This window comes from Sphingomonas sp. 179-I 2A4 NHS (genome assembly GCF_045369135.1).
Lineage (GTDB): Bacteria > Pseudomonadota > Alphaproteobacteria > Sphingomonadales > Sphingomonadaceae > Sphingomonas.
In genome coordinates this window covers 280762-336249 of record NZ_JBIQFL010000002.1, presented here as the reverse complement: position 1 = coordinate 336249, position 55488 = coordinate 280762, and the positions used below count along the sequence as shown (strand labels likewise).

Below are 55488 nucleotides of genomic sequence, written 5' to 3'. Positions count from 1 at the left end.
CTCGGGCAGCGGCGCGATGTTGAAATCGCCGGTCAGGATCGTCGGGCAGTCGAGCGTGGCCGACCATTCGGTCATGCGCTGGACGAAATCCAGCTTCTGGCCGAACTTCGGATTCACCTCGCGATCGGGCACATCGCCGCCCGCGGGCACATAGACGTTCTCCAGCCGTACGCCGTTCGCAAGCCTCACGCCGATATGCCGCGCCTCGCGGTTCGCCTGCCAGTCGAGCCGGTCATCCTCTGCCAGCGGCACGCGACTGATGATCGCCACGCCGTGGTGCATGCGCTGGCCGTGGATCAGGATATGGTCATAGCCAAGCGCGCGGAACGTCTCGAACGGGAAGTCCGCGTCGATCACCTTGGTTTCCTGCAGGCACAGGATATCGGGCTGCGCCTCGCGCAGGAACTGCTCCACGATGGCGATGCGGAAGCGGACCGAATTGATGTTCCAGCTGACGATCTTCACGCCGGCGGCTGTAACCGGCCACAGCGCGATGGGGAAGCCGTCACCCCGGAGAGGTCATCGGGCGGCGGCCGCGGCGCTGAAAAGGAAAGGCCCTCGCTCCGGGGGCATGGAGCGAGGGCCGACCTGGCGTTCGTCACGCAGGGGGACGTGAAGCTTTGATCCGGGCAACAGGGGGAAAATCCCGAACCGCCCACGTCCGCAGCACCGTCATTACTTGCGATTACCTGTCGCCTGCATGAACAGATCAGGCGAAATCGGCCCTATCCGGCGCGGTTGTTCCTCCGCGGGTCGTTCCAGCGGAACGTCCCATCGTTCACCGGCACGTTGAAGCGTTGATCCGCCAGTCGGATCGTCGTCCGGTTGCCCTGGCTGTCCAGCATCACCCAGCCTTGCAGCATCAGCCCGCCGGGGGCCGATCCGTCACGCGCGAACACCATCGTGATGCGGCCATATTCGGGATGCTTCGGGTCATAACCCTCTACGGTCAGCACACGGGCGTCACCCGTCGGCACCACCTTGGCGTAGCGCGCGATGTCCTGGTCCGGGTTGATCAGCACGCCCAGCGGCGAGTTGCCGATCGGCCAGCGCTGCACCTGTCGCACCGAATAGTCGATGAAAGTCAGCGCCTTGCCGTCGCCGACCACTAGGATCGGCACGCCCTTTTCATATTGGAAACGGATCTTGCCCGGCTTCTTCAGCGACAGCGTGCCGGTCAGCGTCTTGCCGGCACGGTCGGTCTGCGTGAAGGTCGCGGTCATCGTGTTCACCGCGCGCAGGTGGTTCTGCACCTGCGCCAGGTCATTCTTCTGCGCCGCGGCCGGAGCGGCGACCATCGCCACGGCGGCGATGGGGAAAAGGATTCTCAACACGGCTCTCCCGTTTTGCTGGCTGCGCATATCGCAACCGGGGGTTGAACGCGTCGTGAATTGCGCGGCTCCCGCCGCCTGATGCGCAGGCGGCGGAGCACAGTGTCAGAACAGGGTGCTGAGGCCGATCGTCTCGCCGGTGCCCACCCAGCCTTCGTAGATCATCTTGAACGCGACGAAGACGATCACCGCCAGGCCGACATAAGCAATCCAGCGATACGTTTCGATCACGCGCGCGATGAGGTTCGCGGCAAGGCCCATCAGCGCCACCGACAGAATCAGGCCGACGACCAGGATGCCCGGATGCTCGCGCGCCGCGCCAGCCACCGCCAGCACGTTGTCCAGGCTCATCGAAACGTCCGCCACCGCGACCGCCCAGGCCGCAGCAGCGAAGCTGCGCGCCGGCGGCAGGCCCGAACGCTCGTCGCCCTGCACTTCTTCCGAACCCGGGTTCGCAGTGTGCCCGGCGCGCAGCTCGCGCCAGAACTTCCAGCTCACCCACAACAGCAGCAGACCGCCAGCGAAGATCAGCCCGACGACGCCCATCAGCCACGTCACGATCAGCGCAAAGCCGATGCGCAGCACCAGCGCGGCGGCGATGCCCAGCATGATCACCTTGCGGCGCTGATCCGCCGGCAGCCCGGCGGCCAGCGCACCGACCACCACCGCATTGTCGCCCGCCAGCACCAGGTCGATCATCAGCACCTGGCCGAAGGCGGCAAGCGCCGCCGGCTCGGTCAGGTTCGAGAAGTCGGCCACGATATGCGTCCAGATGTCGGCCAGCGAGCCCGGGCCCTGGACGGCAGCTTGAGCGAGCATGGTGAGGATCAACGCAAAACGCTCCTGGTGTTTGGGACCGAACGGGATGAGGTCGGATCGGTTGCACGTGCCCGATAGAGAGTTTCCACTCCACCGTCACCTCGAACCGGGCCAGCGCGCGCTGTCGGCCGCGACAGGCTCGCTCCTTAACGACAAACGGCGCGGGGATGAGCCGCGCCGTCGATCGACATCAGCGTCTCGGCGCTCCGGCCGATCCGCGTACCGCCTTACTGGTTCATGCTGGCGAAGAAGTCCTCGTTGGTCTTGGAATCCTTCATCTTGCCCAGCAGGAATTCCATCGCGTCGACCGTGCCCATCTGCATCAGGATACGGCGCAGCACCCACATCTTGCTGAGCTTGTCCTTCTCGACCAGCAGCTCTTCCTTGCGGGTGCCGCTCTTGCCCACGTCGATCGCCGGGAAGATGCGCTTGTCGGCCACCTTGCGGTCCAGCACGATTTCGGCGTTGCCGGTGCCCTTGAACTCTTCGAAGATCACCTCGTCCATGCGGCTGCCGGTATCGATCAGCGAGGTCGAGATGATGGTCAGGCTGCCGCCTTCCTCGATGTTGCGCGCCGCACCGAAGAAACGCTTCGGACGCTGCAATGCATTGGCATCGACACCGCCGGTCAACACCTTGCCCGACGAAGGAACGACGGTGTTGTAGGCCCGGCCGAGGCGGGTGATGTTGTCGAGCAGGATCACCACGTCCTTCTTGTGCTCGACGAGGCGCTTGGCCTTCTCGATCACCATCTCCGCCACCGCGACGTGGCGCGTCGCCGGCTCGTCGAACGTGGAGGAGACGACCTCGCCGTTCACCGTGCGCTGCATGTCGGTGACTTCCTCGGGCCGCTCGTCGATCAGCAGCACCAGCAGGAACACCTCGGGATGGTTCGCCGAAATCGCCCGTGCGATGTTCTGCATCATCACCGTCTTGCCGACGCGCGGCGGCGCGACGATCAGGCAGCGCTGGCCCTTGCCGATCGGCGAGACGAGATCGAGCACGCGGCCCGTCTTGTCCTTCAGCGTCGGGTCCTCGATCTCCATCTTCAGCCGCTCGTCGGGATAGAGCGGGGTCAGGTTGTCGAAGTTCACGCGGTGGCGCACTGCTTCGGGATCGTCGAAGTTGACGCTGGTGAGCTTGGTCAGCGCGAAATAGCGTTCGCCGTCCTTCGGCCCGCGGATCTCGCCTTCCACCGTGTCACCGGTGCGCAAGCCATGCTTGCGGACCTGATTGGGCGAAACATAGATGTCGTCCGGTCCGGCGAGATAGTTCGCCTGGGCATTGCGCAGGAAGCCGAAGCCGTCGGGCAGCACCTCGATGGTGCCCTCGCCCATGATCTGCTCGCCTTCCTCGGCCTGGACCTTGAGGATCGCGAACAGCAAGTCCTGCTTGCGCAGCGTGGAGGCGCCCTCGACGCCAAGCTCCTCGGCAAGCTGGACCAGCTCGGCCGGGGCTTTCTTCTTTAGTTCTTTCAGGTGCATCTGGGTGTCCGATGAAAATCGGTTGGGGGAGAAAGCCCGGTCGGCGGAAGGACTTCGCGCTGCAACGAGACTGAAGGAGGCAGCGGGCCGGAAAGGCCACACCGTGCGCCGGACGTAGGTGCGGCCAAAAGCTTAGTCAAGCCGGGAAGCTACGTGGATCTGCCCAATTCAGCCTGATTCCGCTTGGTCACCGGCCGTTGGCAAGGGCCGTTGGCAAGGGCCGGCGTTGCGCGATTCAGAACGGCTTCACCACTGCCAGGATGACGATGATCGTCAGCGCGAGCGCCGGCACTTCGTTCACCATCCGCAGCCGGCGGGTCGGCCACGCCGCCTCGCCCTTCGCCAGCCGCTTGGAATAGCCCACCGCCCAGCCGTGATAGCCCGACAGCAGGAACACGACGAAGATCTTGGCGTGCAGCCACGCCAGCCCCTGGATCCCCTCGAGCAGCCCGATGTTCACCGCCAGCATCAGGCCAAGCACCCAGACGGCGATCATCGCCGGCGTCAGGATGATCTTGCGCAGCTTGCGCTCGCGATCGATCCAGCGCGCTTCCTCCTGCGGATTGCCCAGCGCGTCCTGGTGATGGACCAGATAGCGCGGCAGGATGAACATGCCGGACATCCAGAACACCATGAAAATGATGTGCGCGGCCTTCACCCACAGATAGGATGCGCCGAGGAACCCTGCCGTCATCGCGCCGATCCTCCTGCTTCACCCGCTTCATGCCCGCGCACCCGCGCGATCACCTGCTCGACATGCGCGATCGGCGTATGCTGGTCGATCCCGTGGCCGAGGTTGAAGACATGCGGCCGATCGGGGAACGCCGCAAGGATCCGGTCCACGGCTGAATCGAGCGCCTCGCCGCCGGCGATCAGCGCCAGCGGGTCGAGATTCCCCTGCACCGGCAGCCCCGTCGGCAAAACCTGGTTCGCCCAGTCGGGATCGACCGTCTCGTCCAGCCCCACCGCATCGACGCCGGTTCCGCGCGCATAGGTCGGCAGCTTGCCGCCCGCGCCCTTGGGAAATCCGATGATCGGCACGCCCGGATGCCGCGCCCTCAGCCCCGCGACGATCGCCGCGTTGGGCGCGATGACCCAGCGTTCGAACTGCGCCGGGGACAGAGTCCCGGCCCAGCTGTCGAACAGCTGCACCGCCTCGACGCCCGCCTCGATCTGCCCGGCGAGATAGTCGATCGTCAGCGTCACGATGGCATCGATGATCGCGCCGAACGCCGCCGGATCGCGATAGGCGAGGCCACGCGCTTCGGCCTGATCCTTCGATCCCTGCCCCGCCACCATATAGGTCGCGACGGTCCAGGGTGATCCGGCAAACCCGAGGAACGTCGTTTGCGCCGGCAGCGCTGCGGCCACCCGGCGGACGGTTGCGTATACCGGATCCAGCCGCTCGCGCACCGGAGTCAGGCTCTCCAGCGCATGATCGATCAGCCTCGGGGCCAGCCGCGGCCCCTCGCCCGGCCCGAAGGTCAGGTCCTGCCCCATCGCCCAGGGGACCATCAGGATGTCGGAAAACAGGATCGCGCCGTCGAATCCGAAGCGGCGGATCGGCTGCAGCGTCACTTCCGCGGCCGATTCAGGATCGGTCGCGAGCGCCAGGAATCCGCCCTTTTCGGCACGGAGCGCGCGATATTCGGGCAGATAGCGGCCGGCCTGGCGCATCAGCCACATCGGCGGCCGCGCACGGCGCTCGCCCTTGAGTACGCCCAGCAACGGCTTGGCGGACAGCTCGACAGTGGCTCCGGGGTTCATCCTTCTACCTAAAGAGAAGAGTCAAACGGATGTAGTGGTGGTTGGCGCGTTGGTCGCGGGGCTTATGCGTTCATGCCGGAATTGCCAACAGCTTGACGGGCGCCGCGCCGCGGAACGCCGCAGATTCGATTCAGCCATCCCCGTTATTCACAGCCTGTGGAGGAACCGGGCCCGCGTGGATGGGATTGTGGATGACTTGGTAGTTTTCCACGGCGCGCACCCCCGCTTGGCCGTGCGACCGGGTTACGCTAGCGCTCGTCCCCATGTTTTCCACAGATTCATTCCGATGACCGTCCGGCTGCATCTGCACCTGCTGTCGGACTCAACCGGCGAGACGCTGGAGAACATCGCGAAGGCCGCGCTCGCGCAATATGATGACGTTGAAACGGTGCGGCATTTCTGGCCCATGGTGCGTACCGAGGCGCACCTCGATCGCATCCTTCAGGAAATCGCACACAATCCCGGGCTGGTGATCTACACGCTCGTCAACGCCGCCACCCGCCGCGCGCTCGAACAACGCTGCCAGGCGCTTGGCCTGCCGCTCGTCGCGCCGCTCGATCCGGTCAACGATGCGCTGTCGGCCTTGCTCGGCCAGCAGGCAAAGGCGCGCCCCGGGCGCCAGCACGTGCTCGACGCCGCCTATTTCGCGCGTGTCGACGCGATCCAATACACCATCGCGCATGATGACGGGCTGTTGTGGGAGGAATGGGAGGAAGCGGATATCGTCCTCGCCGGTGTCTCGCGCTCGTCGAAGACGCCGACCTCCATCTACCTCGCCAATCGCGGCTACAAGGTCGCCAACATCCCGATCGTGGTCGAAAGCCCGCCCCCGCCCGATCTCTTCCAGCTCAAGAACCCGCTGATCGTCGGCCTCACCACCAGCGCGGACCGGCTGATCGCGATCCGCCGCAATCGCCTCTTGTCGTTGAACCAAGCGCCGGAGACCTCCTATGTCGATGGCGAGGCGGTGACGCGCGAGCTGCAATATGCCCGGCGCATGTTCGCCGACAATGGCTGGCCGGTGATCGACGTCACCCGCCGCTCGATCGAGGAGACGGCCGCAGCGATCATCGCGCTGGTCAACGATCGTCGCGGCGAAATGACGTTGAGCGACCGCTAAGCCCCCTGTTGAAACGGACCCAATGAAACTGATCCTCGCTTCGCAATCGGCCTCGCGCCGCGCCATGCTGGAAGGCGCCGGCGTTCCCTTCACGGCGCAGCCGGCAATGGTCGATGAGGATGCCGCCAAGGCGTCGCTCGGCGCCATCCCGCCGCGCGATCTTGCCGATGCGCTCGCCGAACTGAAGGCATTGAAGGTGTCGCAGCGCGAGCCGCAGGCGCTGGTCCTCGGGTCGGACAGCCTCGCCGTGCTGGAGGACGGCACGATCCTGTCGAAGCCGCGCGACCGGGCGGAGGCGGCGCATCACCTCTCGCTGATGTCCGGCAAGCGCCACGATCTGGTCAGCGCCGCCGTCGTGGCAGAGGGCGGCCGCGCCGTCTGGCGCCATGTCGACAAGGCCCGCATGTTCGTCCGCCCGCTGTCCTACAGCTTCATCGAGGCGTATCTTGATGCAGAATGGCCGGCGATCGCGGGATGCGTCGGTTGCTACAGGATCGAGGGGCCGGGGGTGCAGTTGTTCAGTCGTGTCGAAGGCAGCCAGTTTACCGTACTCGGTATGCCGCTCCTGCCGCTGCTCGGCTATCTCAGGGAGCGCGAGGTGCTCGCCCAATGATGGAAAAAAAAGCGCCAGTGCCTCAACTTCCTCAACATTCGATTGCAGAAACTGCAATCGAAATGCCGTTCGCGGAGGTGATCGGCGATCCGATCAAGCATTCCAAGTCGCCGCTGATCCATCGTTTCTGGCTCGAAAAGCTCGGCATCGCCGCGGATTATCGCGCGACTCAGGTCGCGCCTGATGATCTAGCCGCCTTCATCGAGCAGCGCCGCGCCGATCCGCTCTGGCGCGGCTGCAACGTCACCATTCCGCACAAGGTAGCGATGCTCGATCTCGTCGCCGATCCCGGAGGCATCCGCGACAGCATCGGCGCGGCGAACACTGTATTCCGCAACGAAGACGGCGATCTCATCGTCACCAACACCGATGCGGCGGGCTTCTATGCCCCGATTGCCGATCTCGATCTCGCCGGCCAGCCGGTGGTGGTGGTCGGTGCTGGCGGTGCAGCGCGCGCGGTGCTGTTTGCGCTGTCGCGCCTCGATGTCGGCAAGGTCACGATCCTCAATCGCTCGCCGCTAAAGGGCGCGGCGCTCCTCAGCCGCTTCGGGCTGAAGGGTGAGGCGCTGCCGCTCGACGCCCGCCTCCCCGCCGCCCGGCTGCTGGTCAACACCAGCGCGCTCGGCATGGAAGGCCAGCCGCCGCTCGATCTCGATCTCCTGCCGCTGCCGCCCGAGGCGGTGGTGTACGACATCGTCTATGCCCCGCTCCACACGCAGCTGCTCGATGCGGCCGAGGCACGCGGGCTGGAGACGATCGACGGGCTCGAAATGCTCGTCGGCCAGGCGGCGGCGGCGTTCGAATTGTTCTTCGGCCAGCCCGCCCCGCGCGAGCATGACGGCGAGTTGCGCGAACTGCTGATCGGTTGATACGCGCGCCGCACATCACACGGCGACAGAAGGGAGAGAGAATGCTGAAGCTCGGCCTCACCGGCTCCATCGGCATGGGCAAGTCGACCGTGGCGAAGATGTTCGCTGATGAAGGCATCCCCGTGTTCGATGCCGATGCCGAAGTGCACAAGCTGCAGGGCCCGGCCGGCCGTGTCGTCGCCGCGATCGAGGCGCGCTTCCCCGGCACCACCGGCGACACTGGCGTGAACCGCACTGCGCTAGCCGAGGCGGTGCTCGGCGATGATGCCGCGATGAAGGCGCTGGAGGCGATCGTCCACCCCGCGGTGGGCGAGGAGCGCGCCGCCTTCCTCGCCCGCCACGCCGATGCCCCGCTCGTCGTGTTCGACGTGCCCTTGCTGTTCGAAACCGGCGGGCAGCGCGGGGTGGACAAGGTCGCCGTCGTCTCGGCGGCGCCAGACGTGCAGCGCGGACGCACGCTGGAGCGGCCGGGCATGTCGGAAGCGAAGTTCGATGCGATTCTCGCCCGCCAGGTGCCCGATGCCGAGAAGCGCGCGCGTGCCGATTTCGTCATCCCGACGGATGTGCCGCTCGATGAAACGCGCGGCCATGTTCGGCGGGTGATTGCTTGCCTCACGGAGGCGAAGGGCCGATAATCGCGTGATGCGCGAGATCGTTTTCGACACCGAGACCACCGGCTTCACCTTCGGCGAGGATCGGATGGTCGAAATCGGCTGCGTCGAACTGGTCAACCGGGTCGAAACCGGGCGCACCTTCCACGCCTATTTCCACCCGGAACGTGCCATGCCGCCCGGCGCCTTCGCGATTCACGGCCTGTCGGACGTGTTCCTGTCCGACAAGCCCCTGTTCCACGCCGTGGCGGACGAGCTGATCGCCTTCATCGGCGATGCGCCGCTCGTCGCGCACAATGCCTCGTTCGACTTCGGCTTTCTGAACGGCGAGCTTGGCCGCTGCGGCCGCGATCCGATCTGCATGACGCGGATGGTCGATACCCTGGCGCTCGCCAAGCAGCGCCATCCCGGCGCCAAGCTCACGCTCGACGCTCTGTGTTCGCGCTACGGCATCGACCGTTCGCACCGCGTGCTGCACGGCGCGTTGCTCGACGCTCAGCTGCTCGCGCAGGTCTATGTCGAGCTGCGCGGCGGGCGGCAGATCGGCCTCTCGCTGGTCAGCGATTTGGTGGTCGAGGAAGCCGACACGCGCAGCGCAACGCCGCGAATTGCACGCCCGGCGCGACATTTCGCAGCGAGCGATGCGGAACTTGCCGCGCATGCCGCGTTCATGACTCGGGTGAAGAATCCAATCTGGGGGGCCGCGGCGTCCGGATGACGCCCAACGCTCCGGCGAACCACGCCGGGCCAGTCTATGGAGTGAGAATAAATGGAAATCCGCATCTCTGGTCACCAGGTCGAAACTGGCGACGCGCTGAAGGATCATGTGGAGACCCGGATGCAGGGCATTGCGGAAAAGTATTTCAGCCGCGCCATCTCCGCGCAGGTGACGTTCAACAAGGGCCCGCAGCAAGGCGGTTTTGGCTGCGATATCGTCGCCCACGTCATGCAGGGCCTGGTGTTGAAGGGCCGGCACGAGGCGTTCGACGCGCATCTCGCCTTTGATGGCGCCGCGGAGAAGATCGAAAAGCAGCTCCGCCGTTACATGCGCCGGCTGAAGGACCGCAACGCCGGTGAGGCGCAGGCGATCGCCGAGAGCGGCGCCTATGACAATGGCAATGCCGGCTACACCTTGTTCGCCGAGCAGACGACTGAGGACGAGGCGGCGGATGCGCCCCCGATCATCGCCGAAACCCGTGTCGACGTGCCGGACGCCAGCGTGTCCGATGCGGTGATGATGCTCGATCTGCGCAACACGACCGCGCTCCTGTTCAAGAATAGCGGGACGGGCGCGTACAACATGGTCTATCGGCGCGGCGACGGAACGATCGGTTGGGTCGAGCCGCAGCGCGCGGAGTAACGCCGAACGACATGTCCCATGATTTGAGTGACCTCCTCCACCCCGACCTCATCGTCGTCGGGGTGGCGGCGACCAATAAGAAGAATCTGTTCCAGCAGCTCGGGGCGCTCGCCGCCCCGGCACTGGATCTTGACGCCACGGACGTGGCGACCGCCCTGTTCGAGCGCGAGAAGCTCGGCTCGACCGGCTTTGGCGGCGGCGTCGCCATCCCCCATGCCCGGATCAAGGGCCTGCCGCGCATCGTGCTCGTCATTGCCCGTCTCGCCCAGCCGATCGATTTCCAGGCGGTCGACGATCTGCCGGTCGACATCGCGGTAACAATGCTGTCCCCGCCGGAGGCCGGCGCCGATCACCTGAAGGCGCTGGCACGCGTATCGCGCCGGTTCCGCGATCGCACGTTCGTCGCGAAGCTGCGCGGCGCCGGATCGCGCGACGCGCTTTATGCGCTGCTGACGGCGGATGAGCCGGGGAGTGACGCGCGTGACGCGGCCTGAAGGCGCCGAAGCGCACCATCGTGCGCTCGAGTCGCTCTACGCCGCCGCCCCGATCAACCGCCTGTTCGCCTCCACCCTGTCGATCCCGGAGCCGGGCGTGGCGCGGATCAGCTTCGAGATCTCGACCGAGCATTTCCATGCCGCCGGCGCGGCGCACGGCACCGCCTATTTCAAGATGCTCGACGATGCGGCCTTCTACGCCTGCAACAGCCTCATCACCGATCGCTTCCTGCTGACGACTCAGTTCAACCTCGTCCTCACCCGTCCGCTGTCAGCTGGTCCGGTGGTGGCGGAGGGGCGCTGGGTCAGCGGTCAGCGCCGCGTATTCGTTGGCGACGCGCGGCTGATCGCGGCGGATGGCGAGGAGGTCGCCCGCGGCACCGGTACCTTCATGCGCAGCCGCATCCCCCTCGCGTCCCTGCCCGGATATCGCACGGCGTGATCGCACGCCTGCCGACTCATCTCGTCGTCGGCGCCTTGTTGCGGCGGGTCAATGACGCCGGCGGGATCGCCGTGATCCTCGCGCGGGGCGATCCCGATGCCGGCGCCATTCTCCTTGTTTTGGAACAGGAAGGCCGGCTGCTCGAGCGGCGCATAGACTTTGATGGTAATGATACGCTCGTTCCCTGCGGCCCCGTTGAAGGTAGCAGCGACTCACCTGATGATTATTGGAAGAAGCGCCGTTCGCGCGACCCTGATCTATGGGTAGTTGCTCTGGACATCGCGGACTCCGAACGGTTCGCCGCTGAAACAATCCTCGGGTAATTGACTCTAGACGGCTACGCGGCGACCTGCCGGCCATCGTTTTCAAGCGTTGTGCCGCGGCGGGTGCGATCCGTGCGGTGACGCAGTCGGGGGGATCCCGGACGATCGATGTTCCGTTCACGGAGCATGCGGTCGCTTCCGCGTACCCACCGCCTTTGACTGTTTAGAATGTCGTTCTTTTCGCGGGCCGCCGTTGCGGTGGCCATGACTGTGTCTTTCTTCGGCCTCGGCGTGCAGAGCACGGCTGGCCTTGCAGCTCAGGTTGAGCCCACGCTCCCGCTGCCCACCGCGACGATGGTGCCCATTACCGGGCAACAGTCGACACCGGTTTCTGCACCGACCAGCCCTGTCACTGATGAACTCGCGACGGGCGATACGGTTGCATATCCCTCGCTTGCTGCTGCAGTCGCAGCGCAGCCGACCCATGATGGCGACGACGAGGCGATCCAGTGCCTCGCCGGTGCGATCTACCACGAATCGCGTGGTGAGCCCCTTTCGGGTCAACTCGCGGTGGCGGACGTGATCCTGAACCGGTCCAAGTCGGGCCGCTTCCCGTCGGACGTCTGCGATGTGGTGACCCAGCGTGGCCAGTTCGGCTTCGTGCGCGGCGGTCGCATCCCCGCCATTGACGAGAACAGCCGTTCGTACCGCACTGCAGTCGCCGTGGCGCGCGTCGCGCTGGCTGACGCATGGGAGAGCCAGGCCGAACGCGCCCTGTATTTCAACCGCGGGCGTGCCCCGGCGGCGAGCCTGCGCAAGGTTGCCTCGATCGGCAACCACGTCTTCTATCGCTAAGGCTTTTCAACGTTCCTGAATTGTTCTAAGGTTTCTTGCGTGCTTACCACGCCGGAAACCTGTGTAGACGATCCCCTCTCTCCACTCTGTGCCGCGGATGTCGCGCGCGGCGTGACAAGGCTTCTGCTGCGGCATGAGCTTGTCGCCATGGGAGAGGTGCCGCTCGACGGCGGCCGACGGGTCGATCTGATGGCGCTAGACGCGCGCGGCCAGATCACCATCATCGAGATCAAGGTGTCGCGCGCCGACCTGCTCGGTGACAACAAGTGGCAGGATTATCTGCCGCATTGTGATCGCTTCTTCTGGGCGGTGCCGGCAGGCTTTGATCATTCACCCATCGCCGGCGAGGCGTTCCTTCCCGAACGCACCGGCCTGATCGTTGCTGATCGCTATGATGCCGCCGTGGTGCGCGAGGCGAAGACGGAAGCGATGAACACCCACGCGCGCAAGAAATGCACCCTCGCCTTTGCGCGCCGCGCCGCGCGGCGGCTCGTTGCGTTGTCCGATCCGGAGGCGGTGCAGGGCTGGTGAGGCGGCGGCGCGCTACGCGAGCCGCAATCCTTCCTTGTTCATTACCGCCGTCACATGGTTGTTCTGCGCCTCGCTCAGCTGGCCGCGCAGCCGTGGGAAGATGTCGCGCTCCTCTTCCTCCATGTGCTTCTCGATCAGCGTCCGGAATTCGCCCAGCTTGGGCAGCCACGCCGGATCCGTCTTCGGCATCTCCGATAGCTCGAAGAAATATTGTTTCACATAACCATGTTCGTGGTTGAGATGGTCCGCCGCCTCGGTCAGCCCGTGGTCGCGCATCATCGTGTAGATGACATTCTCTTCCTGCCAGGCATGCTTGCCCACCGCATGCTTCAGCTGCGCGAGCAGCGACGCGCGCTTCACCGGATCCTCCTCGGTGGTCTTTTCCAGCAGGTCGAAGATCTTGAGCGCGGCGGCGTGTTCCGCGGCCAGCGCCTTGTCCCAATTGCCGGCCAGCGCACTCGGTGCCTGGACGGCGGCCTTTCGCGCAAGATTGGCGAGCAACCCTGCCGCCACGCCGCCTACCGCGCCAATGGCGATCGTCCGGGCGGTCGATGATTTCGCTTCCTTGGCGCTCGGCATGTCCTTCGCTCCCGTGTTGCTTGAACCGGTAACGACAGGTGCGGCGCTACGTTCCTGTCTGCGGAATCGCTGCTTCGACCGGGGTATGTCGTGTCGGTTCGGTCAGGTCAGCCAGCGCAGCGGCAAGATCGGCCTGGCGGAAGGGCTTGGCGAGCTGGGGCAGGGCGATTTCCAGGTCTCCACCTGCATAGCCGGTCACCACCAGCACGGGCAGGTCAGGCCGCCGCGCCAGCAGCCGCTCCGCCAGTTCACCGCCATTCATGCGCGGCATCATGTAATCGGTGATCACCACATCCACCATGAGGCCAGCGTCAAGCGCGGCAAGCGCCTCCGCGCCCCCCGGCAAGTCGGTCACCTTATGGCCCAGATCGCGCAGCATCTCGGCCGTGCCGGCACGCACCAGATCTTCGTCATCGACCAGCATGATGGCCAGCGGCCGGCTGTTCGCCGTTGCGCGCTGCGGCCCGCGATGATGCGTTACCCCGGCAATCGTCGTGGCGGCGGGCAGATAGAGGTCCGCCCGCGTGCCAACGCCCGGCTTGCTCGACAATACGAAGGTGCCGCCGAGCTGCGCCGCCAAGCCGTGCACCATCGACAGGCCAAGCCCGGTGCCCTTGCCGCGCTCCTTGGTCGAATAGAAGGGCTCCACGGCACGGGCGAGCGTCTCTTCGTCCATGCCCTCGCCATCATCGATCACCACGATACGCACGTATGTGCCGGGCGACAGGGCAGGGGAGGTGCCCCAGTCCATCTCCACCTGATCGATGCACAGGCTCAGCACCCCGCCGTCGGGCATTGCGTCGCGCGCATTGACGCACAGGTTGAGGATGGCGAGCTCCAGCTGGTTCGGATCGGCCAGCGCCGGCTGCAGCCCGGTGGGCGCGTGAATGTCGAGTTCGATTTGGCCACCGATCGAACTCGCGATCAGATCGCGCATCCCCTCGATCAGCGCACCGGTATCGACCGGACGCTTCTCCAGCGCCTGGCGCCGCGCGAACTGCAACAGTCGCTGCACGAGTGTCTTGGCGCGTTCGGCGGATTGCAACGCCCCGTCGATCAGCCGTGCTGACCGTGGATCATCGCCGTAACGGTGCTCGAGAAGGTCCAGCGTTCCGGTGATCGGTGTCAGCAGATTGTTGAAATCATGCGCCACACCGCCGGTGAGCTGGCCGATCGTCTCCAGCTTCTGCGCCTCGTGCAATTGCGCCAGCGCCTGTTCGCGCTCTGCGATCGCTTCGCTGATCCGGTGTTCCAGCGTCTCGTTCAGTTCGCGCAGCGCCAACTCGGCGCGCCGCCGCTCGGTCACGTCCTGGAAAATAACTGCGACTTCGCGGCGCTCCTCGGGTTCGACGCGGAACGCGGCCAGCTCCAGGTGCCGGCCGGTCGCCACCAGCTCGCGATTGAACCTGATGGCGTTGCCGGTGACGAGAACGTCGCGATACAGCGCCACCCAGTCGTCCGCCTCTTCGGGCACCATCTCGCGCACCTTCTGCCCCACCACGTTGGGGATACCGGCATGGCGTTCGTACGCAGGATTGGCCTGAACATGGACATAGTCGCTGAGCGGCCCGTGCGGCCCGTCAAAGAACTGGATGACGCAGAAGCCTTCGTCCATCGTATCGAACAGGGTGCGAAAGCGGGTCTCGCTTGCGCGCAACGCCAGAAGGCGTGCACGCGCTTCATATTGCCGCCGCCGCGCGCGCAATGCCGAACGCGCGAGGCTGATCAGCGTCGTCGGATGAAACGGTCGCTCGAGGAAGGTGACGTTGCCCAGGATATCGAGGTGCCGCGCCGCCGCCGGATTGCGTTCCAGCCCGCCGCCCCGTGTGGTCAGCAGGATGATCGGCAGGTCGGACCATTCCTCCTGTTCCTCGATCCAGCGGACGACTGCGCGCAGATCGACGTTTGCGACTGCCTCTTCCGTCATGACGACGAAGCCCGCACCGCGGCCCAGTTCATCGACCAGGCCGCCCAGGCCCCGACAGGCCGTCGCCGCGATCCCCGCCTCGCACAGCATGCTCGCCGCGACGGCCGCGTCGCGGCCATGCGGTGCCAGGATCAATGCGCGTTCAGAGACGGCGGTAACGGTCACGCGTCGCTTCGCCTGAGCAAGGGCACGTCGCCAAGCACCTCGGGCACACCGCGCAGGATGCCCTGGAAGGCGTGCAGCGGCTCGCCCAGCGTAAAGCCGCGACCGCCGATCTGATATTCGCGGATCGTATCCTCGTGCATGCCGGTGCGCTTCTTGATCACTGAAATCGCGCGGCGCACGCGGCCGTGCGCCTCGAAATAGCGCAGTAGCAGGACCGTATCGGCGATATAGGTGAGGTCGACCGGCGAGCGCATTTCGCCGATCAGCCCATGCTGCGCCACCGTCAGGAAGGTCGTGGCGCCCTGGCGGTTGAGATATTGCAGCAGTTCGTGGACGTGCAGCACCAGCGCCTGCTCGCCCGGCATGGCGGCCTGATAACCGTTGAGGCTATCGATCACGACGGTGCGCGCATGACGCTGCTCGACGCAGGCGCGGACGCGAGAGGAGAATTCGCCGGGGGTCAGCTCCGCGGCGTCCACCTGCTCCAGCACCAGCTTGCCGTCATCGATATAGCCCTGAAGATCGATCCCGAGAGCCGACGCGCGCTGGATCAGCAGCTGAAGCTCCTCGTCGAAGACGAACATCGCCGCGCTTTCGCCGCGCTCGATCGCCGTCTTGATGAAGGTCAGGCACAGCAGCGACTTGCCGGTGCCCGCGGGGCCCAGCATGAGCACGCTCGATCCACGATCGATCCCGCCGCCTAGAAGTGCGTTCAGCTGCGGCGAACTCGTCGACAGCGCCTCGCGCGCGAAGCCGCCCTTGTGCTCGGCCGACACCAGCCGGGTGAAGACGCGCACGCCGCCCGTCTCGATCGCGAAGTCGTGGAAGCCACCGCGATAGCGGCGCCCGCGATATTTGATCACGCGCAGCCGGCGCCGCTCCGCGCCATATTCGGGCGCCAGCTCCTCCAGCCGCACCACCCCGTGCGCGATCGAATTGACCGTCTTGTCGTTCACGTCGCTCGTCAGGTCGTCGAGCATCAGCACGGTCGCGCGGCTTTGCGCGAAATAGTGCTTCAGGGCGAGTATCTGGCGGCGATAGCGTAGCGAGCTTTGCGCCAGCAGCCGGATTTCCGACAGGCTGTCGAGCACCACGCGCTCGGGCCGCACGTCCTCGAAGATCTCGAAGATCCGCTTCGCGGTTTCACTGAGTTCGAGGTCGGAGGAATAGAGCAGGCTCTGCTGCTGGTTCTCGTCCAGCAGATTCTCCGGTGGGATCAGTTCGTAGACATGCACGCCCTCGAGCGAAAAGTCGTGCGACGCCGCGGCGGAGCGCAGCTCGTCCTCGGTTTCCGACAAAGTGATATAGAGGCACCGCTCGCCCGCCCGCGCGCCGTCAACCAGGAATTGCAGTGCAATGGTGGTCTTGCCGGTGCCCGGCTGGCCTTCCAGCAAGAAGGTCCGGCTGCGCTCCAGGCCGCCCCGAAGCACTTCATCCAAGCCCGCGATGCCGGTCGGTGCGTCGCGCGAGCCAGCGTACGCCATTCAGTCACCTTCCTCGTTGCACCTGTCGTCAACGCAACTAGCAGTCGGAAGTTCGCGTCGCCACGGGAGAGATGTGACGCGATGTACTCCGCCAAGCTTCGGCGTCAGGAAACTCACCAGAACTGGCGCTTCGACCAGAACGCGCGGCGCTTCTATCGAAAGGGAGGCAAGGCTTCCCTTGTTGCTTCGGTAGCAACAGTGGATAGGCGGCCCCATGACGCCGAACCCAGCGCCCGCCGGCATGAATCGCCGTGAGTTTGTTGCCTTCATCGCGGCATTGATGGCCGTCAACGCGCTAGGCGTGGATCTCATGCTGCCCGCTTTGGCGGATATCGGTAACGAATTGAGCGTCACCGCCGCCAATCACCGCCAGTGGGTGATCACCTTCTACATGTTGGGCTTCGGCGCAGCGCAGTTGTTTTACGGGCCGATGGCGGATCGCTATGGTCGCCGCCCGGTGCTGATCGCCAGCCTCGCCGGCTTCGTAGCGGCCAGCATCTTCGCGGCAAGCTCCGCGACCTTTCCGGCGCTGCTCGGCGCGCGCATGCTGCAGGGGCTGATGTCGGCCTCCACCCGCGTGCTGGCGGTGGCCATCGTCCGCGATGGCTCGTCCGGCCGGCAGATGGCGCGCACCATGTCGATGGCGCAGATGATCTTCTTCCTGGTGCCGATCCTTGCGCCGTCTCTCGGGCAGGGGCTGCTCGCCTTCGGGCCGTGGCGCTTCATCTTCTACGTGCTCGGCGGGTTCGCGGCCGTGGTGCTCGGCTGGTCGGCGATCCGGCTCGTTGAGACGCTGCCGGTATCGCGCCGCGTGCCGATCTCGCTCTCCCGCCTGCGGGAAAACTACGCGCTCACTCTCTCGAACCGCTTCTCGCTCGGCTACGCCGTGGCCGCCTCGCTCACCTTCGGCGGGATCATCGCCTTCGTCTCGTCCTCGCAGCAGATCTTCGTCGACGAGTTCGGGGCGGGGGACCGCTTCACCTGGCTGTTCGCGATCTGCGCCGGCGCGATGGGCTTCGCCGCCTTCGCGAACAGCCGACTGGTGGAACGGCTAGGTACTCGCCTCATCTCGCAAAGCGCGGTGCTCGGCCTCATCGCTTTGTCGCTGGCCCATATCCTGGTGATCCAGGCAGGCTGGGAGACGCTGACCACCTATATCTTCTTCCAGGCGCTCAGCATGACGTGCATTGGCCTGTGTGGATCGAACTTCGGTTCGATGGCGATGGAGCCGGTCGGCCATATCGCCGGCACCGCATCCTCGGTGCAGGGCTTCATCACCAGCATCGGCGCCGTGATCGTCGGCTCCGCGATCGGCCAGGCCTATGCGGGCACCACCATGCCGCTCGCGGTCGGCTATCTGTGCATCGGCCTCGCCGTGCTCGCGATCATCTATGTCGTCGAAGGCGGGCAGCTCTTCCACCCGCGCGATCGCCGCGCGGTCGGCGGCTAGAAAGCGTCGCCCAAGCCGGCATCCGCATAGGCCTGATCCAGCTGCCGATGCCGCCGCCGCGCCAGCTGCGCACGGCGCAGGCGCACGCGCAGCCGGGCATCGCGCACCAGCGCGCCCGGCAGGTCGGTGGCCGCGCGTAGGCCGGCGACGCTGGAGATATTGCGGATCGTCCGCCGCGTCTCGATCAGCACATGGCCCACCATCTCGCGCCGCTCGATCTCGCCGCGCTCTTGCACCAGCGACAGGCGGTGAATCGCATAGACGCCGATGATCCCGGCGATCAGGAAATAGAAGTCCCACTGCGTCAGCACGATCGGCAACGCGAACACGCCGTTCGGGCCGCTCCAGCGCGCGACCAGTTCGAACTGACGGGCAGCGAAGAAGTCGGCAAGCAGCCCGCCCAGGATCGGCGCCAGCCCAGCCGCGATCGCCGTAACCAGCGCCGCGCTGGCGACATACGCGGTCGCCGATCCCTTGGGGGAGAGCTTCAGGGCGATGTTGGTGCTCGTCAGCGTGACGCCCGCAATCGAGGCGCCCATGATCATGTGGAGTAACGCCAGCCAGAGCTTCACCACGTCCGGGTCAGCGAATTGCGAGGCGCCGATCATGCCGACGATCGCCACGATATAGGTCGGCGCGCACAGCGCGAGCACCGATTTGTTGGCGAACCGGTCGCTCAGCGTGCCCCACAGGCGCAGCGCCAGGATATTGGCGATCTGGCTGATCACGCTCAGCACCATGACGAAGCTGAGGTCGAAGCGCAGCTGGCGGACGATGAACACGGTGAAAAAGGGCGTCGCCAGGTTGATCGCGAACTGCCAGCTCGCCACAAAAACGAGCAAACGGCGGAAATTCTCGTCGCGCAGCGGCTGGCGCAGCAGCGCGCCAAGGTTGATCGGGCCCGGCGCGGGCGGCATCAACGGCTCCGGCATCGCCGCCACGATCCGCGCGCTGATCAGCCCGGTGATGCAGCCAGCGGCGAACATCCCCGCGAACACCAGGTTGCGCCCTCGCGATCCGGCGGGCGTCAGGTCCAGCGCCAGCGCAGCGGCAAGGCCGAGCACCAGACCGATCCCGGTCAGCCATACCGTCCGCCTGGCGAAGACGCTGCCCAGCTGCTCTTCCGGCGCAAGATCGCGCATCCACGAATTCCAGGCGCAGGCACCGATCGCGCCCAACCCGCACAGGATCATCTGCGCCGCCAAGAAGACGATCAGGGGCCCTGATCCGGTGAAGAACGCGACTGCCGCCATCACCGCCAGCATCGCCCGGCCAATCACGCTGGTGACGACGGCGATCTGCTTGCGCCGTCGCCAGTGCTCGACCAGCCCGATTGCCGGCACCTGCAGCAGCTGCGCCAGGAAGGGGATACTCGCCAGCACGCCCACCATCAGGTTCGACGCGCCAAGATGGAGCGCAAATGCTGTCAGGATGACGCCGGAGGTGAGCGCAGCCGCCCCGCCGGAAAAGGCGGCTTCGATCACCAGCAGCCGCAGCCCGCGCGCACGCTCCCGCTCGGTGATCTCTGCCTCGGGTAAGAGTGTCGTCACGGCGCCAGAACGTGCCGTCAGCACAGCGGTTTCGGGCGCAGGGGCCGATCTTCTTAACCTAAATCATTGAAAAAGCCGGCGCTTCGTTGCGCTGGCGAAGCGACTAACCGCGCCCTCGTCCGTTTCAGGAGGCCAAACGCCGGGTGCGGTGGCTCGTTTTGGGGCCCGGCCTGCCCGGTCGCCTCATTCAAGGGGACGGCGTTGCGCATCCACCATCTCAATTGCGGCACTGATTGCCCGCTCGGCGGCGCGCTGTTCGACGGCCGGAGCGTCAGCCCGTTCGGCACGATCGTCGGCCATTGCCTGCTGATCGAAACCGACGCGCACGGCCTGGTGCTGGTCGACACCGGCTTTGGCCTGCGTGACGTTGCGCACCCCCATGCATCGCCCGATCCCCGCGTGCCGCGCCCGTGGCGCGCGATGCTCAACATCCAGCTGCGCGAACGCGAAACCGCCATCCGCCAAATCGAAGCCTTGGGGTATGACGCGGCCGACGTCCGCCACATCGTCGTCACGCATCTCGACTTCGACCACGCCGGCGGGCTGGAGGATTTCCCCGCCGCCACCGTCCATGTGATGCAGCGCGAATATGACGATGCAACCAGCCCGCACGAAGGGTTCGTCGCGCGCAATCGCTGGCGCCCGCCGCAGCTGAACGGCGTTGCGGAATGGCGCTGCTACAGCGCGCCGGGCGAGCCATGGTTCGGCTTCGATGCGGTGCGCGGTCTCGTGGGTCTGCCGCCCGAGATCCTGCTCGTGCCGCTGCCCGGCCACACCTGGGGTCACGCCGGCGTCGCCGTCCGGCGCGACGACGGCCGCTGGCTGCTCCACGCTGGCGACGCCTATTTCTACCGCGGCGAAATGCGCCAGGCGCGCCGCCGCTGCACGCCGGGGCTGCGTGCCTACCAGCGTTTGATGGAGACGGATGCAACGAGCCGCCTGCGCAACCAGGAACGGCTCCGCCTCCTGTCAATCGAGAAGCGCGACGAGGTGACGATCACCTGCGCACACGATCCGGTCGAACTCGAACGCTGCCAGGCCGGCACGCCGCTCTGATCCGTCCCCGATCACCCTTCAACCGCAACAACACCCCCCATGGAGGAGAAGACAGATGGCAACACAGCAGGACACGCTTCGCGAATTGTTCGTGACCGGTCTGGTCAACGCGCACGCGGTGGAAAAGCAGGCGCTTTCGATCATGACGCCGCAGGTATCGCGGATCGAACATTACCCTGAGGTGGCCGATCGCCTGCGCGCGCATATCGAGGAAACGAACGGTCAGATCGCCCGGCTTGACGAGATTCTCGCCACCCTCGGCACCAGCGCCTCGGCGTTCAAGGATCTGGGGCTTAGCCTGTCGGGCGGGATGGCCGCGCTCACCCATTCGGTGGCCGGTGACGAGATCGTGAAGAACAGCTTCGCCAACTACGCCTTCGAGCATTTCGAGATCGCCGCCTACAAGTCGCTTCTCATTCTCGCCGAGGATGGCGGCTTCGCGCAGGTCGCGCCGCTGCTCCAGCAATCTCTGGGCGAGGAACAGGCGATGGCCCAGTGGATCGATGAATCCTTGCCGCTCGTCACCCGGCGCTATGCCTCGCTCTACGCCGAATCCGGCGCGTCGACAGCAAAGGCCTGAGGAGAGCCGCCATGGAACGCACCGATCACCCAGCCGTCGACCCGGAGCGGCAGACGCCGCAGAACTCGTTCGATCATGATGTCGGCCTCTTCGGCCAATCCTATTCGCGGGAGCGGGAGGAGGAGATGCGCCGCGCCGACCCTGCCGGCGCCGTGAACGCCGATCCGGCCGAGGGCGGGGAGGGGGCCGGCGCACGCGCGTCGGTCGACCCTGTGACTGGCGAGGCGCGTGGCAGCGGCGCCGGTGCGGCGGAGGATCCGCCAACCAAGCCCGGTGCCTGGAAGCCCGGCGCCGGCAAGAACCAGGCGAGCCGCTGACGGCAACAGCGCGTGCCGGGGCGCCCGCCCCGGCACGCGCGACAAGCGGCTTGTGCGTCAGATCAGGACTTGATCGAGCGCATGCCGGTTCGCGCGCTCCGCCGCCAATGCCCGCTCGTTCGCCGCGCGTGCCGAGGCGCCCTGGCGTCGCCCGATCATGAAGCCGAGCGCGAGCGAGGCCGCGATCCACGGCCACGGCGATGGCGCACGGGGCGTGTCCGGCAGCGGGTGATCGGCCGGCGCCCATCCGCCGACGGACGCAACCGGCGTGGCAGCAGCATGCGGCGACGCCACCATCCGGCTGGCTTCGGCAAAAGCCACGCCGGAGATTTCCTCTACCTCGATTGCCGGCTGGTCCTCCGGCAATACCGTGCGGTGATAGCCCGGGCCATCGACATCCGCGACACCCTCGCCGCGTATGCCGTTCAGCGCGGCGTCCTGGCGATTGGACGGGGCGGCCGTGCCGTAGAGGCGGGTAGCGGGATCGTTCATTATCGTCGCTCCTGCGGTGATTAACGCGGATCGGCTTCGGGGTCCGGTGTTCAAAGCGGTCGAGAAGGGAAGCGGCGGGTGCGCGGCCGGGTTCCCGAAACTCGGGGGCGACTAACCTGAATCACGATGTTTGCGTCACTGGCCCGGCCGCGGGATCGCGCACCACGCACAGGCCAATCGCGGCGATCCGGTCGACCTCGGCGTACACCTCGTTCTCCAACTCGTCGCTGTAGATATCGGGATCCAGCAGGCGATAGTCGTAGCGATAGCCGATCGCCGGCATCGCCTCGCTCAGCGCCTCCTGCACCACATCGCGGCCCTCGACGATCGAGACGCCGGTGTGCATCAGGAAGCGTCCGCCCGGCGTCAGCTTCTCGATCGCCGCCAGCGTCCAGTCGAGCGACAATTGCCCGCCGTAAAGATCACCGCCGTCGCGATAGGCGCGCCGGTCGCGGTCGATCATGAAGGGCGGATGAGTGACGATCAGGTCGAACTGCCCGTCCACGTCGCCTACTGATTTTGTGGATACGGTGTGATGTTCCACGCCCGCTGCGGTCGCGTTGACCGAGGCGAGCGCCAGCGCCTTCGGGTTGATGTCTGCCAGCGTCAACGTCGCGTCGCCATGCAGCGTCGCGGCAACGATCCCGCCCGCGCCGGCGCCGGCGCCATAATCCAGGATCTTCGCACCTGGTTTTAGCCCGGCGATGTTGCGCGAGATGTAATCGGCGAAGCGATGGCTGTCGGGGCCGAGGAAGACCGAATCCTTCGCGGCCGTCGGAAAGGCGGAATGAACGAACAGGCAGTCGAACAGCCTTGACACCCGCACGCCCGCCTTCACGAAGCCGTCGTCGTCTCGCTCGAGCAGCCCCGCGGCGTCCAGCGCTGCGGTCACTGCTTCGTCCATGGCGTCGCTGCGGCACGGCACGTTCCAGCCGAGCAGGTCCTCGGTCGTGCTGCCGCTTTGCCGGCCCGGCCGCGCCAGCACCCGTTCGTGCGAGGCGGGGGTCGGCGCCAAGAAATCGTAATGATGGTCGCGCAGCAGCGTCAGAAGCTGGAGCAGCGCGTCACGCTGCTGTTGGGTTTGCTGCGCGTCGATCGGTTGTATCTGGGTTGTGGTCATGCGTCTTGATCGGCCAGTCAATGGATGCCGATCGAACCGGACAGGGGCCCGCTACGTTCCCGGCAAACTCGCTGATCAGGATCAAGCCCGCCGGGCAGTCACTTCGCTGCTTTCGCCTTGGTATAAGGCACGAAATCGCCCAGCACGACGAAGCCGCTCGGCATGCGTGAGCTGCGATCGACCAGCTGGACGGATTCGATGCTGCACAGCTGCGTACCGATCGTCCGCGTCACCAGCACGTCATTCTGGTCGAGCTGCTGCGCGCCCGATCGCGGCTCGTTGACGTACAGCGTGCTGCCGGCGCGATAGACAATCGCCTTGCCGTTGATGATCTCGCTCGAATTGATGGCGGACAGCGGGATGCAGCGCGTCGGCTTCCCCGCCACCCGCCCCGCCAGCATCTTCTGCAGCTGGGCCTCGGGCGTGTCCCGCGGGGCCGCCACTACGGGCGTGGCAAGAACGGCGGCGGCCGCCATCGCGGCAGGGATGATCGTGCGCATGCCTCGCCTCATGCCGCGATCGTTGTGAACCAGCGCTGACCACATCGCTCAGGCGACGCTCCGCTCGCCCGCGAGCCGCTCGTCGCGGTCGAAATGCAGCGTCGCGAAGGGCGATGCGTCGACCGCTACCTCTCCTGCGGTAATCGGCGTCACCGTCGCTGCCGGCTGGGCCTGCGCATAGCGGTCGATCATCCAGGCGCAGAAGTCCGCGAAGCCCTGCGGGTCCGCCGCCGGGCTGGTGTGATGCGGCGCAACGCCGAGATGCGCCGGCGTGAAGCAGAAGGTGACGGTCACCTCGAAATCCGCCAGCGCCTCCATCTGCCGGTCGAACCAGTCGACCGCATTTGGGCGGAAGCTGTCGGCCCACGAGAGCCCGGTGCGGATTCGCTTCGTGCCCAGCCGCTTCATCCAGCTCACCGCCTCGTCCAGCCGCGGGTCCTCGAAGTGGAACCATTGCATCAGGCCGATGTCGGCGGCGTGCGCGGCATAGGTTTCCAGCGCTGGCTTTGGCGTTCCGTCCTCGCGGATCATGCCGAGGTAGAAATGCCGGTAATAGGATGATCCTTCCGCCTCGCGGTGCCGCGTCTCCGCTCCCCAGCTCACCGGCAGGTCGAACAATGAATACCAGAAGATCCGCGGCACGCGGTGCTTCAGCAGCGCAGCGGTCTTCTCCAGCCCGAAGACCTGCACTTCCTCCGCCCCGAACGAGCTGACACCGACCTCGGTCACCCAGATCGGCTTGTCGGTCACCGCCTCGATCTCGGCGATCTTGTTCGGCCAGGCGGCAATCGGCCACAGGTTCCAGTCCAGCGGGAAGCCGTGCACCGCCACCGCATCGACCGCGTCCAGCGCGCCATAGTCCTCGATCCGGCGCAGCCAGTGCGGGTCGATCGGTGACATGCCGCCCAGCACGCGCGTCACGGCGGGATTGACGGCATGGATCGCATTCCCGGCGCGGACCACATGATCGGCGAATTTCGACCAGTCGGGGTCGATCGCCGGATCCCAGTGAGACTTGTTGTTCGGCTCGTTCCAGATCATCGCCGCTTCGATCATGCATCCCCCTCCGCTGTCTGGTGTGCGGGCGTTGCGCCCCTCGCCGGATAGACCGCCGCCTGCCCGCCCCAGTCGGCGTAGGGCACGGGCGCGACCCGGCACAGATAGACCTCGTCTTCCGGCTGCTCTTCGATGGTGAACCCCGCGGCGCGCAGCATCGCCTCGGATCCGGCGCGGTTGGGCGCCCACCAGTTGGTCCAGTCATCGGCGTAGCGCCGCTCGATGAAATGCATCTTGGGATAGCCGGGCTCGTCGAAGATCGGCGATGGCTCGAACGTCCCTTCCATGTGGAAGGGGTGGTTCTCCGGCACGTCGGCCACTTCGGTCGATCCGCGCTGCATCGTCTGGAACAGCAGCATGTCTCCCGCGACATGCTCGCGGATCAGGTCCAGCGCCAGAAGCGGGTGCCGTAGGTGATACAGCACGCCCATGAAGATCACGAGATCGAACCGCTCGCCCAGCGCCGCGACGTCATAGACGGAGAGGTTGCGGAACTCGATATTGTCGAAGCCAAGGGCCGTACACGCCAGCCGCGCTTGCGCCAGATAGCGATCGTCGCTGTCGATGCCGACGACGCGCGCCGCTCCGCGCCGCTTCATCTCCACCGAATAGAAGCCGGCGTTGCACCCGATGTCGAGCACCGTCTTGCCGCTGAGATCCGCCGGCAGCGCATGGGCGAAACGCTCGAATTTGAAGCGTGGATAATCACCCAGGAAGTGATCGGGCGCGGTGACGACACCATCGCCCAGATCGATATTGTGGAACCACGGCGCCAGCGCCTCCACCCGGCTGCGCAGCTCGCTCACAGTGCGCGCTCGTTGATCGAGACGACCCGCCCGCCGCCCGGATGCAGCGCGATCTCCGTCAGCGACGCGGGATCCACGTCGAACGACAGCAGCCGGTCAGCGTCCAGGCCCAGATAATGCGCCACGATCCCGCGGATCACGTCGCAATGGCTCACGCACACCAATGGCACGTCGCCGGCTGCCGCCTCGATATGGCGCACCGCGCGCGCCGTCGCGCTCTTCATGTCCTCGCCCCCCGGTGTCGACGCCGTGCCGCGTCGCGCATTCCACTCCTGCCACGCCGGATCGCCGGCCAAAGCATCGAACGGCTGGCCGGACCAGCTGCCGAAGTCGATCTCGTCGAGCTCATCGGCGTTCTCCACGCTCTGCCCGTGTGCGTCGGCGATGATCGCTGCCGTTTCGCGGGCGCGCTGCCGCGGGCTGGTGTGGATCGCACCAATCGTCGTGCCTGCCAGCCGCCCTGCCAGATGCTTTGCCAGCCGCCCGGCCTCGGCGCGGCCGGCTGCGTTGATGGCAATGTCGGATCGGCCACTCAGCACCCGGCCGAGCTCGTCATGGCTGGCGTGCCGCACGAGGAAAACGACCATCCCTCAGGCGCACACGAAATCGAGGATCAACATAGAAGCAGCAACATCGCACGAGTGCCAATGTTCCGCTGAGAAAGCCGCGTCCCTGATTAATGTACTTGATCCAGATTAACTTCCTGCTTCTTCTAAGAAATTTGCGGAACAAAGAAGATGAAGAAGATGTTTCCGGCTGAACTTGGGGTTTTCTGGTCGGAATAGCTGTTCGCTGTCAAGCGAACGGCCGTTGCGGACCCGTGGGAGGGCGGATGGAAAAGGTTCTGATCACCGGCGGCGCAGGGTTCATCGGGCGCTTCGTCGCTGACGAACTTCTCGCCCGCGGCAATCAGGTTCGCGTGCTCGATGCCCTGATCGAGCAGGTGCACGGTGAAACCGACGGGTCGCAGATGCTGAACTCGGAGGCGGAGCTGGTCCGCGGCGACGTGCGCGACAAGGCGGCCGTTTCGCGCGCGCTCGATGGTGTCGACAGCGTCATCCATCTCGCCGCCGAAGTCGGCGTCGGCCAGTCGATGTACGAGGTCGAACGCTACACCTCGACCAACGATGTCGGCACGGCCGTCCTGTTCGAGGCGCTGATCGACAAGCCGGTGCGCCGCGTCGTCACCGCTTCCTCGATGAGCATCTATGGCGAGGGGCTGTACCGCGATGCGGACGGCGCGACGGTCGAGGATGCCGAACGAAAGGGCCTGCGTGACGGGCTCATCAACTGGGAACCGGTCGACGGACAGGGCCGCCCGTTGGTGCCGATGGCCACGCCGGAATGGAAGCGGCCGAACCTCAGCTCGATCTACGCGCTCAACAAGTACGTGCAGGAACGCACCACCCACATCATGGCCGCGCCCTACGGGATGGAGGGCGTCTGCCTCCGCCTCTTCAACGTCTATGGCCCCGGCCAGGCGCTTTCCAATCCGTACACCGGCGTGCTGGCGATCTTCGCCTCGCGCCTGCTCAACGGCCAGCAGCCGATGATCTTCGAGGATGGCGAGCAGCGCCGCGATTTCGTCCATGTGACGGATGTGGCGCGCGCCTTTGCCGATGCGCTGGTTCTCCCGCAGGCGGCAGGCGGCACGTTCAACATCGGCTCGGGCAAGGATCGCTCCGTCACTGAGGTTGCCACCGAACTCGCCCGGGCCATGGGCAAGAACGATATCGCGCCGCAGATCGTCGGCAAGGCGCGGATTGGCGACATCCGTCATTGCTTCTGCGACACGAGCTATGCCGCCGATAAGCTCGGCTTCACTGCCAGCCAGGATTTTCAGGCCGGCCTTGCCGAACTCGCCGAATGGGTCGCGCAGCAGACGGCGCAGGACCGTGTCGAACAGATGCGCGCCGAGCTCGAGACGCGGGGTCTCGTCGCATGACGGACGAGGCCGATCCACGACCAGTCCTCGTCACCGGCGGCGCTGGCTTCATCGGTTCGAACCTCGCCGATCGCCTGGCGGCGGCGGGGCATGACGTCATCGTCTATGACGCGCTGTCCCGCGCGGGCGTCGAAACCAACCTCGAGTGGCTGGTGCAGCGCCACGGGGATCGCATCCGGCCGATCATCGCCGACATCCGCGACGAGGCGAAGCTTGCCGATGCGGCTGCCGGCGCCAAGGCGGTGTTTCATCTCGCCGCGCAGGTCGCGGTCACCACCAGCATGGTCGATCCGCGGGACGATTTCGCCATCAACATCGCGAGCACGCTTGGTCTGCTGGAGGCTCTGCGCACCCGCGCGCCCGAAACGCCGCTGATTTTCGCCTCCACCAACAAGGTCTATGGCGATCTCGCCGACGTGGACTTCGTGCTGGAGGGCGAGGCCTATCGCCCCGCCGATCCCGCCACCCGGGCGTATGGCATCGGCGAGACGCGGCCACTCGATTTCCACACGCCCTATGGCTGCTCCAAGGGCGCGGCCGATCAATATGTGCTCGATTATGCGCGCAGCTTCGGCCTGCGCACCGCCGTGCTGCGGATGAGCTGCATCTACGGCCAGCGCCAGATGGGCACGGAAGATCAGGGCTGGGTCGCGCATTTCCTAATCCGCGCGCTCGAAGGAAAGCCGATCACGCTGTACGGCGACGGCTATCAGGTCCGCGACATTCTGGAAGTGTCGGACGCCGTCGCCGCGTATCTAGCCGCGTGGCGGGACATCGATGCGATCGCCGGACGCGCCTTCAACCTTGGCGGCGGGCCGGACAATGCCATTAGCCTGCGTTTGCTGCTCGCCTATATCGGCGATCTGATCGGCCGCGAGGTCGATGTCTCTTTCTCGGACTGGCGCGCTGGCGACCAGCGCTATTTTGTGGCCGATACGCGCGCGGCAGAGTCCGCGCTTGGGCTCGGGCCAAAGGTCGATTGGCGTAGCGGCGTCGCGGCATTGGCACGCTGGCTCGCCGAGGCGCGCGGCATCAACGCGCCGATCGGCCTTCCCAACGTGGCCGCCGCATGACGCGCCGGCTGCTCATGACCGCCGACAGCGTCGGCGGCGTGTGGCAATATGCCACCGAACTCGCCCGCGCACTTCAACCGCGCGGCTATGATGTGACGATCGCGACGCTCGGCCCGCCGGCCTCGGCGACGCAGCGGGCTACGCTCGGCAGCGACATCACCTTGCTCGACACCGGCCTCCCGCTCGATTGGACGGCCAGCGACGCTGCCGCCGTGCTGGAAACCGGCGCCGCGATCGCACGACTCGCTGAGCAGCACGGTGCAGACGTGGTGCAGGTGAACCAGCCCGCCTTCGCTGCCGCTGCCTTCACCTTGCCGGTCGTCGCCACGGCGCACAGCTGCGTCGGAACTTGGTGGCAGGCGATGTTCGGCGCTGCGCCCGAACCCGCCGATTTCGCGTGGCAGACCGATCTGATGCAGCGCGGCCTCGAAAGCGCGGATCGGGTCGTTGCGCCAAGCCATGCCTTCGCGGCGGCGCTACAGCAACGCTACCGCCTCACCACGGCCCCGAACGTCGTCCACAACGGGCGGGCGGCGTTTGAATTGCCGCCGAAGGCTCCCGAGGACGCCGCCTTCACCGCCGGTCGCTTGTGGGACGATGCGAAGAACGTCGCGACGCTTGATCGCGCCGCCGCGCGACTTGCCATCCCGTTCCGCGCCGCCGGCGCGCAGCGCAATGCCAAGGGCCAGTTCCTCGCGCTCGATCATCTCGAGTTGCTCGGCCAGCTCGATGACGCGGGAATCGCGGAGCATCTCGCCGCGCGCCCGATCTTCGTGTCCGCCGCGCGGTACGAGCCGTTCGGCCTCGCCGTGCTCGAAGCCGCGCTCGCCGGCTGCGCATTGGTGCTGTCCGACATTCCCACCTTCCGGGAGTTGTGGAGCGGCGCTGCGATCTTCGTCGATGCCGAGGATGACGCCGGTTTCGCCGCCGCGGTGGCGGAGCTCGTCGCGGGGCCCGCGGACCGCCGGTTGCGCGGCACGCTCGCGCGCCGCCGCGCGCTGGAATTCACGCCTGTCCGCCTCGCCGCGGCGATGGATGCGCTGTTCGATGGCGCGGTGGCGGCACGCGCGAAGGTGGCGGCATGAAGATCGCCTATTTCACCCATTCGCTCGCTTCGTGCTGGAACCATGGCAACGCGCATTTCCTGCGCGGCGTGCTGCGCGATCTGAAGGCGCGCGGCCATGACGTGCGCGCGCTTGAGCCCACAGGTAACTGGAGCCTCGCGAACTTGCTGGCCGACGCCGGCGAGGCGGGGCTGGATCCCTATCACGCTGCCTATCCCGATCTTGCCTCGGACAGCTTCGATCCCGCGACCGATCCGGCCGACTTGGTCGGCGACGCCGATCTCGTCATCGTCCACGAATGGAACGAGCCGGCGCTCGTCGCCGCGATCGGCGCGCTGCGCGCCCGCGGCGGCCGCTTCACGCTCCTGTTCCACGATACGCACCACCGCGCCGTCAGCGATCCCGATGCGATCCGTGCCTTCGATCTCTCTGGCTATGACGGCGTCCTCGCATTCGGCGAAACCCTGTCCGAGGTCTATCGCCGCTGGGGCTGGGGTGATCGTGTCTGGACCTGGCACGAGGCCGCCGACACGCGCCACTTCACACCGCCAGCGGCCGAGGGCCCGCGCGAAGGCCTCGTGTGGGTCGGAAACTGGGGTGATGGCGAACGCACGCAGGAGATCGAGGATTTTCTCCTCCGCCCGGCACGCGATGCCGCCCTGCCGCTGGACATCTACGGCGTGCGCTATCCCGATGACGCGAAGGCGCTGCTCGCCCGCTACGGCGTCACCTATCGCGGCTGGGCGTCCAACGCCCGCGCGCCGGAGATCTTCGCGCGCCACCTAGCCACCGTACACGTGCCGCGCCGCTATTATTCCACCATCCTGCCTGGCATCCCCACGATCCGCGTGTTCGAGGCGCTCGCCTGCGGCATCCCGCTCGTTTCCGCCCCGTGGGACGATGCCGAACATCTTTTCCGCCCCGGCCAGGATTATCTTCTCGCCTCCAACACCGCCGAGATGACTGCTCACTTGCGTCAACTTCGAGAAGATCCGGCCTTGCGCGCGGCGCTCGTCGCCAACGGCCTCGAAACGATCCGCGCCCGTCACACCTGCGCGCATCGCGTCGACGAGCTGCTCGCCATCATCGCCACGCTCGCTGCGCCCGAACCCGCAAGGAAATCCGCGTGAAGATCGCATTTTACGGATCCAGCCTGCTCTCTTCCTACTGGAACGGCGCCGCCACCTACTATCGCGGCATCCTGCGCGATCTCGCCGCCCGCGGCTACGACATCACCTTCTACGAACCCGACGCGTTCGACCGGCAACAGCACCGCGATATCGACCCGCCCGAATGGGCCCGCTCGGTCGTCTACCCCGCCACCGAAGAAGCGATGCGCGGTGTCTTGGCGGAGGCACGTGACGCCGACATCGTCGTCAAGGCGAACGGTGTCGGCGTGTTCGATCGCGAATTGCTCGAAGGGATCATCGCACAGGCCCGCCCCGGCGCCTTGCGCATCTTCTGGGATGTCGACGCCGCCGCAACGCTGGACGAGATGCGCGCCGATCCCGCACATCCGGTGCGCGCCGCGCTGCCCGATCTCGACGTGGTGCTCACGTACGGCGGCGGCCCGCCGGTAATCGATGCCTATCGCGGTTTCGGCGCGGCTGAGTGCATCCCCGTCTACAACGCGCTCGATCCGACGACGCACTTTCCGGTCGCGCCGGATCCGCGCTTCGCCTGCGATCTCGCCTTCCTCGGCAATCGCCTGCCCGATCGCGAGGCACGGGTGGAGGAATTCTTCCTCAGGCCCGCCGCCGCGCTTCCCGGTCGCCAGTTCCTGATCGGCGGCAACGGCTGGGAGACGAAGCAGATGCCCGCCAATGTTCGGCACCGCGGCCATGTTTACACGGCCGAGCACAACGCCTTCAATTGCACGCCCAAGGCGGTGCTGAACGTGGCGCGAGACAGCATGGCCAATGTCGGCTTCTCGCCCGCGACCCGCGTGTTCGAGGCGGCCGGCGCCGCCGCCTGCCTCATCACCGACGCATGGGAAGGGATTGAGCAGTTCCTGAAGCCGGACGCCGAAGTGCTCGTCGCTCGTGACGGTCAGGACGTCGCCGATCACTTGGCCGCGCTCACGCCGGAACGCGCCCAGGCAATCGGCCAGGCAGCGCTCGCCCGCGTGCTCGCGGAACACACTTACACGTTGCGCGGCGCGCAGGTGGACGCCTTGTTCAAGGCCCATGCCCAGCGTCAGCGAGAAGCGGCATGAGGCTCGTCGTCCTCGGCCTCAGCCTTTCCTCCTCCTGGGGGAACGGTCATGCCACCACGTTCCGCGCGCTGCTCAAGGCCTTCGCCGCGCGCGGGCATGACATCCTGTTCCTCGAGCGCGACGTGCCGTGGTACGCCAGGCAGCGCGATCTCGCGAACCCCGATTACTGCCAGCTCGCCTTCTATGCCGATCTCGATGATCTCACGCGATGGAGCGGCGAGATCGCCGCCGCCGATGCGGTGATCGTCGGCTCCTATGTGCCTGACGGTGTCGCGGTCGGGCGCTTCGTCCAGGAGAAGGCGCGCGGCGTCACCGCCTTCTACGATATCGACACGCCGGTGACGCTGGCGAAGCTTGCGCGCGGCGACTTCGAATATCTCTCGCCCGAAGGCATTCCCGGATACGACGTTTACCTCTCCTTCACGGGCGGCCCGACGCTGGAGCTGCTTGAGGAAACCTACGGCTCACCCGCCGCCCGCGCGCTCTATTGCTCGGTCGATTCTGACCTGTACGCCCCAACGGGCGCCGCCAAGCGGTGGGACCTGTCGTATCTCGGCACCTACAGCCCGGATCGCCAGCCGACGCTGGAGCGGTTGTTGCTCGCGCCGGCGCGCGCGCTGCCGCAGCGGCGCTTCGTCGTCGCTGGCCCGCAATACCCCGCGGACATCGATTGGCCCGCGAATGTCGAGCGGATCGAGCATTTGCCGCCTGCCGACCATGCCGTATTCTACTCCGCTTCGCGCTTCACGCTGAACGTCACGCGCGCGGACATGATCGCGGCGGGCTGGTCGCCCTCGGTCCGACTGTTTGAAGCCGGCGCCTGTGGGACACCGATCATTTCCGACCTCTGGGACGGGATCGAGACCTTGTTCGCGCCCGGTCGAGAGATGTTGACCGCGCCCGACGAAGACACCGTCGTGGCGGCGATTGAAGGCGCGGACGCGACCGCGATGGGAGAGGCAGCGCGCGCACGCGTCCTGGCGGCCCATACCGCGTCGCACCGCGCAGCAGAACTTGAGGCGTATCTCGCCGAGGCGATGGCCTCGCGCCTCCAGGTTGCGGGGGCGGCATGACAACAAAACAAGAGGATCACGGGATGGAAGAAGGGAAGCGCGACGTCGTCCTCGTTGCGGGAGGGGCCGGCTTCATCGGCTCGCACCTCTGCCGCGCCTTGGTCGAACAGGGGCACGAGGTGATCTGCCTCGACAATCTGCAGACGGCGCGGCCGTCGAACCTGCGCCTGCTGGAATCGCTGCCAAATCTCCGCTTCGTCCAGGCGGATGTCACCCGGCCCCTGCCGGCCGAGATCACCGCCGCCACGCGGCGCATCACGCGGATCTACAATCTAGCCTGCGCGGCCTCGCCGCCGCAATATCAGGCCGATCCCGAACATACGATGCTAACCAATGTCGTCGGCACCCACCATCTGCTGCGCCTCGCGGAGCAGGCCGGCGCACGCTTCCTCCTCACCTCGACCAGCGAGGTCTATGGCGATCCGGAAGTGCATCCGCAGCAGGAGGGCTATCGCGGGGCCGTCAGCTGCACTGGCCCGCGCGCCTGTTATGACGAAGGCAAGCGCGCCGCCGAGGCGCTGACGTTCGATTATGCGCGCCTCGGCCGCGTCGAGGTGCGCGTTGCGCGTATCTTCAACACTTATGGCCCGAACATGCATCCGGACGATGGCCGGGTGGTGAGCAACCTCATCTGCCAGGCACTGTCGGGCAAGGACATCACGATCCATGGTGACGGCACGCAGACGCGCAGCTTCTGCTATGTCAGCGACATGGTCGATGGGCTGATGACGCTGATGGAAAGCGACATCGACGGGCTGGAGCCGGTCAACCTCGGCAACCCGACCGAACTGACAGTCAACGATCTGCTCGACCGCATCCTCGGCATCGTCGGCACGGAGGGCAGGGTGGTCTACAAGCCACTGCCGCAGGATGATCCGCGCCGTCGTCGGCCGGATATCAGCCGTGCCTCGGCGGTGCTCGGCTGGGCGCCCAAGGTGCCGGTCGACTATGGTCTGGCGCGGACCGCGGCATGGTTCGCGCAGGAGATTGGCGCCGCCGCGCCGGTCGGCCTTTCGGAAGCAGCGGAGTAAGCGTGGCGGACATGGTGGAGACGATGCGGGCGGCGCAGCTGTCCGCGCCGGGAGACATGCGGATCGTGGCGGCGTCGCTGCCCCAGCCGGGCGAAGGCGAGGTGCGCGTCCGGCTTGAAGGATGCGGGGTCTGCGCCTCGAACCTCGAGCCGTGGGCGGGACTCGAATGGCTGACCTATCCCGGAGAGGTCGGCGGGCTCGGCCATGAGGGCTGGGGCATCGTCGATGCGCTCGGCCCGGGCGTTGCGAATGTCGCCTTGGGAGACCGCGTCGCAACGTTATCTGGCCGCAGCTTCGCCGAATATGATCTCGCACGTGCCGACTCACTGGTCGCGCTGCCCCCCGAACTCGATGGGCAGCCCTTCCCCGGCGAGCCGCTCGGCTGCGCTTTCAACATCTTTCGTCGCAGTGACATTCAGCCTGGCCAGCAGGTCGCGATCATCGGCATCGGCTTTCTCGGTGCGGTGCTGACCAAACTGGCGAGTGACGCCGGCGCGCACGTCATCGCGATCTCACGTCGCCAGTCTTCGCTCGATCTCGCCCGTTCCTTCGGCGCCGCCGAGACGATCGTGATGGACGATCACTGGGCGATCATCGAGCAGGTGAAACAGCTGACCGACGGCCGGCTTTGTGATCGCGTGATCGAGGCGGTGGGCAAGCAATGGCCGCTCGATCTCGCGGCGGAGCTGGTGCGCGAGGGCGGCCGGCTCGTCATCGCGGGTTATCACCAGGACGGCCCGCGCCAGGTGAACATGCAGGCGTGGAACTGGAAGGGGATCGACGTGATCAACGCGCATGAACGCGATCCGGCGGTGTGCCTTCGCGGGCTGCGCGAGGCGGTCGACGCGGTCGCGTCGGGGCGGCTCGATCCGACGCCGCTCTACACTCATGTCTATCCGCTCGAACAAGTCGGCGACGCTTTGGACGCGACCCGCGACAAGCCGGACGGGTTCGTCAAGGCGCTGGTGACCTATGGTTGAGGCTGTGATGGAACGCCGCGCGCCCGCGCTTGCAACCGCCCGACCGCGCATCGGCTTCCTTGGCGTGGGATGGATCGGGCGCCACCGCATGGGGGCGATCTGCGATACCGGTCGCGTCGAGGCGGCAGCGATCAGCGATCCCTCCCCGGAGATGAGCGAGGAAGCCGCCAAGCTCGCGCCCGATGCGGCGATCTGCGCGTCGCTTGACGAGATGCTGGCGCTCGGCCTCGACGGACTCGTCATCGCCACGCCAAGCGCGCTGCACGCCGAACAATCGATCCGTGCGCTCGAGGCCGGGGCCGCCGTGTTCTGCCAGAAGCCGCTCGGGCGTAATGCTGCGGAAGCGCGCGCCGTTCTAGATGCGGCTCGCACCGCTAATCGCCTGCTGGCGGTTGACCTGTCGTACCGCTTCACCGCCGGCATGGAGCGCATTGCCCAGCTGGTGCGCAGCGGCGCCCTCGGGCGCGTCCACGCGATCGATCTCGTGTTTCACAACGCTTACGGCCCGGACAAGCCGTGGTTCTACGATCGCGCGCTGTCGGGTGGCGGCTGCGTCATGGACCTTGGCGTTCACCTCGTCGATCTGGCGCTCTGGGCGATGGATTTCCCTGCGAGCGAGAGCAAGGTCGATGCCTGGCTCACCGCCAAAGGTCAGCCTCTGCAAGCCAATGCTGTGGAGGATTTCGCCGTCGCCAGTTTCAGGCTCGCGGATGGCCCCATCGTACGCCTCGCTTGTTCGTGGCGGCTCCACGCGGGACGAGAGGCGGAAATCGGCGCGACTTTCTATGGCACCGAGGGCGGCGCTGCGCTGCGCAACGTGAACGGCTCTTTCTACGATTTCACTGCGGAGCATTATCGCGGCACGTCGACGAAGCTTTTGACCAGCCCGCCCGACGAATGGGGTGGGCGCGCCGCTGCCGATTGGGCAACACGTCTTGCGTCAGGTGCTCGCTTTGATCCCGCGGCCGAGCGCCTCGTCGACGTGGCCGACGTGCTCGACCGGATCTACGCCGCCGCCTGACCGGCGGTCAGGAAGCTTCCAGCATTTGTCGGATCCGGGTGGCGAGCGCTTCCATCGCGAACGGCTTGGTGATCATCTCCATGCCGGGCTCGAGGAAGCCGGAGGCGAGCGCGGCATTTTCTGCATAGCCGGTCATGAACAGCACCTTCAGCCCCGGGCGCTGCTCCCGCGCGGCATCCACCATCTGGCGGCCGTTCAGCCCCGGCAGGCCGATGTCGGTGACGAGCAGGTCGATCCGCTGGTCGGATTGCAGGATTTCCAGCCCGGACGGCCCGTCATCCGCCTCTATCGCATGATAGCCGAGCTCCTGCAGTTCCTCGACGATCAGGCTTCGCACCACCGCTTCGTCTTCCACCACAAGCACTACCTCACCGTCGTCGGCGTGATGGTCCTGCGTCAGCTGCGGCAGCGGCTCATGCTCCTCCTCCTCGCCGCGGTGGCGCGGCAGGTACAGCTTGAACGTCGTCCCCTGGCCAACCTCGCTGTAGATCTTGGCATAGCCTTCCGATTGCTGCGCGAAGCCGTAGATCATCGACAGGCCAAGCCCCGTGCCCTGGCCAATCGGCTTGGTCGTGAAGAACGGCTCGAACGCCTTGGCCATCGTGTCGGCATCCATGCCGATCCCGGTGTCAGTGACGCAGATGCAGACATATTGCCCCGGCTTCACCCCGCGTTGCGTCGCGGCGTAGCTGCTGTCGAGGTGTGCATTGCAGGTCTCGATCGTCAGCGTGCCGCCATCGGGCATCGCATCGCGGCCGTTGATGACGAGGTTGAGGATCGCGCTTTCCAGCTGGTTCGGATCGCACTTCGTCGTCCACAGCTCGCTGTCGAGCACCAGGTCCAGCTTGATCCGCTCGCCGATGGTGCGGCGGAGCATGTCCTCCATCGATGCGATCAGCGCGTTCGCGCGCACCGGCCGCGGATCGAGCGGCTGGCGGCGCGAGAAGGCAAGCAGCCGATGGGTCAGCGCCGCGGCACGCTGGGCGGCGGCCGATGCGCCGGCGATGAACCGGTCCAGTTCGTCAAGCCGCCCCTGCGCCACGCGACGCTGCACGATTTCCAGGCTGCCGGTGATCCCCTGCAGCAGATTGTTGAAGTCATGTGCGATGCCGCCAGTCAGCTGGCCCACCGCCTCCATCTTCTGCGCCTGCCGCAGTGCCGCCTCGGTCTCCGCGAGCGTCGCGGCCGCCTCCACCTCCGCGGTCACGTCACGGCCGAAGCCATAGAAGGTGCAGTTTTCTGGCACCGTGCTCCACTTGATGATCCGCTGGCTGCCGTCCTTGCAGCGCATCACCGTCTGATATTCGAGCAGCGGCGTACCCGCAGTCAGCTGCGCCACGCGCTCTTCCCACGCCGCCTCATCCTCGATGATGAAATCCGTCGTGCGCCGGCCCAGCGTCTCTTCACGGCCCCACCCCAGAACGCTGGTCCAGGATGGATTGACGTCGGCAATCCGGCCGGTGACGTCGGCCACCACCTTCAGCACTGGCGACAGCGTCCAGATTCGCTGGCGATCGCGCTCAAGCTGGCGCTCCTCGGTGATGTCGCGGCCGACGGCGTGAATGCGCCCTGCATCCGGCACCGCAGTCCAGGCGAGCAGCCGATAGTCCCCCGCCTTGGTGCGATAGCGGTTCTCGAACGCTAGCGTCGTGACGCCGCGGCTCAGCGAATCCAGTTCGCCGGCGGTCTCGCCAAGATCCTCGGGATGGATGAAGCTCGCGAGCGGCCGGCCGACCATCTCGTCCTCGCTCCAGCCCAGCATGCGCGTGGCGCTGGGATTCACCGCGGTGATGATCCCGTCCAGCGTGCACACCAGCAGCAGATCGCGCGAGATCGACCACAGCCGGTCGCGGTCGTTCGCCATCTGGCGGCTCGCCAGTACGCGATCGGTCGTCTCGATGACGACCGCGACCACGCCGATCGGCTGCCCTGCTTCGTCGAAGGCCGGGGAATATTCGAGGTCCGTCCACAGCACCTTGGGCGTGCCGTCACGGATCAGCGTCAGTTCCTGGTCGCGGTAGGAAAGCGTGCCGCCCTCGCGGTACACCTTCTGCATCACATTCGCGTTGAAGTCCGCCACCTCGTGCCAGCCTTCCAGCACGTTGGTGCCAAGTAGCGACGGATGCCGGCCGCCGGCGAACTGACGATAGGCGTCATTGTAGATCATGACGCCCTTGTCGCCCCACAGGGTGACGATCGGCACAGGCGAGTGAAGCACGAATGCCAGCGTCGTCTTCATGGCGCTGGGCCAGCTGCTGATCGGGCCGATCGGCGTTTTGGCCCAGTCGAATGCGGCGATCCGCTCCGCCAGTTCCCCGCCGCCGCTCAGAAAGGGCTCCGCACCGTTGGTCAGCATGTCGTTCCTGTACGGCGCGGCGAGTGGCGCTCGCGCTGCGATGGCCTAATTTCTTCGCCCGGGCAAACGCCGTCTGCCCGGGTACAGGATCAACATTTCATGTCGTTGATTGCTCCACCCTTTCCGACGACTACCCGCGCTTGGCAGCGATGTAGCGATTCACCTGTTCCTCGAGCACGTCGAGCGGCAGCGCGCCCTGGCTCAACACCGCTTCGTGGAAGTCGCGGATGTCGAATTTGAGGCCGAGTTCGGTCTCGGCCTTCTTGCGCAATTCCGCGATCTTCAGCTGGCCGACCATGTAGCTCGTCGCCTGGCCCGGCCAGTTGAAATACCGGTCGACTTCGCGCGCGATATCGGTGTCCGACACGGAGCTGTTGTTCTTGAAATAGGCGATCGCCTGCTCGCGGGTCCAGCGCTTGGAATGGATGCCGGTATCCAGCACCAGCCGGATCGCGCGCCACACCTGCAGCGACAGCATCCCGAAGCGCGAATAGGGATCCTTGTAGATGCCCATCTCGTCGGCCAGCCTCTCGGAATACAGGCCCCAGCCTTCCATGAACGCGCCATAGCCGCCGAACTTGCGGAACTTGGGCATGTCGGCCAGCTCCTGCTGGCGCGCGATCTGGAAATGGTGGCCTGGCGCACCTTCGTGCGCAGCGATGCCGGCGACCTGCACCTTCTGCGTCTGGTTCATGTCGACCAAGTTCACGTAATAGATGCCGGGGCGCGATCCGTCGGCGGACGGCGAGTTGTAGAAGGCGGTCGACGCCGTTCCCTCGCGCCACTTCTCTACCGCGCGCACTTCCAGCGGCGCCTTGGGCAGCACGCGGAAATATTTCGGCGCATCCGCCATCACCGCCGCGATCACCGCGCGCGCATCGCGCAGATATTCCTCCCGACCAGCCTCGGTATTCGGATATTTCAGCGTCGGATCGGTGCGGATCTTGTCGAAGAACTGCTCCAGCGTGCCATTGAAGCCCACTTCGCGCTTGATCGCTTTCATTTCCTGCCGGATCGCCGCCACTTGGGCGAGGCCGAGATCGTGGATCTGGTCCGCGGTCAGATCGGTGGTGGTCGATGCCTTCAGCCGATCGGCATAATAAGCCGCGCCGTCGGGCAGGCTCCACGCACCATAATTGCCGGTCGACTTCGGTTCGATCTCGTCCAGCGCGACGAACAGCAGGTCATAGCCGCGCTTGAACGGACCGGTAAGCGCGGCGCTCGCGTCGGCGATGAGCTTCTGCTTGGTCGCGGCCGACGCGTTCAGCGCGTCCACCTTCTTGCGGAAATCGGCGAGCAGCGTCGAATCCGCGCCATTGTCGAACGGCGCGCCGGTGATCACCTTGCGCGCGTCCGCCCGGGCCGGCGCGAAATTCACCTTGTTCGGGATGATCCCGGCGGCGGCCTGCTCGCGCATCGTGGCGGTCACTTCGCGCATCACGCGCTCGGTCTCGCGCAGCCGCGCGATATACGCCTGGGCGTCGGCGACGCTGTCCACCTTGTGGTTGTTGATCAGCAGCACGGGAATATCACCCGCCGGGCTGCCGTTGGTCGACACCGGGAAACGCAGCTTGCGGAAGCGCGCAGACTCCCGTTGCCGCTGCACCTCATGCTCGAACAGGCGGTAGCTGACGCGCGCATTCTCCCCCAGCTGCTCCGGGCGGAAGCGGGTCTGCATCTCCTTCAGCTGCCGTTCTGCAAGGGCCAGCGAGCGTTGGGATGCGGCATCGGTATAGTCGTCCAGCTTGTCATAATTGGTCTTGAAGCCAAGCTGAGTCTGCGATTCCGGGCTCAGCGCCAGCTGTTCGTCGAACGCCTTGTCGAGGAACGCCAGCAGCGCCTTGTCCTGCGCGCCGGGCTGCGGCGCCTGGATCGGCGGGGGGGCGCTTCCCTGGGCCAACGGCATGATCGGCAACAACAACAGCGAGAGAGCAAGACGCATGGGGATCTCCAACGGAATTCCCGCTTCTCGCCCGCCGCGTCTCTGCGTGCAACTGCGTTCCCGGTGCGCGCTCAGTCTCGTTCGCGCGCCGGATCGCTCCCGAACCATGCAAGCCCGCTCGCCGTGATCAGCAGCACGCTGCCCAGCGCCGCGCGATTGCGCCGCCGCAGCAGGGCGAGGCCGATCGTCGCCAGCGCGGGCGGCAGCGTCCCGAGCCGCGCTCCGCCACTGCGTGCGGCGACGCCGGCCGTCAGGCGGCTTACGGCAAAGCCGCGAACCACGGGCGTCCGCGGCGGCGGTGAACCCTCCCGCGGCCCCGCCAGGCCGCCTGTGGGCGCCACCGGCTCGTCGCCATCGCCAGCCACCGTATCAGCCGCATAGGCGCCGCGCTGGCCCATCGGCTGTTCCGGCCCGGTCGTCGTGTCGCGCACCGTCTGGCGCTCGAGCTCGCAATTGAACTCTGCGCCCAGCAGCAGGACATAGGCGGAAAGGTAGAGCCAGGTCAGCAGAACGATGGCCGCGCCTAGCGATCCGTAGGTTGCATCATAGCTGCCGAAATTCGCCACGTAGAAACCGAAGCCAAGCGTCATGATCAGCCAGCTGACCGCCGCGAGCACCGATCCGGGCGTCAGCCATCGCCATTTCGCCCCGTCACGGTTGGGGGCGAAATGGTACAGCGTGGCAGTGGCAGCCGCTCCGACGCCAGCCATCACCACATAGGACAGGATCTTGCCGAGCACGAGCAACACGCCCGGCGCGTTGGGGAATAGCGTCTCCAGCGCCGCCAGCGCGGTCACCGATACGATCGCCAGCAATGCGAGGATGAGCGCACCGACGGTAATAGCGAGCGCAAGCAGGTTCAGCGCCACGAACCCGCGCGTCTCCTCCTCGTCGTAAGCGATGTTGAGCGCGGTGATGATCGCGCTCGCACCCTTCATCGCGCCGTACAGCGCGATGCCCAGCGCGATGACGAGGCCGATGCCCTTCTTGTCGTCCGCTCCGTTGACGAGGTTCGCGAGCTGCTCGCCGATTAGCCGCGCGGCGTCCGCCGGCATCACCGACGCCAGCGAACGGACATTCTCCAGCACCGTCTGGGGTGTGGCCACCAAGCCATAAGTGAGCACGATCGCGCCCAGCATCGGGACGATCGCAAGCACCGCGCAAAAGGCGACCCCTGACGCGATCAGGCTCACATTGTCCTGCCCCGCCTCGCGCCAACTGCGCAGCACCACGTCCTTCCAGCCCCCCGCCGGGATCGCCCACGGTGTAGCCGCATGGTGCCCATGCGTGTTGGTGTCGCGCGTTTCCGGCGGGTGCTGCGGCGTTGGTTGTGGCGGCATGTCGTTGAAACTCCCGGCCAACCGAACAAGCCGACAGCCGGGACGTTCCGATCCGCCGCCGGAACGGCCATCCGTAACGCTCGTTTGGCAAGCTCCCCCCGCTTGGAGACATGCTTGATGCCGGCGTCCACCGCTCTTCCCGCCCGGGCGCTTGCTCCCATCGATCAGGCGCCGCTCCTACCGGTCGGGGGGGTCGCAGCGCTGGTTGCCGATGCACTGGAGCAGGCCGACGTGATGGTGGCTGCCAAGGACGAGGCGCGGGCCATCGCCGTCGCGCGTGCGCTCGCCGCAATGACATCTGCCGAGGTCGTCTTCTGCCCCGGGAGCGATGCGCTGCCGGGCGATGAGGCGCCGGCGTCGCCCGCAAACGTCGGTCAGCGCGTCGCGGCGCTGCGTCGCATTCATTCTCTCCGCCATGCTGCGGATCGGACGCACATCGCCTGCGTCACCACCGGGGAAGCGCTTGCCCGCGCCTATGCCGCGCCGGACGCCTTCCAAGCTGCTCCGCCGCGCGTCGCCCTGAACGCGCCGGTGGTGCTGGAGGAACTGTTCGACGAGCTGGTCGCAGCCGGCTACGTCAGCGACGAGCGCGTCGACGAGCCCGGCGAGGTCGCGCTCCGTGGGCAGGTGCTCGATGTCTATCCCGCCGATGCCGAGGAACCGATCCGCATCGAGGCGGAGAATGGTCGCATTGTCTCGATCCGCACCTATGACGCTGCCGATCAGCGCACGACCGGTGAGCGCGAGGTGCAAGAGCTGGGCCGTGTCGCGGAGCCAGCGACCGACGGCGCGGGCGCCCCGCTGCTCGACCACCTGCCAGGCGCCATGCTCGCGATCGAGCCCGCCGCGGAGGAGCGTCGCCGCCGCTTTCTTGCGCTCGCCGCCGATGCCGAACGCCGTCGCCCGCGCCGGGCACTTCGCGCCATCGTCGACGAGAAGCGCTGGCGTACAGTGGCGTCGGATCGCGCCATACTGCCACTCAGCGGTGCCGGCGATCCGCCGCCGCGCTTTGTCGAGGGGAAATCGCCGCTGCGCGCCCTCGCGCGCTTTGCCCGCGACGCACTGGCGGAGGGCGAGCGCGTCATCCTGCTCGGCAGCGCGCGCGATCTGCGCTTCCTGCGCCGCCGCATCGCGCGCGCGCTGAAGATGCAAGTGGGCGAGGTCGCCAGCTGGAGCGAGGCTCGCGCTGCGCCAGCCGGCACGCTGATGTCGCTGGAGGCAGCCGTAGACCGCGGTTTCCGCGTCGATGGTGTTGTTGCCATCGCCGCCGCTGATCTGCTCGGCAGCCGCGCTGATCGCGATGACGCGCATGCCGGCCCGGCGGACACGGCACTGTTCGGCCTTGCCGAAATCCGCATCGGCGATGTCGTCGTGCATGAGGACCACGGCATCGGTATCGTTACTGGGCTCGAGCCGATGCCGCAGACCGGAGAGGATGCGCCGGGCGACGCGATCGTCCTCACCTATGCCGACAATGGCGTTCGCCTGGTGCCGGTGGCGGAGGCGGACCGGCTGTGGCGCTACGGTGCGGATGCCGATGCGGTCAGTCTCGATCGGCTCGACGGCGCAAGCTGGGAAAAGCGCCGCACCGCGATCGACGCCGCCATCGCCGAAACTGCGCGCGGCATGACCGAACTTGCCGCGGAGCGCGCCAGTCAGACCGCGCCTGTGCTCGATCCCGATCCTGCCGCTTATGAACGCTTCGCCAGCGGCTTTCCGTTCAGCGAAACGCGCGATCAGGCGCGCGCGATAGAAGCGGTGCGCGGCGATCTTGCCTCGGGCAAACCGATGGACCGGCTGGTGATCGGCGACGTCGGTTTCGGCAAGACCGAGGTCGCGCTCCGCGCCGCTGCGCTTGCTGCGCTCGCCGGAAGCCAGGTCGCGATCGCTGCACCCACGACGGTGCTCGCCCGCCAGCATCTGGAGAATTTTACCGAGCGGTTCGAGGGCACCGATATCACGGTCGCCGGCCTGTCGCGCCTGTCCAGCGCGGCCGAAAAGAAGCGCGTGAAGGCTGGCCTTGCCGATGGGTCGATCCAGGTCGTGATCGGCACCGGCGCGGTGGCCGGAAAGGGGGTCACCTACAAGGATCTGGTGCTCGTCATCATCGACGAGGAGCAGCGCTTCGGCACGGCGGACAAGACACGGCTGCGCGAGCTTGGCGCCGGCCACGTGTTGACGCTCAGTGCCACCCCGATTCCGCGTACGCTGCAGGGAGCACTGATTGGTATCCAGCAGCTCTCGGTCATCGCCACGCCGCCTGCGCGCCGCCAGCCGATCCGCACGGTGGTCGGCGAATTCGACAAGGAAACCGTCCGCGCCGCGCTGCTGCGCGAACGTAGCCGTGGCGGCCAGAGCTTCGTCGTCGTGCCCCGGATCGAGGACATGGAGCCGCTTGGCGCCCTCCTCGAATCGTTGGTGCCCGAACTCGAGATCATCCAGGCGCACGGCAAAATGCCGGCGGCCGACATCGACGAGGCCATGGTACGCTTCAGCCGCGGCGACGGCGACGTGCTGCTCGCCACCAATATCATCGAGGCCGGGCTGGACGTGCCGCGCGCCAACACGATGGTGATCTGGCGTGCGGATCGCTTCGGCCTGAGCCAGCTCCACCAGCTGCGTGGCCGGGTGGGCCGCAGCAGCCGTCGCGGCCAGGTCCTGCTCCTGACAGAGCCGGACAAGGAAATCGCGCCCCACACGCTGAAGCGCCTCCGTACGCTCGAGGCGTTCGACCGCCTCGGCGCAGGCTTCGCGATCAGCGCCCGCGATCTCGACATGCGCGGCGCGGGCGATCTTCTGGGCGAAGCGCAGGCCGGGCACATGAAGCTGATCGGGATCGATCTCTACCAGCATCTGCTGGAAGCAGCGCTGCGCACCGCGCGCGGCGAGACGGTGGAGCGCTGGACGCCGGAGCTTCACCTCGGCATCGACGGCCAGCTGCCGGAAAGCTGGATCCCCGATCCCGAACTTCGCGTCACTTTCTACATCCGCCTTGCCCGCGCAGAAACCGCGGAGGAGGTCGACGCGCTGGAGGACGAGCTGGAGGATCGCTTCGGCACCATTCCCGACGCAGCGGCGCGCCTGCTCGCGCTTGCCCGGATCCGCGGCGCGGCGCGGGCACTCGGCATTGCCCGCATCGATTCGGGGCCCGCGGCGATCGCGTTGACGCCGCGACGCGACTTCACCGGCGATGGCGATGCGGCCGGGCTGGTGAAGAAGGGCGATCGCCTGCTTCTCGCCGAGCGGATCGAGGATGCGGCGGCTCGGCTCACCCGGCTGGAGGCGCTGCTCGACGAACTCGCCGCCTGAACGACGCGTCCTCGCGCATGCCGGCTCAAAAGTGTTGAACCATCAGCGCGTTGGCGCGTCTGATCGACAAGGCAGGAGAAAGTTTATGTCGCTCGACGATTTCGTTTCGACCGTTGCCGGTACCATCCGCAATGCGGCCACCGGCGCCACCGACACGCGTGTGCTGCGCGATCCGGTGCTTGCCCAGATTGATCGCGCCGCCAAAGCCTGGGGCGATGGCCGGGCGGGCGCATCCGACGAATGGTTCAGCCGGGATGGCGATCTGGTGGCCTTCTCGCCGCACCTCCCCGGCGGCGCGCCGCTCACGATCGATGGTCAGACGACAGTGTTTGTGCCGGCCGATCGGTTCGCGGCGTACCTCGCCAAGATGCGAGAGCAGGTCGAGGCCGGGGTGTTCGATCGCGAGATCGATGCTGGCCTGCACGGCTCCCCCAATGTCAGCGGCCTTGCCACGGTTCCGATGCCGGAGGCGCACGGCGGCAATACCGAAGGCAGCGGCGGCGACCGCATTTCGTAGCGCACCGGCGTCCCCATCCCCCCGATTCTGTCGCGGGCGGTCTGCCGTTCGTGAGTCATTCCAGCGCGGCAAAGATTCGGATCGGCGCACCGTTCATTGCCGCGACAGCCGCGCTGCGGCTATCATGGCTGATCGAGGCGCGCCTGCGGGGGAATGACCATGCGCAAGTTGTTGATAGCGGTTGGATTGATGGCGACGGTGCTGACCGGCGCTGCGCCGGCGCAGGTGCGGACGATCGATCCTAACCAGCCGATCGACGGCGATCTTTCCACCACCAATTCGCCACCACCGCCGCAGCCGCGCGCACCGGCGCAAACCTATCGCGAACCGACCTATACCGACGATACGCCGGTCGATCCGCCGCCGCCGCCGCCGCCGCCGCAGGATCGGGCGGCTGATGCGTCGCGCGCGCCGCTCCCGCCGCCCCAGCCCGAGGCGACGACCCAGGCCGCCGCCACCTTCAAGCGCGACGATCTGATCGGCGCTGGCGAGGGCGTATTCGGCAAGGGTGCCGAGGGATTCGCCTCGATCATCGAGAAGATCCTCAGCGAACAGGGCGAACCGAACGCCTATATCGCGGGCCGCGAGGCGGCCGGCGCCTTCGTGCTTGGCGTGCGCTACGGTTCGGGCGTCATGACCCACAAGGTCGAAGGCCAGATGCCGGTATATTGGACCGGCCCGTCGGTGGGCTTCGACGTCGGCGGGGACGCGAACAAGGTGTTCGTGCTCGTCTACAACCTCTACGATACCGCTGATCTCTATCGCCGCTTCCCGGCGGCGGAGGGGCGGCTCTATTTCGTAGGCGGATTTGCGGCGACGTATCTGCGCCGCGGCAATGTGGTGCTGATCCCGGTGCGGCTCGGCGTCGGCTACCGCGCGGGCGTCAACGTTGGCTATATGAAGTTCACCCAGAAATCGAACTGGCTGCCGTTCTGACGCGCCTTTCGTCCTGCACCGGATAATTCCCCATGCCCGGCAAATGCCCGATCTGCAGCGCGCCGTCCGTGCCGGAGCATGCGCCCTTCTGCTCGCGCCGCTGCAAGGATCGCGACCTCTTGCAGTGGCTCAGCGACGGTTATCGCATTCCGGGGCGAGAGATCGATCCGGATGGGCTGGACAGCCGCCGCGAGCCCGATTAGGGGGACCGCTCCCGCCGCAACGCCGGTGTGCCCAGGTAGCTCAGTTGGTAGAGCATGCGACTGAAAATCGCAGTGTCGGCGGTTCGATCCCGTCCCTGGGCACCACTTTCTCCCTTGCCATTACCTCTCCCGCATGACGTTTGACGGCAAGGTCGCGCTCATCACCGGCGCGAGCGGCGGGCTGGGGCGCGAGATCGCGCTCGGCCTTGCGCGCGCGGGCGCCCATGTCCTGCTCCACGGTCGCCGCGCCGACGAACTCCGGACGCTTGCCGATGAGATCGGCGCGCGCGGTGGCTCCGCAGAGATGCTGGCCTTCGATCTCACGGACGAAGCCGCCACCGCCACTGCGCTGGCTGGCGTCCCCCGAATCGACATCCTGGTGAACAACGCCGGTCACCGCGATCGCCGCCCAATCGCTGACCTCAATCGCGCGGCGGTGCGCCACCTGCTCGAGATCAACCTCTCGGCGCCGTTCGACCTCGCGCGCCTGCTCGCCCCGCGCCTGCCTGCCGGCGGGCGGATCATCAACATCAGCTCGATCGCCGGCCAGATCGCGCGCTCGGGCGACGCGGCCTACACCATGTCCAAGGCTGGGCTAGAAGGGCTGACGCGCGCGCTCGCGGCGGAGCTCGGCCCGCGCGACATCACCGTCAACGCCGTCGCACCGGGCTATTTCGCGACGGAAGCAAACGCCGCGATGGTGGATGACCCCGGCGTCGCGGAGCATCTCGCACGGCGAACTTCGCTCGGCCGCTGGGGCCGGCCGGCGGAAATCGTCGGCGCGGTGCTGTTCTTCGCGTCCGACGCCGCTTCTTATGTCACAGGGCAAGTGCTGGCGGTCGACGGCGGCTATCTTGCCCATTTCTGAGGGCGGTCGCCCTTAGCTGGGCGACCCGCGCTTCGCCTTCGCGCCGGCAAGGGCGGAGAGTACCCCGCGCATCGTGCGCACTTCCTGGCTCGTCCAGCCCGGCTTGGTCAGCAGCGTGCGCAGCGTGCGCCGCGTTGCCGGCGTGCGATCCGGCGGAAAAAAGAAATTCGCCGCCTCCAGCATCGCGTCGAGCTGCCCGATCATGCCGTCGAGTTCCTCCTGAGGCGCCGGCGGATCGAGCGCCACCTCGGGCGGCGACACCAGCGTCTCGCCCTTCGACCATTCATAGGCAACGAGGATCACCGCCTGTGCGAGGTTGAGGCTGCCGAACTCTGGATTGATCGGCACGGTCAGGATGGTGCGTGCCAGCGCCACGTCGTCGGTCTCCAGCCCAGATCGCTCGGGCCCGAACAGGATCGCGCTCCGCCCCGCCGCGGAGCGCATCTCGGCGGCGGCCTGTTCCGGCGTCACTACCGGCTTGGTGATGCCGCGCTTGCGCACCGTCGTCGCGTAGACGTTCGGGCAATCGGCCACCGCCTCGGCGACCGTCTCATAGACCTTTGCCCCGGCAAGCACGATGTCCGCGCCTGACGCTGCCGGCCCTGCCGCGGGGTTCGGCCAGCCGTCGCGCGGCGCGACGAGGCGCATCTCGGTCAGCCCGAAATTCAGCATTGCGCGCGCGGCCTTGCCGATATTCTCGCCCAGTTGCGGGCGGACGAGGACGATGACGGGCTTGGTGTCGGGCGTGGCAGTCATGCGGTGCGCCTATCCGCGGAGCGGGCATGGAGACAAGCGGGCCGCGCTGGCCACGCCGCTAGCCGCGCCCGACTTCCTCCACGGTGCCGGCGAATTCCTCGAAATCGCGCGCTTCGCTGAAATCGCGATAGACGCTGGCGAAGCGGATATAGGCGACCGAATCGAGGCCCTTCAGGCCCTCCATCACCATCTCGCCGATCCGCTTGGAGGTGACTTCCGCCTCCCCGCTGGTTTCAAGCTGCCGCTGGATGCCGCTGACGAGGCGTTCGATCGCCATCGCCTCGATTGGTCGCTTGCGCGCCGCAATGCCGATCGAGCGCAGCAGCTTCTCGCGCTCGAACGGCTCGCGCCGGTCTTCCGACTTCACCACGGTCAGTTCGCGCAGCTGGATCCGCTCGAAGGTGGTGAAGCGCGCTGCGCACCCTTCGCACTGGCGGCGGCGGCGGATCGCGGCGCCGTCGTCGGTCGGGCGGCTGTCCTTCACCTGGCTCGCATCATGGCCGCAGAAGGGGCAACGCATCGTCGGTTCGGTCTTTCAGGCGGGCCCGCCGGCCGCACATGGCAGCTGGCGGGCGGGCAGGGGGATCAGATCTTGTCGCGCCGCGCGTAGGCGACGCCGGCGCCCACCAGCGCGCCAAGCACCGGGCCGACGAACGGCACGGGGATCGCGATCACGGCGCCGATCGCGCCATATTTCGCCATCTTCTTGCCGAGGCCCGGCGTGTTCTGGACGGTGTTCTGGACTTCCTCGATCTTGGACACGTTCACCTCACTGATAGATGGGGAAACGAGCGCATAGCGCGCGAACTCGTTCCCGCACCGCAGCTTCGACGTCCGGGTCGCCCTTCTCGCCCTTCTTGGCGAGGCCGTCGAGCACGTCGGCCACCATGTTGCCGATCTCGCGGAATTCGGCGGTGCCGAAGCCGCGCGTCGTGCCGGCCGGCGAACCGACGCGGATGCCGCTGGTCTTCATCGGCGGCAGCGGGTCGTTGGGGATGCCGTTCTTGTTGCAGGTGATGCCGGCACGCTCCAGCGCCTCGTCCGCATCCTTGCCGGTGACGCCTAGAGGGGTGAGGTCCACCAGCGCCAGATGCGTGTCGGTGCCGCCGGAAACTAGGTTCGCGCCGCGCTCCTTCAGCGTGGCCGCCAGCACCTTCGCATTCTCCACCACGGCGGCAATGTAGCTCTTGTACTCCGGCTGCAGTGCCTCATTGAAGGCGACTGCCTTCGCCGCGATGACGTGCATCAGCGGCCCGCCCTGCAGGCCCGGGAACACCGCCGAGTTGATCTTCTTCGCGATTGCGTCGTCGTCGGTCATCACCATGCCGCCGCGCGGGCCGCGCAGGGTCTTGTGCGTCGTGGTGGTGACGACATGGGCGTGACCGAACGGCGTCGGGTGCAGCCCGCCGGCAACGATGCCCGCGAAATGCGCCATGTCGACCATGAAGAACGCGCCCACCTTGTCGGCGATCGCGCGGAAGCGGGCGAAATCGATCTGGCGCGGATAAGCGGAGCCGCCGGTTATGATCAGCTTCGGCTTGGTTTCCACCGCCAGCCGCTCGACCTCGTCATAATCGATCAGGTGCGTGTCCGGCTTGACGCCATATTGCACCGCGTTGAACCACTTGCCGCTCATCGCGGCGCGCGCACCGTGCGTCAGGTGCCCGCCAGCGTCCAGGCTGAGGCCCATGATCGTCTCGCCGGGCTTCACCAGCGCCAGCATCACCGCGCCGTTCGCCTGTGCGCCCGAATGCGGCTGCACGTTGGCGAAGCCGCAGCCGAACAGCTGCTTGGCGCGGTCGATCGCCAGCTGCTCCACCTCGTCGGACGGGTGGCAGCCCTGATAGTAACGTTTGCCGGGATAGCCCTCGGCATATTTGTTGGTGAAGACGGAGCCCTGCGCTTCCAGCACTGCCTTGGAGACGATGTTCTCCGATGCGATCAGCTCGATCTGCGTCTGCTCGCGCTCCAGCTCATGCGCCACACCGGCAAATACTGCGGGATCGGCGTCGGCAAGGCCGCGCGTGAAGAAGCCATCAGGCTGCACGTCGTTGAGATTGGCCGGGTTCGTGCTCATGCGGGCTCCCTTTCGGATACGGGGGGCGTGCCGAGCTTCTCGACGCGCTGGGTGTGGCGGCCGCCGGCGAAGGCGGTGCTGAGGAAGGCGGTGATGCAGGCCTTGGCCATGTCTTCGCCGGTGAGGCGAGCGCCAAGCGCGACGACGTTGGCGTCATTGTGTTCGCGGGCCAGTGCCGCGGACAGCGGCTCGGAAACGAGCGCGCAGCGCACGGCGGGGTTGCGGTTCACGGCGATGGAAATGCCGATCCCGGAACCGCACAGCGCAACGCCGCGCTCGACATTGCCGTCAGCGACGGCGGTCGCCAGGCGGTAGCCGAAATCGGGATAATCAACGCGGGCGTCTGTCTCGGGCCCAAGGTCGAGGACGTCATGGCCGCACTCGCGCAGCCAGGCGGCAAGCGTCGCCTTCAGCGCGACGGCGGCATGATCGGAGGCGATGGCGACTCGCATGGGGGTCGGCTTGGCTCTCGGTTGCGATGGATGCGGCGCCCTTTAGCGGGCACCTCGCGGGAAAGCCACCGTTGCGATCAGCCGCGACCGGCAATCGCCTCCGCCAGCGCGATGGTACGGCGGGCGTCGTCCCGGTGGAGCAGTTCCACCATCTTGCCCTCAACCTTGATCGCGCCCTTGCCGGCATTCTCCGGCGCGTCGAACGCGGCGACGATCGTGCGAGCCCATTCCACTTCTTCCGCCGAGGGCGCGAAGACGCGATTGGCGGGGGCGATCTGCTTGGGATGGATCAGCGTCTTGCCGTCGAATCCGAAGGCGAGGCCCTGGCGGCATTCCGCCTCCACCGCCGCTTCGTCGTCAAAGCCGTTCATCACGCCGTCCAGCGGCACGATGCCATAGGCCCGCGCCACGGTGACGATCTGGCTCAGGATCGGCAGCAGCGGCGCACGATCCGCGCCGGGGCGCAGCCGCAATTCCTTCGCCAGATCGTTGGGGCCGACGACGAAGGCGGCAAGGCCGGTCTCTGCCGCCGCTTCGCCAATCGCACGCAGATCGACGATCGCCTGCGCCGTCTCGATCATCGCCCATAGCGCCGGGCCGTCCCCGATCGCCTTGCGGGCGGCGCGCAGGGTCCCGGCATCCGAAACCTTGGGCAGCAGCACCGCATCGGGCTTCGCCGCGGCGATCGCCGCCAGGTCATCCGCACCCCATTCGGTGTCCAGCCCGTTGGTGCGGATCACCCATTCGCGGTGGCCGAAGCCGCCCGCTGCCACTGCCTGGTCCCGCGCCCCCGCCTTCTGCTCCGGGGCGACGGCATCCTCCAGATCGAGGATCACGACGTCGCACGCCAGATCGCGCGCCTTCTCGATCGCGCGGGCATTCGATGCCGGCATGTAGAGGGCGGAACGGCGCGGGCGGATCGTCATGCGGCTTTGGCTTCCTGTCTGAACCGGTGGAGCAGCGGCTCGGTATAGCCCGACGGCTGAGTAACGCCTTCGAAGATCAGCGCCCGCGCAGCCTTGAACGCAAAGCCCTCGCGCGTGAGCGGCCGATACAGCGGGTCGTTCGCATTCTGCGCATCGACCTTCTTCGCCATACGGTCGAGCGCCGCGTCCACCTCCGCCTCGGTGCACACGCCGTGAAGCAGCCAGTTGGCGAGATGCTGCGAGGAAATGCGCAACGTCGCGCGATCCTCCATCAGCCCCACGTCATGGATGTCCGGCACCTTGGAACAGCCGACGCCCTGGTCGATCCAGCGCACGACATAGCCAAGGATGCCCTGGCAATTGTTGTCGAGTTCCTCGCGGATCTCGTCGGGCGTCCAGTTCCGCCCGGCCGCCGCGAACGGCACCGTCAGCAGCTTTACGAGCGGCGGCGGTGCCTCCCCCGCAATCTCCTTCTGCCGCGCGAACACGTCCACCTGATGATAGTGAAGCGCGTGGAGCGTCGCGGCGGTGGGCGACGGCACCCAGGCAGTGTTCGCGCCGCTTCTGGGGTGCGCGATCTTCTGCTCCAGCATGTCGGCCATCATGTCGGGCGCGGCCCACATGCCCTTGCCGATCTGCGCCTTGCCACTGAGGCCGCAGGCAAGGCCGATGCGCACGTTGCGATCCTCATAGGCCTTGATCCACTCGGCGCCCTTCATCTCCGCCTTGCGGATCACCGGGCCGCCGCGCATCGCGGTGTGGATCTCGTCGCCGGTGCGATCGAGGAAGCCGGTGTTGATGAAGGCAATCCGGTCGCGCACCGCATGGATGCACGCGGCGAGGTTGGCCGAGGTGCGGCGCTCCTCGTCCATGACGCCCACCTTGATCGTGTGCCGCGTGAGGCCCAGCAGATCCTCCACCGCGTCGAACAGGCGGTTGGTGAACGCCGCCTCCTCCGGCCCGTGCATCTTGGGCTTCACGATATAGATCGATCCGGCGCGGCTGTTCTGCAGCGCGCCGAGCCGCTTCAGGTCATGCAGCCCGATCAGCGACGTGACGATCGCGTCGAGAATCCCCTCCGGTGCCTCGCTGCCGTCGGCGAGGTGCAGCGCCGGCGTCGTCATGAGATGGCCGACGTTGCGCACGAACAGCAAGGATCGGCCTGGCAGCGTGAAGCTCGATCCGCTGGGCGCTTGATAGGTGCGGTCGCTGGCGAGCTTGCGGGTCAGCGTCGCGCCATTCTTCTCGAACGTCTCGACCAGATCGCCGCGCATCAGGCCCAGCCAGTTGCGATAGGCAGCAACCTTGTCCTCCGCATCCACCGCAGCGACCGAATCCTCGAGGTCGACGATCGTCGTCAGCGCGGATTCGAGGATCACGTCGGCAATGCCGAGCGGGTCGGTCTTCCCGATCGGAGACCCGCGATCGACCACGATCTCGATGTGCAGCCCGTTGTGGACGAACATCACGCCCTTATCGAACTTGGCGAAGCGATGCGGGCAGTCGCCCCCGGTCAGCGCCGCCTCCCAGCCCGGCAGCGTCTCGTCCAGGAACGCCCGCGCCCGCGCGATCACCTCAGCGCCGCGTTCCGCATCATAGCCGCCCGGCTTCGCCTTCCCCGGCAGCGCATCGGTGCCATAGAGCGCGTCATACAGGCTGCCCCAGCGCGCGTTGGCGGCGTTCAGCACGAAGCGGGCGTTGAGGCTTGGCACCACCAGCTGCGGCCCGGCCATGGTCGCGATCTCGGCATCGACATTCTCGGTGCCGATGGTGAACGGCGCCGGCTCGGGCACGAGATAGCCGATCTCGTTCAGGAACGCCTCGTCGACCGGCTCGCCCGCCATGTAACGTTGGTCGATTGCCGCCTGCAGTTCCTCGCGACGAGCGAGCAGCGCTCGGTTCTCCGGCGTGAAGCGCGCGAAAATCGCCGCCGCCCCCTGCCAGAAAGCGTCTGCGGAAATGCCGGTGCCGGCAAGCGCCTCATCCTCGACAAAGGTGGCGAGGCGATCATCGACCGATAGGCCGGCGCGGGTTTGCATTGCGGGATTCCTCCTGACGTTACCAACAGCGCCTGGGGAGGGCACCGCCGCGATTAATCGATGCCGCGGCGGAAGTGCAACGCCCAATTCCTCCCCGGGGTCCACCCGGGGAGGATCGGTCGTCCCCTCAGGAGGCGCGTTTCCACACCATCAACTCGCCCTCCGCGATTACCTCGCCTGGCGTTCCCACCGGCTCGGCTTTGCCATCGCTGAGGAAGGCGATCGTCGCGGCGTCGTTTGCCGGCACCTGCGCCAGCGTGCGCTTTCCGTCGGGCAGCTTGGCCACCACTACGCCGGCCTTCGCCGAACCATCGCGGTTGTAAAAGACGGTATAGGTCTCGATCTCGCCCGGCCCGGTGTAATCCTTCACCAGCTCCGGCACCGCCCCGCGCGCGGCATCCGCCTCCGCCCGCAGGTCGAACTCATGCGCCTCGCCAGCGCCCGGCAGCGGCTGGGTGCCGAGCACGATCGCATGGTTGTGCGTGGCGAAGCCGCCGTTGGCGAACAGCAGCCCCTTCTCACCCTCGCCCGCGCGCAGGGCATCGACCATCTCGGCCACGGCATGCGCCATGTAATTGCCGATCGGCCCGCCACCAAAGGTCAGCCCGCCGAACACCGTCGCCGGCTTCTCCACCGGCCAGCCGATCACCCGCCGCGCCATTTTCGGCACGCAAGGGAAGCAGGAATAAAGCTCGACCAGGTCGAGATCGTCCGGCGTCACCTCGTTGAATTCCAGCGTGCGGCGAAGGCACACTTCCATGCTCGGCGACTTGTCATAGCGGTCACGCGCGAGGAAATCGTCCGCCTCGTGCGCGCTGGCACCGCGCCCGACATAGATGATCCGCTCCTCCGGCACCCCGCGCCGCCGCGCTTCGGCCAAGCTGGTGACGATGAAGCCCGCGCCCTGATTGACGCTCGAATTGGCCACCATCAGCTTGGTGTAGGGGAAAGCGATCGGGCGATTGTCCGCAGTCGGCTCGACGATCTCCTCAGGGGATTTCGGTGCATGAATCCATGCCGCCGGCGTCTTCGCCGCCACTTCGGAGAAGCGCGACCAGATCTCGCCGGATTCGCGCTGCCCTTCGTCCAGCGTCTGGCCATAGGCCGCGCGCCCGGCATTCTCGTAGAGCGGATAGACGTCGACCGGCGTCGCCAGGCCATAGATCTGGCGATAACCGGGCTTCGCGCCCTTGCTGAGGGTGCGCAGCGGGTTCTGGTCCGCCACGCTCGTCTTCGCCGCGATCGCCGCACGCTGGCTGGCGGTGCGCAGCGCCTCGCCGCCAGTCACCGCCGCGATTTTGATCTCGCCGCGCGCGATCCGGTTCGCCGCCTCGTTCAGCAGCAGGATCGGGCTGTCACCATTGGGACCGACCGATTCATAGACGATCGCCGCCGTCGATCCGATGCCGTCCGCCACCTTCTGCGCCAGCGGATTGTCCTTGCGGAAGCTGATCTGCTGCACGACCGCGACGGAATCGACATCCGCCAGCCAGCCGCCGCCCGCGTCCTTGTCGGCCTCTTCCAGCGCGGCGATCATCAGGCCGAGCGCATCCTTGCCCGCCATCGGATCAGTGGGTCGGTCATTGACCTGCCCGACGCCAACGATGACCGCGATATTCTCCGGGTTCGCTGCCATCTCAGCGCGCCTTCCACACCGGCGCGCGCTTCTCGGCGAACGCCTTGGGCCCTTCGCGCGAATCCTCGCTGGTGAAGACGATCCTGGT

Annotated in this window: 57 protein-coding genes and 1 tRNA gene (2 of these 58 cut by a window edge); 30 read left to right on the top strand and 28 right to left on the bottom strand. The window is 66.7% G+C overall.

The genetic code is table 11. The features are described 5' to 3' along the window. From ACH0CP_RS04860 to hemE, 6 genes are all read right to left on the bottom strand, one after another. Positions 1-465, bottom strand: the 5' portion of a protein-coding gene (locus ACH0CP_RS04860) for an exodeoxyribonuclease III (RefSeq protein WP_294442595.1). 318 nt of this gene lie to the left of the window's left edge; the window shows 465 of its 783 coding nt (coding positions 1-465); it begins with the start codon at positions 463-465; the stop codon falls past the left edge of the window. 260 nt (positions 466-725) lie between these two features. After that, positions 726-1298, bottom strand: coding sequence for an outer membrane lipoprotein carrier protein LolA (locus ACH0CP_RS04855; protein WP_294442625.1), 573 nt, complete (start codon positions 1296-1298; stop codon positions 726-728). 138 nt (positions 1299-1436) lie between these two features. Further along, positions 1437-2150, bottom strand: coding sequence for a TerC family protein (locus tag ACH0CP_RS04850; protein WP_294442624.1), 714 nt, complete (start codon positions 2148-2150; stop codon positions 1437-1439). A 227-nt stretch (positions 2151-2377) separates the two neighbouring features. Continuing rightward, positions 2378-3634, bottom strand: a complete 1257-nt coding sequence (gene rho / locus ACH0CP_RS04845) for a transcription termination factor Rho (protein WP_294442594.1) — start codon at positions 3632-3634, stop codon at positions 2378-2380. Positions 3635-3869: 235 nt separating this feature from the next. Then, positions 3870-4328, bottom strand: coding sequence for a CopD family protein (locus tag ACH0CP_RS04840; protein ID WP_294442593.1), 459 nt, complete (start codon positions 4326-4328; stop codon positions 3870-3872). Further along, the gene (gene hemE / locus ACH0CP_RS04835; RefSeq protein WP_294442592.1) at positions 4325-5401 is read right to left on the bottom strand and encodes a uroporphyrinogen decarboxylase; all 1077 of its coding nucleotides are present in this window, start codon (positions 5399-5401) and stop codon (positions 4325-4327) included. Before hemE ends, ACH0CP_RS04840 begins: the two co-directional genes overlap by 4 nt. Positions 5402-5687: 286 nt before the next feature. Here hemE and ACH0CP_RS04830 point away from each other — a divergent pair, with 286 nt between their 5' ends. From ACH0CP_RS04830 to ACH0CP_RS04780, 11 genes are all read left to right on the top strand, one after another. Next, the gene (locus tag ACH0CP_RS04830) at positions 5688-6521 is read left to right on the top strand and encodes a pyruvate, water dikinase regulatory protein (RefSeq protein ID WP_294442591.1); all 834 of its coding nucleotides are present in this window, start codon (positions 5688-5690) and stop codon (positions 6519-6521) included. Between the two features lie 22 nt (positions 6522-6543). After that, a complete protein-coding gene (locus ACH0CP_RS04825) occupies positions 6544-7134 on the top strand; it encodes a nucleoside triphosphate pyrophosphatase (RefSeq protein WP_294442589.1) in 591 nt (196 codons plus the stop codon). A gap of 62 nt (positions 7135-7196) precedes the next feature. Beyond that, complete coding sequence (locus ACH0CP_RS04820) at positions 7197-8003, top strand: shikimate dehydrogenase (RefSeq protein WP_294442587.1); 807 nt, start codon at positions 7197-7199, stop codon at positions 8001-8003. A gap of 41 nt (positions 8004-8044) precedes the next feature. Next, the gene (gene coaE / locus ACH0CP_RS04815; protein ID WP_294442586.1) at positions 8045-8638 is read left to right on the top strand and encodes a dephospho-CoA kinase; all 594 of its coding nucleotides are present in this window, start codon (positions 8045-8047) and stop codon (positions 8636-8638) included. 7 nt (positions 8639-8645) lie between these two features. Then, positions 8646-9332, top strand: a complete 687-nt coding sequence (gene dnaQ / locus ACH0CP_RS04810) for a DNA polymerase III subunit epsilon (protein WP_294442585.1) — start codon at positions 8646-8648, stop codon at positions 9330-9332. A 51-nt stretch (positions 9333-9383) separates the two neighbouring features. Beyond that, a complete protein-coding gene (hpf, locus tag ACH0CP_RS04805; RefSeq protein WP_294442584.1) occupies positions 9384-9974 on the top strand; it encodes a ribosome hibernation-promoting factor, HPF/YfiA family in 591 nt (196 codons plus the stop codon). Positions 9975-9985: 11 nt separating this feature from the next. Beyond that, a complete protein-coding gene (locus ACH0CP_RS04800; RefSeq protein WP_294442583.1) occupies positions 9986-10468 on the top strand; it encodes a PTS sugar transporter subunit IIA in 483 nt (160 codons plus the stop codon). Beyond that, positions 10434-10910: a PaaI family thioesterase gene (locus tag ACH0CP_RS04795; protein WP_406875847.1), complete on the top strand. Its 477-nt coding sequence runs from the start codon at positions 10434-10436 to the stop codon at positions 10908-10910. The genes ACH0CP_RS04800 and ACH0CP_RS04795 overlap by 35 nt, the downstream gene beginning before the upstream one ends. After that, positions 10907-11233 (top strand): DUF1491 family protein, encoded by a 327-nt coding sequence (locus ACH0CP_RS04790; protein ID WP_294442581.1) that lies wholly within the window; start codon positions 10907-10909, stop codon positions 11231-11233. Before ACH0CP_RS04795 ends, ACH0CP_RS04790 begins: the two co-directional genes overlap by 4 nt. Positions 11234-11437: 204 nt before the next feature. Continuing rightward, positions 11438-12028 (top strand): cell wall hydrolase, encoded by a 591-nt coding sequence (locus ACH0CP_RS04785; RefSeq protein WP_294442580.1) that lies wholly within the window; start codon positions 11438-11440, stop codon positions 12026-12028. Between the two features lie 39 nt (positions 12029-12067). After that, complete coding sequence (locus ACH0CP_RS04780; RefSeq protein WP_294442579.1) at positions 12068-12559, top strand: MmcB family DNA repair protein; 492 nt, start codon at positions 12068-12070, stop codon at positions 12557-12559. Positions 12560-12571: 12 nt separating this feature from the next. Here ACH0CP_RS04780 and ACH0CP_RS04775 read toward each other — a convergent pair whose 3' ends face one another. From ACH0CP_RS04775 to ACH0CP_RS04765, 3 genes are read right to left on the bottom strand one after another with little or no spacing between them, the layout of a single operon-like run. Beyond that, positions 12572-13138, bottom strand: coding sequence for a hemerythrin domain-containing protein (locus ACH0CP_RS04775; protein WP_294442578.1), 567 nt, complete (start codon positions 13136-13138; stop codon positions 12572-12574). Between the two features lie 46 nt (positions 13139-13184). Continuing rightward, the gene (locus ACH0CP_RS04770) at positions 13185-15230 is read right to left on the bottom strand and encodes an ATP-binding protein (RefSeq protein ID WP_406875848.1); all 2046 of its coding nucleotides are present in this window, start codon (positions 15228-15230) and stop codon (positions 13185-13187) included. Continuing rightward, positions 15227-16714: an ATPase domain-containing protein gene (locus ACH0CP_RS04765; RefSeq protein WP_294442577.1), complete on the bottom strand. Its 1488-nt coding sequence runs from the start codon at positions 16712-16714 to the stop codon at positions 15227-15229. Before ACH0CP_RS04765 ends, ACH0CP_RS04770 begins: the two co-directional genes overlap by 4 nt. Positions 16715-16955: 241 nt before the next feature. Here ACH0CP_RS04765 and ACH0CP_RS04760 point away from each other — a divergent pair, with 241 nt between their 5' ends. Continuing rightward, positions 16956-18164, top strand: a complete 1209-nt coding sequence (locus ACH0CP_RS04760; protein WP_294442622.1) for a multidrug effflux MFS transporter — start codon at positions 16956-16958, stop codon at positions 18162-18164. Here the strand turns inward: ACH0CP_RS04760 and ACH0CP_RS04755 are convergent. Continuing rightward, on the bottom strand, positions 18161-19714 hold the full coding sequence (locus tag ACH0CP_RS04755) for an MFS transporter (RefSeq protein ID WP_294442576.1): 1554 nt from the start codon (positions 19712-19714) through the stop codon (positions 18161-18163). The genes ACH0CP_RS04760 and ACH0CP_RS04755 overlap by 4 nt on opposite strands. 201 nt (positions 19715-19915) lie before the next feature. On the opposite strand from ACH0CP_RS04755, the gene ACH0CP_RS04750 reads away from it, so the two are divergent. From ACH0CP_RS04750 to ACH0CP_RS04740, 3 genes are read left to right on the top strand one after another with little or no spacing between them, the layout of a single operon-like run. Next, the gene (locus ACH0CP_RS04750) at positions 19916-20770 is read left to right on the top strand and encodes an MBL fold metallo-hydrolase (protein WP_294442575.1); all 855 of its coding nucleotides are present in this window, start codon (positions 19916-19918) and stop codon (positions 20768-20770) included. 55 nt (positions 20771-20825) lie between these two features. Beyond that, positions 20826-21350 (top strand): ferritin-like domain-containing protein, encoded by a 525-nt coding sequence (locus tag ACH0CP_RS04745; RefSeq protein ID WP_294442574.1) that lies wholly within the window; start codon positions 20826-20828, stop codon positions 21348-21350. Positions 21351-21361: 11 nt separating this feature from the next. After that, on the top strand, positions 21362-21667 hold the full coding sequence (locus ACH0CP_RS04740; protein WP_294442573.1) for a hypothetical protein: 306 nt from the start codon (positions 21362-21364) through the stop codon (positions 21665-21667). Between the two features lie 57 nt (positions 21668-21724). Here the strand turns inward: ACH0CP_RS04740 and ACH0CP_RS04735 are convergent, their stop codons facing one another. From ACH0CP_RS04735 to ACH0CP_RS04710, 6 genes are all read right to left on the bottom strand, one after another. Further along, positions 21725-22159, bottom strand: coding sequence for a hypothetical protein (locus tag ACH0CP_RS04735; protein WP_294442572.1), 435 nt, complete (start codon positions 22157-22159; stop codon positions 21725-21727). A 121-nt stretch (positions 22160-22280) separates the two neighbouring features. Then, positions 22281-23279 (bottom strand): methyltransferase, encoded by a 999-nt coding sequence (locus ACH0CP_RS04730; RefSeq protein WP_294442571.1) that lies wholly within the window; start codon positions 23277-23279, stop codon positions 22281-22283. A 98-nt stretch (positions 23280-23377) separates the two neighbouring features. Continuing rightward, positions 23378-23779, bottom strand: coding sequence for a hypothetical protein (locus ACH0CP_RS04725; protein WP_294442570.1), 402 nt, complete (start codon positions 23777-23779; stop codon positions 23378-23380). Positions 23780-23827: 48 nt separating this feature from the next. Further along, positions 23828-24835 carry a glycosyl hydrolase gene (locus ACH0CP_RS04720; protein WP_294442569.1) on the bottom strand — a complete coding sequence of 336 codons (1008 nt, stop codon included), beginning with the start codon at positions 24833-24835 and terminating at the stop codon, positions 23828-23830. Then, a complete protein-coding gene (locus ACH0CP_RS04715; RefSeq protein ID WP_294442568.1) occupies positions 24832-25641 on the bottom strand; it encodes a TIGR04290 family methyltransferase in 810 nt (269 codons plus the stop codon). The genes ACH0CP_RS04720 and ACH0CP_RS04715 overlap by 4 nt, the downstream gene beginning before the upstream one ends. Further along, positions 25638-26228 (bottom strand): histidine phosphatase family protein, encoded by a 591-nt coding sequence (locus ACH0CP_RS04710; protein ID WP_294442567.1) that lies wholly within the window; start codon positions 26226-26228, stop codon positions 25638-25640. The genes ACH0CP_RS04715 and ACH0CP_RS04710 overlap by 4 nt, the downstream gene beginning before the upstream one ends. 245 nt (positions 26229-26473) lie before the next feature. Between ACH0CP_RS04710 and ACH0CP_RS04705 the strand changes: the two genes are divergently transcribed. Genes ACH0CP_RS04705 through ACH0CP_RS04665 form a run of 9 tightly spaced genes read left to right on the top strand, consistent with a single transcriptional unit; the run spans position 26474 to position 36043 of the window. Next, entirely contained in the window at positions 26474-27586 is a 1113-nt protein-coding gene (locus ACH0CP_RS04705) for an SDR family NAD(P)-dependent oxidoreductase (RefSeq protein ID WP_294442566.1), read from the top strand. After that, positions 27583-28659, top strand: coding sequence for an SDR family NAD(P)-dependent oxidoreductase (locus ACH0CP_RS04700; protein WP_294442565.1), 1077 nt, complete (start codon positions 27583-27585; stop codon positions 28657-28659). Before ACH0CP_RS04705 ends, ACH0CP_RS04700 begins: the two co-directional genes overlap by 4 nt. After that, positions 28656-29744: a glycosyltransferase family 4 protein gene (locus tag ACH0CP_RS04695; RefSeq protein ID WP_406888365.1), complete on the top strand. Its 1089-nt coding sequence runs from the start codon at positions 28656-28658 to the stop codon at positions 29742-29744. Before ACH0CP_RS04700 ends, ACH0CP_RS04695 begins: the two co-directional genes overlap by 4 nt. Further along, positions 29741-30853: a glycosyltransferase gene (locus ACH0CP_RS04690; protein ID WP_294442563.1), complete on the top strand. Its 1113-nt coding sequence runs from the start codon at positions 29741-29743 to the stop codon at positions 30851-30853. The genes ACH0CP_RS04695 and ACH0CP_RS04690 overlap by 4 nt, the downstream gene beginning before the upstream one ends. Continuing rightward, positions 30850-31938: a glycosyltransferase gene (locus tag ACH0CP_RS04685; protein ID WP_294442562.1), complete on the top strand. Its 1089-nt coding sequence runs from the start codon at positions 30850-30852 to the stop codon at positions 31936-31938. The genes ACH0CP_RS04690 and ACH0CP_RS04685 overlap by 4 nt, the downstream gene beginning before the upstream one ends. After that, complete coding sequence (locus ACH0CP_RS04680) at positions 31935-33011, top strand: glycosyltransferase (protein WP_294442561.1); 1077 nt, start codon at positions 31935-31937, stop codon at positions 33009-33011. Before ACH0CP_RS04685 ends, ACH0CP_RS04680 begins: the two co-directional genes overlap by 4 nt. 23 nt (positions 33012-33034) lie before the next feature. Then, entirely contained in the window at positions 33035-34042 is a 1008-nt protein-coding gene (locus ACH0CP_RS04675) for a UDP-glucuronic acid decarboxylase family protein (RefSeq protein WP_406875850.1), read from the top strand. An 11-nt stretch (positions 34043-34053) separates the two neighbouring features. Further along, positions 34054-35022 (top strand): zinc-binding dehydrogenase, encoded by a 969-nt coding sequence (locus ACH0CP_RS04670; RefSeq protein WP_294442621.1) that lies wholly within the window; start codon positions 34054-34056, stop codon positions 35020-35022. Positions 35023-35029: 7 nt separating this feature from the next. Next, on the top strand, positions 35030-36043 hold the full coding sequence (locus ACH0CP_RS04665) for a Gfo/Idh/MocA family protein (RefSeq protein WP_294442559.1): 1014 nt from the start codon (positions 35030-35032) through the stop codon (positions 36041-36043). A gap of 7 nt (positions 36044-36050) precedes the next feature. Here ACH0CP_RS04665 and ACH0CP_RS04660 read toward each other — a convergent pair whose 3' ends face one another. From ACH0CP_RS04660 to ACH0CP_RS04650, 3 genes are all read right to left on the bottom strand, one after another. Beyond that, on the bottom strand, positions 36051-38399 hold the full coding sequence (locus ACH0CP_RS04660; protein ID WP_294442558.1) for a PAS domain S-box protein: 2349 nt from the start codon (positions 38397-38399) through the stop codon (positions 36051-36053). Between the two features lie 130 nt (positions 38400-38529). Beyond that, positions 38530-40341 carry a DUF885 domain-containing protein gene (locus ACH0CP_RS04655; protein WP_406875852.1) on the bottom strand — a complete coding sequence of 604 codons (1812 nt, stop codon included), beginning with the start codon at positions 40339-40341 and terminating at the stop codon, positions 38530-38532. A 71-nt stretch (positions 40342-40412) separates the two neighbouring features. Next, the gene (locus ACH0CP_RS04650; protein WP_294442557.1) at positions 40413-41681 is read right to left on the bottom strand and encodes a YihY/virulence factor BrkB family protein; all 1269 of its coding nucleotides are present in this window, start codon (positions 41679-41681) and stop codon (positions 40413-40415) included. 117 nt (positions 41682-41798) lie between these two features. Here ACH0CP_RS04650 and ACH0CP_RS04645 point away from each other — a divergent pair, with 117 nt between their 5' ends. The 6 genes from ACH0CP_RS04645 to ACH0CP_RS04620 all read left to right on the top strand — a co-directional run bounded on the left by ACH0CP_RS04645 (position 41799) and on the right by ACH0CP_RS04620 (position 47514). Next, entirely contained in the window at positions 41799-44990 is a 3192-nt protein-coding gene (locus ACH0CP_RS04645; RefSeq protein WP_294442556.1) for a helicase-related protein, read from the top strand. 85 nt (positions 44991-45075) lie between these two features. Continuing rightward, the gene (locus ACH0CP_RS04640) at positions 45076-45507 is read left to right on the top strand and encodes a hypothetical protein (protein WP_294442555.1); all 432 of its coding nucleotides are present in this window, start codon (positions 45076-45078) and stop codon (positions 45505-45507) included. Between the two features lie 153 nt (positions 45508-45660). Beyond that, positions 45661-46443 (top strand): DUF1134 domain-containing protein, encoded by a 783-nt coding sequence (locus tag ACH0CP_RS04635; RefSeq protein WP_406875853.1) that lies wholly within the window; start codon positions 45661-45663, stop codon positions 46441-46443. A gap of 32 nt (positions 46444-46475) precedes the next feature. After that, positions 46476-46646, top strand: a complete 171-nt coding sequence (locus tag ACH0CP_RS04630) for a DNA gyrase inhibitor YacG (protein ID WP_406875854.1) — start codon at positions 46476-46478, stop codon at positions 46644-46646. 29 nt (positions 46647-46675) lie between these two features. Beyond that, positions 46676-46751, top strand: a tRNA-Phe gene (locus ACH0CP_RS04625). 28 nt (positions 46752-46779) lie between these two features. After that, complete coding sequence (locus ACH0CP_RS04620) at positions 46780-47514, top strand: SDR family oxidoreductase (protein WP_406875855.1); 735 nt, start codon at positions 46780-46782, stop codon at positions 47512-47514. Between the two features lie 12 nt (positions 47515-47526). Here ACH0CP_RS04620 and ACH0CP_RS04615 read toward each other — a convergent pair whose 3' ends face one another. The 9 genes from ACH0CP_RS04615 to ACH0CP_RS04575 all read right to left on the bottom strand — a co-directional run. Continuing rightward, positions 47527-48270: an RNA methyltransferase gene (locus tag ACH0CP_RS04615; protein WP_406875856.1), complete on the bottom strand. Its 744-nt coding sequence runs from the start codon at positions 48268-48270 to the stop codon at positions 47527-47529. Between the two features lie 58 nt (positions 48271-48328). Then, the gene (nrdR, locus tag ACH0CP_RS04610; protein ID WP_406875857.1) at positions 48329-48790 is read right to left on the bottom strand and encodes a transcriptional regulator NrdR; all 462 of its coding nucleotides are present in this window, start codon (positions 48788-48790) and stop codon (positions 48329-48331) included. A 65-nt stretch (positions 48791-48855) separates the two neighbouring features. Next, entirely contained in the window at positions 48856-49032 is a 177-nt protein-coding gene (locus tag ACH0CP_RS04605) for a hypothetical protein (RefSeq protein ID WP_406875858.1), read from the bottom strand. A 7-nt stretch (positions 49033-49039) separates the two neighbouring features. Then, complete coding sequence (gene glyA, locus ACH0CP_RS04600) at positions 49040-50347, bottom strand: serine hydroxymethyltransferase (protein ID WP_406875859.1); 1308 nt, start codon at positions 50345-50347, stop codon at positions 49040-49042. Beyond that, complete coding sequence (rpiB, locus tag ACH0CP_RS04595) at positions 50344-50799, bottom strand: ribose 5-phosphate isomerase B (RefSeq protein ID WP_406875860.1); 456 nt, start codon at positions 50797-50799, stop codon at positions 50344-50346. The genes glyA and rpiB overlap by 4 nt, the downstream gene beginning before the upstream one ends. A gap of 77 nt (positions 50800-50876) precedes the next feature. Beyond that, entirely contained in the window at positions 50877-51725 is an 849-nt protein-coding gene (locus ACH0CP_RS04590; protein ID WP_406875861.1) for an HpcH/HpaI aldolase/citrate lyase family protein, read from the bottom strand. Beyond that, positions 51722-53764 (bottom strand): malate synthase G, encoded by a 2043-nt coding sequence (locus ACH0CP_RS04585; protein WP_406875862.1) that lies wholly within the window; start codon positions 53762-53764, stop codon positions 51722-51724. Before ACH0CP_RS04585 ends, ACH0CP_RS04590 begins: the two co-directional genes overlap by 4 nt. 127 nt (positions 53765-53891) lie before the next feature. After that, a complete protein-coding gene (locus ACH0CP_RS04580) occupies positions 53892-55400 on the bottom strand; it encodes an acetyl-CoA acetyltransferase (protein WP_406875863.1) in 1509 nt (502 codons plus the stop codon). A gap of 1 nt (position 55401) precedes the next feature. Further along, positions 55402-55488: the end of a crotonase/enoyl-CoA hydratase family protein gene (locus ACH0CP_RS04575; RefSeq protein ID WP_406875864.1), read on the bottom strand. 717 nt of this gene lie beyond the right edge of the window; 87 of the gene's 804 nt are visible here — the last part of the coding sequence; its start codon lies beyond the right edge, outside the window; it ends in the stop codon at positions 55402-55404.

Coding starts and splice junctions, on each gene's coding strand:
- ACH0CP_RS04705 (WP_294442566.1), top strand. CDS start 26,474: ATGGAAAAGGTTCTGATCACCGGCGGCGCAGGGTTCATCGGGCGCTTC.
- ACH0CP_RS04840 (WP_294442593.1), bottom strand. CDS start 4,328: ATGACGGCAGGGTTCCTCGGCGCATCCTATCTGTGGGTGAAGGCCGCG.
- coaE (WP_294442586.1), top strand. CDS start 8,045: ATGCTGAAGCTCGGCCTCACCGGCTCCATCGGCATGGGCAAGTCGACC.
- ACH0CP_RS04635 (WP_406875853.1), top strand. CDS start 45,661: ATGACCATGCGCAAGTTGTTGATAGCGGTTGGATTGATGGCGACGGTG.
- ACH0CP_RS04825 (WP_294442589.1), top strand. CDS start 6,544: ATGAAACTGATCCTCGCTTCGCAATCGGCCTCGCGCCGCGCCATGCTG.
- ACH0CP_RS04720 (WP_294442569.1), bottom strand. CDS start 24,835: ATGATCGAAGCGGCGATGATCTGGAACGAGCCGAACAACAAGTCTCAC.
- ACH0CP_RS04820 (WP_294442587.1), top strand. CDS start 7,197: ATGCCGTTCGCGGAGGTGATCGGCGATCCGATCAAGCATTCCAAGTCG.
- ACH0CP_RS04740 (WP_294442573.1), top strand. CDS start 21,362: ATGGAACGCACCGATCACCCAGCCGTCGACCCGGAGCGGCAGACGCCG.
- dnaQ (WP_294442585.1), top strand. CDS start 8,646: ATGCGCGAGATCGTTTTCGACACCGAGACCACCGGCTTCACCTTCGGC.
- ACH0CP_RS04695 (WP_406888365.1), top strand. CDS start 28,656: ATGACGCGCCGGCTGCTCATGACCGCCGACAGCGTCGGCGGCGTGTGG.
- ACH0CP_RS04765 (WP_294442577.1), bottom strand. CDS start 16,714: ATGGCGTACGCTGGCTCGCGCGACGCACCGACCGGCATCGCGGGCTTG.
- ACH0CP_RS04730 (WP_294442571.1), bottom strand. CDS start 23,279: ATGACCACAACCCAGATACAACCGATCGACGCGCAGCAAACCCAACAG.
- ACH0CP_RS04580 (WP_406875863.1), bottom strand. CDS start 55,400: ATGGCAGCGAACCCGGAGAATATCGCGGTCATCGTTGGCGTCGGGCAG.
- rpiB (WP_406875860.1), bottom strand. CDS start 50,799: ATGCGAGTCGCCATCGCCTCCGATCATGCCGCCGTCGCGCTGAAGGCG.
- ACH0CP_RS04795 (WP_406875847.1), top strand. CDS start 10,434: ATGAGCCGGGGAGTGACGCGCGTGACGCGGCCTGAAGGCGCCGAAGCG.
- ACH0CP_RS04710 (WP_294442567.1), bottom strand. CDS start 26,228: ATGGTCGTTTTCCTCGTGCGGCACGCCAGCCATGACGAGCTCGGCCGG.
- ACH0CP_RS04850 (WP_294442624.1), bottom strand. CDS start 2,150: ATGCTCGCTCAAGCTGCCGTCCAGGGCCCGGGCTCGCTGGCCGACATC.
- hemE (WP_294442592.1), bottom strand. CDS start 5,401: ATGAACCCCGGAGCCACTGTCGAGCTGTCCGCCAAGCCGTTGCTGGGC.
- ACH0CP_RS04800 (WP_294442583.1), top strand. CDS start 9,986: ATGTCCCATGATTTGAGTGACCTCCTCCACCCCGACCTCATCGTCGTC.
- ACH0CP_RS04620 (WP_406875855.1), top strand. CDS start 46,780: ATGACGTTTGACGGCAAGGTCGCGCTCATCACCGGCGCGAGCGGCGGG.
- ACH0CP_RS04670 (WP_294442621.1), top strand. CDS start 34,054: ATGGTGGAGACGATGCGGGCGGCGCAGCTGTCCGCGCCGGGAGACATG.
- ACH0CP_RS04650 (WP_294442557.1), bottom strand. CDS start 41,681: ATGCCGCCACAACCAACGCCGCAGCACCCGCCGGAAACGCGCGACACC.
- ACH0CP_RS04630 (WP_406875854.1), top strand. CDS start 46,476: ATGCCCGGCAAATGCCCGATCTGCAGCGCGCCGTCCGTGCCGGAGCAT.
- ACH0CP_RS04680 (WP_294442561.1), top strand. CDS start 31,935: ATGAGGCTCGTCGTCCTCGGCCTCAGCCTTTCCTCCTCCTGGGGGAAC.
- rho (WP_294442594.1), bottom strand. CDS start 3,634: ATGCACCTGAAAGAACTAAAGAAGAAAGCCCCGGCCGAGCTGGTCCAG.
- ACH0CP_RS04675 (WP_406875850.1), top strand. CDS start 33,035: ATGGAAGAAGGGAAGCGCGACGTCGTCCTCGTTGCGGGAGGGGCCGGC.
- ACH0CP_RS04700 (WP_294442565.1), top strand. CDS start 27,583: ATGACGGACGAGGCCGATCCACGACCAGTCCTCGTCACCGGCGGCGCT.
- ACH0CP_RS04775 (WP_294442578.1), bottom strand. CDS start 13,138: ATGCCGAGCGCCAAGGAAGCGAAATCATCGACCGCCCGGACGATCGCC.
- ACH0CP_RS04690 (WP_294442563.1), top strand. CDS start 29,741: ATGAAGATCGCCTATTTCACCCATTCGCTCGCTTCGTGCTGGAACCAT.
- ACH0CP_RS04655 (WP_406875852.1), bottom strand. CDS start 40,341: ATGCGTCTTGCTCTCTCGCTGTTGTTGTTGCCGATCATGCCGTTGGCC.
- ACH0CP_RS04735 (WP_294442572.1), bottom strand. CDS start 22,159: ATGAACGATCCCGCTACCCGCCTCTACGGCACGGCCGCCCCGTCCAAT.
- nrdR (WP_406875857.1), bottom strand. CDS start 48,790: ATGCGTTGCCCCTTCTGCGGCCATGATGCGAGCCAGGTGAAGGACAGC.
- ACH0CP_RS04855 (WP_294442625.1), bottom strand. CDS start 1,298: ATGGTCGCCGCTCCGGCCGCGGCGCAGAAGAATGACCTGGCGCAGGTG.
- glyA (WP_406875859.1), bottom strand. CDS start 50,347: ATGAGCACGAACCCGGCCAATCTCAACGACGTGCAGCCTGATGGCTTC.
- ACH0CP_RS04640 (WP_294442555.1), top strand. CDS start 45,076: ATGTCGCTCGACGATTTCGTTTCGACCGTTGCCGGTACCATCCGCAAT.
- ACH0CP_RS04585 (WP_406875862.1), bottom strand. CDS start 53,764: ATGCAAACCCGCGCCGGCCTATCGGTCGATGATCGCCTCGCCACCTTT.
- ACH0CP_RS04760 (WP_294442622.1), top strand. CDS start 16,956: ATGAATCGCCGTGAGTTTGTTGCCTTCATCGCGGCATTGATGGCCGTC.
- ACH0CP_RS04590 (WP_406875861.1), bottom strand. CDS start 51,725: ATGACGATCCGCCCGCGCCGTTCCGCCCTCTACATGCCGGCATCGAAT.
- ACH0CP_RS04745 (WP_294442574.1), top strand. CDS start 20,826: ATGGCAACACAGCAGGACACGCTTCGCGAATTGTTCGTGACCGGTCTG.
- ACH0CP_RS04645 (WP_294442556.1), top strand. CDS start 41,799: ATGCCGGCGTCCACCGCTCTTCCCGCCCGGGCGCTTGCTCCCATCGAT.
- ACH0CP_RS04830 (WP_294442591.1), top strand. CDS start 5,688: ATGACCGTCCGGCTGCATCTGCACCTGCTGTCGGACTCAACCGGCGAG.
- ACH0CP_RS04615 (WP_406875856.1), bottom strand. CDS start 48,270: ATGACTGCCACGCCCGACACCAAGCCCGTCATCGTCCTCGTCCGCCCG.
- hpf (WP_294442584.1), top strand. CDS start 9,384: ATGGAAATCCGCATCTCTGGTCACCAGGTCGAAACTGGCGACGCGCTG.
- ACH0CP_RS04660 (WP_294442558.1), bottom strand. CDS start 38,399: ATGCTGACCAACGGTGCGGAGCCCTTTCTGAGCGGCGGCGGGGAACTG.
- ACH0CP_RS04785 (WP_294442580.1), top strand. CDS start 11,438: ATGACTGTGTCTTTCTTCGGCCTCGGCGTGCAGAGCACGGCTGGCCTT.
- ACH0CP_RS04725 (WP_294442570.1), bottom strand. CDS start 23,779: ATGCGCACGATCATCCCTGCCGCGATGGCGGCCGCCGCCGTTCTTGCC.
- ACH0CP_RS04665 (WP_294442559.1), top strand. CDS start 35,030: ATGGAACGCCGCGCGCCCGCGCTTGCAACCGCCCGACCGCGCATCGGC.